52 protein-coding genes (2 of these 52 cut by a window edge) are annotated in these 55,772 nt (G+C 73.6%); 21 read left to right on the top strand and 31 right to left on the bottom strand.

Features of this window, described 5'->3' with window-relative positions; all coding sequences use genetic code 11:
- The 3 genes from K7862_RS19050 to K7862_RS19040 all read right to left on the bottom strand — a co-directional run.
- On the bottom strand, positions 1 to 616 hold the 5' portion of the coding sequence (locus tag K7862_RS19050) for a magnesium transporter CorA family protein (protein WP_308012065.1). It extends 461 nt beyond the left edge of the window; only the first 616 of its 1,077 coding nucleotides appear in the window; it begins with the start codon at positions 614 to 616; its stop codon lies beyond the left edge, outside the window.
- A complete protein-coding gene (locus K7862_RS19045) occupies positions 613 to 1,647 on the bottom strand; it encodes a YihY/virulence factor BrkB family protein (protein ID WP_222964004.1) in 1,035 nt (344 codons plus the stop codon). Before K7862_RS19045 ends, K7862_RS19050 begins: the two co-directional genes overlap by 4 nt.
- A 179-nt stretch (positions 1,648 to 1,826) precedes the next feature.
- Positions 1,827 to 3,200 (bottom strand): AAA family ATPase, encoded by a 1,374-nt coding sequence (locus K7862_RS19040; protein ID WP_222964002.1) that lies wholly within the window; start codon positions 3,198 to 3,200, stop codon positions 1,827 to 1,829.
- Positions 3,201 to 3,446: 246 nt separating this feature from the next.
- On the opposite strand from K7862_RS19040, the gene lpdA reads away from it, so the two are divergent.
- Both lpdA and K7862_RS19030 read left to right on the top strand, forming a co-directional pair.
- A complete protein-coding gene (gene lpdA / locus K7862_RS19035; RefSeq protein WP_222964000.1) occupies positions 3,447 to 4,844 on the top strand; it encodes a dihydrolipoyl dehydrogenase in 1,398 nt (465 codons plus the stop codon).
- A 29-nt stretch (positions 4,845 to 4,873) separates the two neighbouring features.
- Positions 4,874 to 5,938, top strand: coding sequence for an NAD(+)/NADH kinase (locus K7862_RS19030; RefSeq protein ID WP_222963997.1), 1,065 nt, complete (start codon positions 4,874 to 4,876; stop codon positions 5,936 to 5,938).
- Between the two features lie 10 nt (positions 5,939 to 5,948).
- Here the strand turns inward: K7862_RS19030 and K7862_RS19025 are convergent, their stop codons facing one another.
- From K7862_RS19025 to K7862_RS18995, 7 genes are all read right to left on the bottom strand, one after another.
- Complete coding sequence (locus tag K7862_RS19025; protein WP_222963995.1) at positions 5,949 to 7,181, bottom strand: ATP-binding protein; 1,233 nt, start codon at positions 7,179 to 7,181, stop codon at positions 5,949 to 5,951.
- A 44-nt stretch (positions 7,182 to 7,225) separates the two neighbouring features.
- Positions 7,226 to 7,528, bottom strand: coding sequence for a DUF6510 family protein (locus K7862_RS19020; protein WP_222963993.1), 303 nt, complete (start codon positions 7,526 to 7,528; stop codon positions 7,226 to 7,228).
- Between the two features lies 1 nt (position 7,529).
- Complete coding sequence (locus K7862_RS19015) at positions 7,530 to 8,282, bottom strand: FAD-binding oxidoreductase (RefSeq protein WP_222963991.1); 753 nt, start codon at positions 8,280 to 8,282, stop codon at positions 7,530 to 7,532.
- Positions 8,252 to 8,851, bottom strand: coding sequence for a sulfite oxidase-like oxidoreductase (locus K7862_RS19010; protein ID WP_222963988.1), 600 nt, complete (start codon positions 8,849 to 8,851; stop codon positions 8,252 to 8,254). The genes K7862_RS19015 and K7862_RS19010 overlap by 31 nt, the downstream gene beginning before the upstream one ends.
- Before the next feature lie 136 nt (positions 8,852 to 8,987).
- Entirely contained in the window at positions 8,988 to 10,583 is a 1,596-nt protein-coding gene (locus K7862_RS19005) for an MFS transporter (protein ID WP_222963986.1), read from the bottom strand.
- A 249-nt stretch (positions 10,584 to 10,832) separates the two neighbouring features.
- Complete coding sequence (locus K7862_RS19000; protein ID WP_222963984.1) at positions 10,833 to 11,360, bottom strand: winged helix-turn-helix transcriptional regulator; 528 nt, start codon at positions 11,358 to 11,360, stop codon at positions 10,833 to 10,835.
- Between the two features lie 86 nt (positions 11,361 to 11,446).
- Positions 11,447 to 12,274 (bottom strand): SigB/SigF/SigG family RNA polymerase sigma factor, encoded by an 828-nt coding sequence (locus K7862_RS18995; RefSeq protein ID WP_222963982.1) that lies wholly within the window; start codon positions 12,272 to 12,274, stop codon positions 11,447 to 11,449.
- Between the two features lie 451 nt (positions 12,275 to 12,725).
- On the opposite strand from K7862_RS18995, the gene K7862_RS18990 reads away from it, so the two are divergent.
- Positions 12,726 to 14,003, top strand: coding sequence for an ANTAR domain-containing protein (locus K7862_RS18990; RefSeq protein ID WP_222963980.1), 1,278 nt, complete (start codon positions 12,726 to 12,728; stop codon positions 14,001 to 14,003).
- Positions 14,004 to 14,064: 61 nt separating this feature from the next.
- On the opposite strand, the gene K7862_RS18985 is transcribed toward K7862_RS18990, so the two are convergent.
- From K7862_RS18985 to K7862_RS18960, 6 genes are all read right to left on the bottom strand, one after another.
- On the bottom strand, positions 14,065 to 15,294 hold the full coding sequence (locus K7862_RS18985) for an amidohydrolase (RefSeq protein WP_222963978.1): 1,230 nt from the start codon (positions 15,292 to 15,294) through the stop codon (positions 14,065 to 14,067).
- 80 nt (positions 15,295 to 15,374) lie between these two features.
- Positions 15,375 to 16,109 carry a GAF and ANTAR domain-containing protein gene (locus K7862_RS18980; RefSeq protein WP_372461589.1) on the bottom strand — a complete coding sequence of 245 codons (735 nt, stop codon included), beginning with the start codon at positions 16,107 to 16,109 and terminating at the stop codon, positions 15,375 to 15,377.
- Positions 16,110 to 16,297: 188 nt separating this feature from the next.
- Positions 16,298 to 17,092, bottom strand: coding sequence for a GAF domain-containing protein (locus tag K7862_RS18975; RefSeq protein ID WP_222963974.1), 795 nt, complete (start codon positions 17,090 to 17,092; stop codon positions 16,298 to 16,300).
- Positions 17,085 to 17,846, bottom strand: a complete 762-nt coding sequence (locus K7862_RS18970) for a GAF and ANTAR domain-containing protein (RefSeq protein ID WP_222963972.1) — start codon at positions 17,844 to 17,846, stop codon at positions 17,085 to 17,087. The genes K7862_RS18975 and K7862_RS18970 overlap by 8 nt, the downstream gene beginning before the upstream one ends.
- Before the next feature lie 93 nt (positions 17,847 to 17,939).
- Positions 17,940 to 19,130, bottom strand: a complete 1,191-nt coding sequence (locus K7862_RS18965; protein WP_222963970.1) for a baeRF2 domain-containing protein — start codon at positions 19,128 to 19,130, stop codon at positions 17,940 to 17,942.
- A gap of 392 nt (positions 19,131 to 19,522) precedes the next feature.
- The gene (locus K7862_RS18960; RefSeq protein ID WP_262413417.1) at positions 19,523 to 20,386 is read right to left on the bottom strand and encodes a DMT family transporter; all 864 of its coding nucleotides are present in this window, start codon (positions 20,384 to 20,386) and stop codon (positions 19,523 to 19,525) included.
- Positions 20,387 to 20,846: 460 nt separating this feature from the next.
- Between K7862_RS18960 and K7862_RS18955 the strand changes: the two genes are divergently transcribed.
- Positions 20,847 to 21,905, top strand: a complete 1,059-nt coding sequence (locus tag K7862_RS18955) for an MGDG synthase family glycosyltransferase (RefSeq protein ID WP_262413430.1) — start codon at positions 20,847 to 20,849, stop codon at positions 21,903 to 21,905.
- 19 nt (positions 21,906 to 21,924) lie between these two features.
- On the opposite strand, the gene K7862_RS18950 is transcribed toward K7862_RS18955, so the two are convergent.
- The 3 genes from K7862_RS18950 to K7862_RS18940 all read right to left on the bottom strand — a co-directional run bounded on the left by K7862_RS18950 (position 21,925) and on the right by K7862_RS18940 (position 24,332).
- Positions 21,925 to 22,674: a polysaccharide deacetylase family protein gene (locus K7862_RS18950; protein ID WP_222963966.1), complete on the bottom strand. Its 750-nt coding sequence runs from the start codon at positions 22,672 to 22,674 to the stop codon at positions 21,925 to 21,927.
- A 53-nt stretch (positions 22,675 to 22,727) separates the two neighbouring features.
- Positions 22,728 to 23,534, bottom strand: a complete 807-nt coding sequence (locus tag K7862_RS18945; protein WP_372461588.1) for an SDR family NAD(P)-dependent oxidoreductase — start codon at positions 23,532 to 23,534, stop codon at positions 22,728 to 22,730.
- 237 nt (positions 23,535 to 23,771) lie between these two features.
- Positions 23,772 to 24,332, bottom strand: coding sequence for an NADPH-dependent FMN reductase (locus K7862_RS18940; RefSeq protein ID WP_222963964.1), 561 nt, complete (start codon positions 24,330 to 24,332; stop codon positions 23,772 to 23,774).
- A 132-nt stretch (positions 24,333 to 24,464) separates the two neighbouring features.
- Here K7862_RS18940 and K7862_RS18935 point away from each other — a divergent pair, with 132 nt between their 5' ends.
- Positions 24,465 to 24,923: a MarR family winged helix-turn-helix transcriptional regulator gene (locus K7862_RS18935; protein ID WP_262413415.1), complete on the top strand. Its 459-nt coding sequence runs from the start codon at positions 24,465 to 24,467 to the stop codon at positions 24,921 to 24,923.
- A gap of 87 nt (positions 24,924 to 25,010) precedes the next feature.
- Here the strand turns inward: K7862_RS18935 and K7862_RS18930 are convergent, their stop codons facing one another.
- Both K7862_RS18930 and K7862_RS38260 read right to left on the bottom strand, forming a co-directional pair.
- Positions 25,011 to 25,790: a hypothetical protein gene (locus tag K7862_RS18930; RefSeq protein ID WP_222963962.1), complete on the bottom strand. Its 780-nt coding sequence runs from the start codon at positions 25,788 to 25,790 to the stop codon at positions 25,011 to 25,013.
- Positions 25,791 to 25,980: 190 nt separating this feature from the next.
- Positions 25,981 to 27,723: an ATP-binding SpoIIE family protein phosphatase gene (locus K7862_RS38260; RefSeq protein ID WP_222963960.1), complete on the bottom strand. Its 1,743-nt coding sequence runs from the start codon at positions 27,721 to 27,723 to the stop codon at positions 25,981 to 25,983.
- Between the two features lie 308 nt (positions 27,724 to 28,031).
- On the opposite strand from K7862_RS38260, the gene K7862_RS18920 reads away from it, so the two are divergent.
- Positions 28,032 to 28,760 (top strand): 3-keto-5-aminohexanoate cleavage protein, encoded by a 729-nt coding sequence (locus K7862_RS18920; protein ID WP_222963958.1) that lies wholly within the window; start codon positions 28,032 to 28,034, stop codon positions 28,758 to 28,760.
- Here K7862_RS18920 and K7862_RS18915 read toward each other — a convergent pair.
- On the bottom strand, positions 28,730 to 30,382 hold the full coding sequence (locus K7862_RS18915; RefSeq protein ID WP_222963956.1) for a M48 family metalloprotease: 1,653 nt from the start codon (positions 30,380 to 30,382) through the stop codon (positions 28,730 to 28,732). The genes K7862_RS18920 and K7862_RS18915 overlap by 31 nt on opposite strands.
- A gap of 188 nt (positions 30,383 to 30,570) precedes the next feature.
- Here K7862_RS18915 and K7862_RS18910 point away from each other — a divergent pair, with 188 nt between their 5' ends.
- Positions 30,571 to 30,918, top strand: a complete 348-nt coding sequence (locus tag K7862_RS18910; protein ID WP_222963954.1) for a hypothetical protein — start codon at positions 30,571 to 30,573, stop codon at positions 30,916 to 30,918.
- A gap of 91 nt (positions 30,919 to 31,009) precedes the next feature.
- On the opposite strand, the gene K7862_RS37680 is transcribed toward K7862_RS18910, so the two are convergent.
- Entirely contained in the window at positions 31,010 to 31,456 is a 447-nt protein-coding gene (locus tag K7862_RS37680; protein WP_308012061.1) for a response regulator, read from the bottom strand.
- A gap of 367 nt (positions 31,457 to 31,823) precedes the next feature.
- On the opposite strand from K7862_RS37680, the gene K7862_RS18900 reads away from it, so the two are divergent.
- Both K7862_RS18900 and K7862_RS18895 read left to right on the top strand, forming a co-directional pair.
- Positions 31,824 to 33,566 carry a sensor histidine kinase gene (locus K7862_RS18900; RefSeq protein WP_372461591.1) on the top strand — a complete coding sequence of 581 codons (1,743 nt, stop codon included), beginning with the start codon at positions 31,824 to 31,826 and terminating at the stop codon, positions 33,564 to 33,566.
- A complete protein-coding gene (locus K7862_RS18895; RefSeq protein ID WP_308012060.1) occupies positions 33,556 to 34,776 on the top strand; it encodes a PP2C family protein-serine/threonine phosphatase in 1,221 nt (406 codons plus the stop codon). Before K7862_RS18900 ends, K7862_RS18895 begins: the two co-directional genes overlap by 11 nt.
- A 92-nt stretch (positions 34,777 to 34,868) precedes the next feature.
- Here K7862_RS18895 and K7862_RS18890 read toward each other — a convergent pair whose 3' ends face one another.
- Positions 34,869 to 35,174, bottom strand: a complete 306-nt coding sequence (locus K7862_RS18890) for a hypothetical protein (RefSeq protein ID WP_222963948.1) — start codon at positions 35,172 to 35,174, stop codon at positions 34,869 to 34,871.
- A 194-nt stretch (positions 35,175 to 35,368) separates the two neighbouring features.
- On the opposite strand from K7862_RS18890, the gene K7862_RS18885 reads away from it, so the two are divergent.
- Positions 35,369 to 36,340, top strand: a complete 972-nt coding sequence (locus K7862_RS18885; RefSeq protein ID WP_222963946.1) for an NAD-dependent epimerase/dehydratase family protein — start codon at positions 35,369 to 35,371, stop codon at positions 36,338 to 36,340.
- A gap of 75 nt (positions 36,341 to 36,415) precedes the next feature.
- Here the strand turns inward: K7862_RS18885 and K7862_RS18880 are convergent, their stop codons facing one another.
- Positions 36,416 to 36,688 carry a WhiB family transcriptional regulator gene (locus K7862_RS18880; RefSeq protein WP_222963944.1) on the bottom strand — a complete coding sequence of 91 codons (273 nt, stop codon included), beginning with the start codon at positions 36,686 to 36,688 and terminating at the stop codon, positions 36,416 to 36,418.
- Positions 36,689 to 37,004: 316 nt separating this feature from the next.
- On the opposite strand from K7862_RS18880, the gene K7862_RS18875 reads away from it, so the two are divergent.
- From K7862_RS18875 to K7862_RS18850, 6 genes are all read left to right on the top strand, one after another.
- Complete coding sequence (locus tag K7862_RS18875; protein ID WP_222963942.1) at positions 37,005 to 37,946, top strand: heavy metal-binding domain-containing protein; 942 nt, start codon at positions 37,005 to 37,007, stop codon at positions 37,944 to 37,946.
- Between the two features lie 13 nt (positions 37,947 to 37,959).
- Positions 37,960 to 38,829 (top strand): heavy metal-binding domain-containing protein, encoded by an 870-nt coding sequence (locus tag K7862_RS18870; RefSeq protein ID WP_222963940.1) that lies wholly within the window; start codon positions 37,960 to 37,962, stop codon positions 38,827 to 38,829.
- 50 nt (positions 38,830 to 38,879) lie between these two features.
- On the top strand, positions 38,880 to 39,317 hold the full coding sequence (locus K7862_RS18865) for a hypothetical protein (protein WP_222963938.1): 438 nt from the start codon (positions 38,880 to 38,882) through the stop codon (positions 39,315 to 39,317).
- A 170-nt stretch (positions 39,318 to 39,487) separates the two neighbouring features.
- Positions 39,488 to 39,850, top strand: a complete 363-nt coding sequence (locus K7862_RS18860; protein WP_222963937.1) for a DUF488 domain-containing protein — start codon at positions 39,488 to 39,490, stop codon at positions 39,848 to 39,850.
- Positions 39,851 to 39,934: 84 nt separating this feature from the next.
- Positions 39,935 to 40,339, top strand: a complete 405-nt coding sequence (locus K7862_RS18855; RefSeq protein WP_222963935.1) for an STAS domain-containing protein — start codon at positions 39,935 to 39,937, stop codon at positions 40,337 to 40,339.
- Positions 40,340 to 40,869: 530 nt separating this feature from the next.
- Positions 40,870 to 41,193 carry a helix-turn-helix domain-containing protein gene (locus K7862_RS18850; protein ID WP_222963933.1) on the top strand — a complete coding sequence of 108 codons (324 nt, stop codon included), beginning with the start codon at positions 40,870 to 40,872 and terminating at the stop codon, positions 41,191 to 41,193.
- A gap of 40 nt (positions 41,194 to 41,233) precedes the next feature.
- Here K7862_RS18850 and K7862_RS18845 read toward each other — a convergent pair whose 3' ends face one another.
- The gene (locus K7862_RS18845) at positions 41,234 to 42,043 is read right to left on the bottom strand and encodes a hypothetical protein (RefSeq protein ID WP_222963931.1); all 810 of its coding nucleotides are present in this window, start codon (positions 42,041 to 42,043) and stop codon (positions 41,234 to 41,236) included.
- A 609-nt stretch (positions 42,044 to 42,652) separates the two neighbouring features.
- Between K7862_RS18845 and K7862_RS18840 the strand changes: the two genes are divergently transcribed.
- From K7862_RS18840 to K7862_RS18825, 4 genes are all read left to right on the top strand, one after another.
- Positions 42,653 to 43,081, top strand: coding sequence for an SRPBCC family protein (locus K7862_RS18840; protein WP_222963929.1), 429 nt, complete (start codon positions 42,653 to 42,655; stop codon positions 43,079 to 43,081).
- Positions 43,082 to 43,401: 320 nt separating this feature from the next.
- Positions 43,402 to 45,036, top strand: coding sequence for a ribosomal protection-like ABC-F family protein (abc-f, locus tag K7862_RS18835; protein ID WP_222963927.1), 1,635 nt, complete (start codon positions 43,402 to 43,404; stop codon positions 45,034 to 45,036).
- A gap of 79 nt (positions 45,037 to 45,115) precedes the next feature.
- Positions 45,116 to 46,825, top strand: a complete 1,710-nt coding sequence (locus K7862_RS18830; protein ID WP_222963925.1) for an ABC-F family ATP-binding cassette domain-containing protein — start codon at positions 45,116 to 45,118, stop codon at positions 46,823 to 46,825.
- A gap of 43 nt (positions 46,826 to 46,868) precedes the next feature.
- Positions 46,869 to 47,426 carry a CGNR zinc finger domain-containing protein gene (locus K7862_RS18825; RefSeq protein WP_222963923.1) on the top strand — a complete coding sequence of 186 codons (558 nt, stop codon included), beginning with the start codon at positions 46,869 to 46,871 and terminating at the stop codon, positions 47,424 to 47,426.
- A gap of 28 nt (positions 47,427 to 47,454) precedes the next feature.
- Here the strand turns inward: K7862_RS18825 and K7862_RS18820 are convergent, their stop codons facing one another.
- From K7862_RS18820 to K7862_RS18800, 5 genes are all read right to left on the bottom strand, one after another.
- Entirely contained in the window at positions 47,455 to 49,089 is a 1,635-nt protein-coding gene (locus K7862_RS18820; RefSeq protein ID WP_222963921.1) for a Na+/H+ antiporter, read from the bottom strand.
- Positions 49,090 to 49,125: 36 nt separating this feature from the next.
- Positions 49,126 to 51,333: a xanthine dehydrogenase family protein molybdopterin-binding subunit gene (locus K7862_RS18815; protein WP_222963919.1), complete on the bottom strand. Its 2,208-nt coding sequence runs from the start codon at positions 51,331 to 51,333 to the stop codon at positions 49,126 to 49,128.
- Positions 51,330 to 52,322, bottom strand: coding sequence for an FAD binding domain-containing protein (locus K7862_RS18810; protein WP_222963917.1), 993 nt, complete (start codon positions 52,320 to 52,322; stop codon positions 51,330 to 51,332). The genes K7862_RS18815 and K7862_RS18810 overlap by 4 nt, the downstream gene beginning before the upstream one ends.
- The gene (locus K7862_RS18805; protein ID WP_222963915.1) at positions 52,319 to 52,870 is read right to left on the bottom strand and encodes a (2Fe-2S)-binding protein; all 552 of its coding nucleotides are present in this window, start codon (positions 52,868 to 52,870) and stop codon (positions 52,319 to 52,321) included. Before K7862_RS18805 ends, K7862_RS18810 begins: the two co-directional genes overlap by 4 nt.
- 143 nt (positions 52,871 to 53,013) lie before the next feature.
- Positions 53,014 to 54,288, bottom strand: a complete 1,275-nt coding sequence (locus K7862_RS18800) for an ROK family transcriptional regulator (protein WP_222963913.1) — start codon at positions 54,286 to 54,288, stop codon at positions 53,014 to 53,016.
- A 171-nt stretch (positions 54,289 to 54,459) separates the two neighbouring features.
- Between K7862_RS18800 and K7862_RS18795 the strand changes: the two genes are divergently transcribed.
- Positions 54,460 to 55,772 carry the 5' portion of an extracellular solute-binding protein gene (locus K7862_RS18795; RefSeq protein ID WP_308012059.1) on the top strand. It continues 52 nt past the right edge of the window, so only the first 1,313 of its 1,365 coding nucleotides appear in the window; the start codon lies at positions 54,460 to 54,462; its stop codon lies off the right edge, out of view.

Raw genomic sequence — 55,772 nt, 5'->3', positions numbered from 1 at the left:
CGAAGAGGAGGTCCTCCAGCTGCTCGATCCGGTCGTCGAGGTCCTGGACGGCGCTGAAGTGCCCGTCGACGAGGTAGTCCAGCAGCCCGTGCACGAGAAACCCCACGCCGTGCCGGGCGAGTTCCGGCGCGTTGTCCCAGCGTTCGACCATGGGCTCGACGCGGCAGTGCCGGCCCTTGCGGACGGTGATCAGCGCGTTGGAGGTGATGAACGCGGACACCTCGCTGGTGCCGACCGCGCCGCTGTCCGCGTCCACCGTCACCGCGTAGGCGCTCAGGAACAAGTGTGTGCGGTAGGTGTCGAGTTTGGGGCGCTGGTGCTCGTGCCGCGCGTCCTCCACGGCCAGGGCGTGCAGTCCGAACTCCTCGGTGATCATGTCGAAGTCGCCGGAGGCCGGGTCGCACACGTCCAGCCAGATCATGCAGTCCGGGTCGTCCACGTACCGGGAGATGTCCCGGACGGGGAAGTCCTCCCGTTCCAGCGTGCCGTTGCGGTACAGGCGGGTGCGCGTCGTGTGCGAGGCGCCGGCGTCGCGGGCCTTCGCGTCCGGGCCGGCGTCGTTTCCGGTGACCGCTTCGGGGCGCTCCGTCTCGGTGGTGCGCGGGGTGCCGTTCACTCCAGCCGCCTCCGGTCCTCGTCACTCCACGCCCGGGTGTCCCGGGGCTCCACGTAGGGCTCCTTGCCCTTGGGGTATCCGCCGGCGATCGCTCGCTGCCGGGCCAGTTCCGCGTCCATCTCCAGGCCGAGCAGCAGTGCCAGGTTGGTGATCCACAGCCAGACCAGGAAGACGATGACCCCGGCCAGCGCGCCGTAGGTCTTGTTGTACGAGCTGAAGTTGGCGACGTAGAGGGCGAATCCCGCCGACGCGGCCATCCACAGCAGCAGCGCGGTCAGGCTGCCGGGGGTGACCCAGAGGAAGCCGCGGCCCTTGGCGTTGGGCGTGGCCCAGTACAGCAGCGCCGTCATCATGACCACCAGCAGCACCAGGACCGGCCACTTGGCGATCGACCACACCGTCTGCCCGGTGTCGCCCACGCCCAGCGCGGTGCCCGCCTGATGGGCCAGGCCACCGGTGAACACCACGATCAGCGATCCGATGACGGCCATCAGCATCAGCGCCACGGTGACGGCCAGCCGCACCGGCAGCACCTTCCACACCGGCCGGCCCTCGGGTATGTCGTAGACGGAGTTCGCCGCGCGGATGAACGCGCCCACGTAGCCCGACGCCGACCACACCGCGAGCAGGACGCCGACCACGGCGAGCACCGACCCGAGGCCGCCGCGGCCCTCGAGCTGGTGCACGGCCTGCGTGATGATGTCGCGCGCCGAACCGGGCGCCAGTTTCCTGATGTTGTTCAGCACCTTGTCGGTGGCGGACCGGCCGGCGATGCCCAGCAGGGAGACGAGCACCAGCAGCGCCGGGAACAGCGACAGCACGCTGTAGTAGGTCAAGGCCGCGGCCCGGTCGCCGAGTTCGTCCTTCTGGAACTCCTTGAGGGTGCCCTTGAGCACCGCCCGCCACGACTGCTTCGGCAGGTCCGTCGGGCCGTCCGGTTCCCGCCGCTCCACCTGCGCGTCCGGGCCGGCGGTGCCCGCACCTGAGCGCTGCCCGCCCGAAGTGTCCGTTGCGCGTCCTTTGCCGATCATGCCTTCTCGGCTGTCCCCGAATCGGCCCTTCATGCGGAGGCGGTGCCCGAGCGGAATGCCGGTCCCGGCAGGGCGGGAAGGGGAGCGGGCCGCGGACGGCTCGGAGGGCGGTCTCAGTGCCGTCTCAGCGCCGTCTCAGTGCCTTCGGGCGGGCCGCGCGCGGGCCCGGAAGGGCGCCCTCATCCGGCAGCGGTGCCGGACAGCGGGTCCTGCGCCGGGCCGGCGGCCGCCCGAGCGGAGGCGATCCGCGCCCGCAGCAGGGCGGTGCGCGTGCGGTCCGCCGGACTGAGCGGTCCGCCCTCCGCGGCGTGCGCGAGGTCCAGGGCGGCGTCGAGGCCGCCGGCCCGCATCGTGGTCTCGCCCGCGGCGAGCAGCCGCCGGGCCCGCCTGGCCGGGTCGACGGTCAGCCGGGCGCTGCGGGTGCGGAGGGCCGCCGCACCGGCGGTGCCGCCGTGGGACTCGGCCCGGTCGGCGCACTTCTGGAGTTCCGTGGCGAGCCGGTCGTCCAGGCCGACCGTCGCGTCCGCGAGGTGCCAGGCCCGCCGCTCGGGGTCATGTTCCGGGTCGGTGGCACCGGCGAGCGCCCGGTGTGCGGCTCGGCGCTGCGCGTACGGGGACACGCGGTGGACGGCCGAACGCACCAGCGGATGGCGGAAGGCGACGTGCTCGGCCAGTTCCAGCAGGCCGGCGGACGCGGCGGCGACCGCTGCCTCGGGCTCGACGCCCAGCGCCCCGGCCGCGTCCCACACCAGCTTCGGGTCGTCCCGCGCCTCCGCCGCGGCGACCAGCGTCAGCAGCCGGGAGTCCGCGGGCAGCTCCGCGAGCCGCCGGGCGTAGAGCCGCTCGATCCGGGCGGCCGGTGTATGGAGGACGGGCGCGTCGGGACCGTCCGCGAGCGGGACGTCCCGGGCCAGTTCGAGCAGCGCCAGGGGGTTGCCGCGGGCCTGGTGCAGGATCCGCCGCCGGGCCCGGCGGTGCGGGGTCGTGGCGGACGCCGCGTCGAGCAGGCGCTCCGCGTCCCCGGCGGCCAGCCCGCGGAGCCGGAGGCCGGGAAGGCCGTCCAGGGCGTGTTCGCCGTCGCGGGCGGCGAACAGCAGGGCGACCGGCCCGGCCCGCGCCTGGCCTGCCACGACGGTGAGGGCCCGCAGGGACGCGCTGTCGATCCAGGGAGCGTCGTCGATGAGGCACACGCGCACGCCCGCCTCCGTCAGCAGGTCCCGCACGGCGAGTCCGACGGCGTGGCTGCCGGGCGGCGGACCGGCGGTGAGCCCGAGCGCCGCACCGAGCGCGTCATGCCGCGGCCCGGGTGGGCGTCCGCCGGCCAGCAGCGGTGTGCAGAGGCGGCGGAGGCCTGACCAGGCGAGCTCCTCTTCCGACTCCACGCCCGAGACCCGGGCGACCCGCGTGCCGGGAGCCTGCCGCGCCGCGTGGTCCAGCAGCGCCGTCTTGCCGATCCCGGCCTCGCCGCGCACGACCAGCGCACCGCCGTGGCCCGCGCGGACGACGTCCAGCAGGTCGGCGACGGCGCGGCACTCCTTCTGCCGGCCCAGCACAGCCCGCGGCTCCCTTCGCCGTCCCTACCAGCGACGTTAGCGCCCGGTGCCGCCCGCGGCCAGCGGGCGGCCGCGGGCACGGGCGCCCCGGCGAGGGGCGGTGGGTCCGGGCGAACCGGCGGGTGAAGCGGGCCACCGCGACGTCGTCCGGCCGCCGTGCGGGCCGCGTCCGGGCGGGAGAACGTGCAGCGGGACGGGAAAGGAGGTGTGATGAAGACCGGGAGCGCGCGGGGGTGAGGAGGACCCATGCAGACCGACTTCGACGTCGTGGTGCTGGGATCCGGGCCGGGCGGCTACGTGGCCGCGGTCCGGGCCGCCCAGCTGGGCCTGCGCACCGCCATCGTGGAGGGCCGCTACTGGGGCGGCGTCTGCCTGAACATCGGCTGCATCCCGGCCAAGGCGCTGCTGCGCAACGCCGAGGTCGCCCGGCTGATCACGGAGGACGCGGAGAAGTTCGGCGTCAGGATCAGCGGGGACGTGTCGCTGGACTACCGCAGCGCCTACGAGCGCAGCCGGACGGTCGCCGACGGCCGCTCGAAGGGCGTCGGCTACCTGATGCGCAAGAACGGCATCACGCAGTTCGAGGGGCAGGGCCTCTTCATCGACCCCCACACCCTTCAGGTGCGTATGCGCGATGGCGAGGAGACGCTCTCCTTCGGCTCGTGCGTCATCGCGACCGGCGCGACCGTCAAGCTGCTCCCGGGCACCACGCTCGGCCCGCGCGTCGTCACCTACGAGGAGCTGATCCTGTCCGACACCCTCCCGGGAAGCCTGGTCATCGCCGGTGCGGGCGCCATCGGCGTCGAGTTCGCGACCCTGCTGCGCGCCTACGGCGTGGACGTGACCCTGGTGGAGTTCCTCGACCGGATCGCGCCGCTGGAGGACGAGGAGGTCTCGGCCGAACTCGCCCGGCGCTTCGGGCGGCAGGGCATCCGCATCCTCACCTCGACCGCCGTGCAGGCGATCGACGAGACCGCGGACGGCGTCCGCGTGCTGGTGCGGCAGGGCGGCGAGGAGCGGGTGCTGGAGGCGGACATGGTCCTGCAGGCCACCGGCTTCCAGCCGCGGACGGCCGGTTACGGCCTGCACGCCGCCGGTGTGGCGCTCACCGAGCGCGGCGCGATCGACGTGGACGGGTACTGCCGCACCAGCCGGCCCCACATCTTCGCGATCGGCGACGTGACCGCGAAGCTGATGCTGGCGCACACCGCCGAGGCGATGGGCATCATCGCCGCCGAGACCATCGCCGGCGCCGAGACGATGGAGCTGGACTACCGCATGGTCCCCCGCGCCACCTTCTGCCAGCCGCAGATCGCCAGCTTCGGCTGGACCGAGGCGCAGGCGCGGGCCGAGGGCTTCGACGTCCGGGTGGCCAAGTTCCCGTTCACCGCCAACGCCAAGGCGCACGGGTTCGGCGACACCGTGGGGTTCGTGAAACTGGTGGGCGACGCGCGGTACGGCGAACTGCTCGGCGCCCACCTGATCGGTCCCGACGTCACCGAACTGCTTCCCGAGCTGACGCTGGCACAGAAGTGGGATCTCACGGCGGCCGAGCTCGCCCGGAACGTCCACGCCCATCCCACGCTGAGCGAGGCGGTGCAGGACGCCCTGCACGGCCTCGCCGGCCACATGATCAATCTCTGACGGCAATCTCTGACACAGGGGGTTTCTCCATGTCCGTGCACCGCGTTGGACTGGTCGTCCACCAGGGCCGCTCGCCTTCCGTGGACGCCGCCCGGTCCGTCCACGCCTGGTGCCAGGCCCACGGCGTCGTGTGCACCGAGATCGACGTCTGGTCGGAGGACCACGAGCGCCGCTCCGGCCGGGCCGAGGCCCACGCGGCCGGGGACCCGGATCTCGTCGTCACCCTGGGCGGGGACGGCACGTTCCTGCGGGGCGCCCGGATCGCGGTGAAGACCGGCGCGAGCGTGCTCGGCGTGGACCTGGGAAAGGTCGGCTTCCTCACCGAGGTCGCCGCCCAGGACGTGATCGCCGCGCTGGACGCCGTGAATGACGGCCACGCCCTCGTCGAGGAACGCATGACGCTGACCATGCGGGCGTCCCGGCAGCCGGAGACGCCCGCGGAGGCGGAGGAGATGCTCTGTTACGGACGCGGCCCGGCGCTGCCGCCGCCGCGGGTGCGGCCGGTGGAGACGCCGCCCGACGGCTGGGGTGTGGCGCTGGACGTCAACGCGCTCAACGACGTCGTGGTGGAGAAGCTGGCCCGCGACCACCAGGTCAGCGCGGGGGTCTACATCGCCGGGCGGCTGCTGGCCTCGTACTCCGCCGACGCGCTCGCGGTGGCCACCCCCACGGGCTCCACGGCCTACTGCTTCGCGGCCGGCGGCCCGGTGCTGTCGCCGCACATGGACGCCGTCGTGTTCACGCCGATCGCGCCGCACATGACCTTCAACCGCACGGTGGTAGCCGCCCCGGACGAGCCGGTCGCGCTGCGTATCCTGCCGCACTCGGGCCGGGCCGCGGTGAGCATCGACGGCCGGCTGCGCGGAGTGCTCGACCCCGGCGACTGGATCGGCGTCTACCGGGCGCCGCAGCGGGTGCGGCTGATCCGTCTGCGCCCGACCGACTTCTACGGGCGTCTGCGGGACCGGTTCCGGCTGACCGACGCGCCCGCGACGGCGGGCGACGGGCAGTCGGCGCCCTTCTTCCGCCCGGACGCCCCGGTGCCCCCGGACCTGGCCGGTCTGCGCATGCCGCCTCCCGCGGCCGCCCGCTGAGGGCGGGCCGTCAGGTCTCCTCCGCGGTCTCCAGCGCGGTGGCGGCCTGCTCGGCGGTCATCGGCAGGCGGACCTGGAAGCGGGTGTCGCCCGGCACCGACACCAGGCGCAGGTCCCCGCGGTGGCGGACGACGACGATGCGCCGGCAGATGTCCAGGCCCAGGCCGGTCCCCTCGCCGACCGGACGGGTGGTGAAGAACGGGTCGAACACCCGGTCCCGCACGCCGGCGGGCACCCCGGGACCGGTGTCGCGGAACTCCACGAGCAGCCGGTCCCCGTCGCGGGCGGTGCGCACGGTGAGCGTGCCGCCGGAGCCGGTGCTGTGCATGGCCCAGGCCGCGTTGTCGATGAGGTTGGACCAGACCTGGTTCAGCTCCGCGGGGAAGCCGGGGACGCTGGGCAGTGTCCCGTCGTACTGGCGGACCACGGTGATGTCCGGCCCGAGCTTCGCCCGGAACAGCAGCAGCGTGCTGTCGAGCAGTTCGTGGACGTCCGCGCTCTGGTAGGGGGCCCGGTCGAGCTGCGCGTACTGCTTGGCAGCCCCCACGAAGGCCGAGACGCGCTGCACGGCCTGCTCGATGTCGTCGATGGCCCGGTCCTGGAGGTCGCCCAGACGCTCCAGGTCCGGGCCGCCGCCCGGCGGATCGGCGGCGACGGCTCCGAAGGCGTGGCGCACCCGGGCGGTGCGCTGCCGCAGGTCGGCGGCGGCGCGCACGGCGGCCGCCGCGGGCCGGTCGAGCTCGTCGGTGAGCCCGTCCGTGACCGAGCCCAGCGCCTGCAGCCGCTCCCGCTGCCCGACGGCCTCCTCGGTGCTCCTGATGCCGAAGAACAGGCCCTCGAGCAGATGTGCGGCCATCGGGAACCAGGCCCGCACCACGGTCGCGAAGGCCGCCGCGGGCAGCACGAAGAACCGCGAACGCTCCGTGACCCGCATCGAGTTGTTGTAGACCTGCGGAACCTGGTCGCCGAGGTAGGCCTGGAACGCACCGGCGTAGACGCCCGGGGCGCAGGAGCGGGTGACGTCCACGTCCTGGCCGGCGACCAGCCGCGAGAGCACCAGCGTCCCCTCGAACAGGACGTAGAAGTCCTCGGCGGGCTCGCCCTCGCGGTACACCGGTCCGGTGTCGTACCACTCGACGCGTCCGTTCCGGCACAGCCGGGTGAGTTGTTCGGGGGTCAGCTTCTCGAACAGGAACAGCTCGCGCAGTTCCTCCTCGTGGCACCGGGCCGATCCGGCGCTCATGACGGTCATGCTTCACACCACCCGGGGCGGTCGCGGGGTCCTGGTCAGTCGGCGGGGACGCGGATGCGGAGAGTGGCGGTGCCGCGCAGGTCCAGCCAGGCGTCCTCGGGGGTGCGGACCAGCCGTAGCACGACCTGGTCGCACCGGGGGCAGCGGGCGACGAGCCCGGGGGCGCGGCCGTACAGGCGCAGCCCCGCCAGGGGGCCTTCCGCGCCGCAGCCGGTGCAGTGCGTGGCGGCCGTGGTGAGGTCCACGGCGAAGACGTCGGAGAGCGGGCCGGCGAGGGCGTTGCCGTCGAGGTAGGCCGGCTGCTGCGCGGGCCTGCCGCCTGCGGTGGGAGCGGACATCTCAGCCTCCAGTGGGACCGAAGCGTTCGGTGCGGATGCGTTCGGGGGCGTGGCCGAGGCCGACGAGCAGGCCCGCGGCGTGTTCCACGAAACCGGTAGGGCCGCAGACGTAGCAGGTCGGCGCCCGGTCCGCGGGCCAGCCGTGGGCGACCAGGTCCTCGGCCCGCAGCCGGGAGGGCGCGCGCTCAGCGCCCTCCGGGGCGCTGCGGGTGTAGAGCACGGCCGTCTCGGTCCCGGCGCCGTCCAGCAGTTCGGGCACGAACAGCCGGTCGGCCGGGGTGCGCACGGAGTAGATCAGGCGGAACGGCGCCTGGCTGTTCTCCGCCCGGCGGGTGCGGACCATCGACATCAGCGGGACGAGCCCGACGCCTCCGCCGACCAGCAGCACGGGCTCGGTGGCATCGGGCGTCCACACGAACCAGCCGCCGACCGGCCCGCGGACTTCCACCTGGTCGCCGACGGCCATGTCGGTCACGAGGTACGGCGACACCTCGCCGTCCTCGACCTGCTGCACGGTCAGCTCGATGCGCTCGGTGCCGGGCGCCGACGCCAGGGAGTATCCGCGCTGGGTGCTGTAGCCGTCCTCGGCCGTGAGGCGCACGTCCACGTGCTGGCCGGGCAGGTGCCCGGGCCAGCCGGGGACGTCGAGCACGAGCGTGCGGGCGCCGGCCGTCTCGTCGCGGCGCCCGGCCAGTGTGGCCACCCGCCAGCGGAGACGTTCGCCTAGTCGCCCCGGTAGCGCTGTTCTCGCCATGGGTCCCCGTAGGAGTGGTAGCCGGCGCCTTCCCAGAAGCCGGGCCGGTCCTCGGTGAGCAGTTCGATCCCGCGGACCCATTTCGCGGACTTCCACAGGTACAGGTGCGGGACCAGCAGGCGCGCGGGGCCGCCGTGTTCGGGGCTCAGATCGGAGCCGTCGTAGCGGTGGACCACCCACGCCCTGCCGTGCCGCAGGTCCTCGAGCGGGAGGTTGGTGGTGTACCCGCCGTAGCTGTGCACCAGGGCGTACGAGGCCTGCGTGTCCACGTCCTCCAGCAGCCGGTCCAGGGAGACGCCCTCCCAGTGGGTGTCGAACTTGGACCATTTGGTGACGCAGTGCAGGTCCACGGTGGGCTGCTCGGAGGGCAGGGCCATCAGGTCCGCCCAGCTCCAGCGGTGCCGTGCTCCGGACTCCGAGACGACCGTGAACTCCCAGTCGTCGGTGCGGACCATCGGTGTCGGGCCGGCGGAGAGGACGGGGAAGTCGCGGACCTCGTACTGCCCGGGCGGCAGCCGGTCCTGGTCCGGCCGGCGCCGGCCGTGGAAGCCACGAGAAATGACAGGCATCCGATAGTCGCCTCCTTCTCTCCGAACCGATTCTTCACCCCCGTCCCGGTCTGTGCGCGTCGGCGAGGGCGGGGCGGGGGCGGAGCGGGATCGGGCGCGGAACCGGCCGAGGGCGGGTGGGCGCCGGAGGACGGCCCTACCGGACGGCCATGGTGCGCTGCCGCACGAACAGCGCCGTCGGCACCGCCATGACGATCAGCACGATCCCCCCGACGACGAGACCGAGGTGCACGGCGTCGGTGAACGCTCCCGGCACCGCGGTCCCGAGGACGCGGGCCAGGCCGGGCGGCAGGCCCCCGGCGGCGGCGCCGTGCGAGGCGCCGGCCACGACCTGGCCGGCCTGCGGGCCGGGTACGCCGGCGGTGACCAGCCGGTCGTGCAGGTTGTGGGCGAAGTGGCTGGTCACGAGGGTGCCCAGCACGCTGGGCCCGAGGACGCTGCCGAGCTGGCGGAGCATGTTGACCGACGCGGCGGCCATGCCGGCCTGCAGCGGCGGGACGCTGTTGACGGCGGCGGCCGTGGAGGGGGCGGTCAGCAGACCGGACCCCAGGCCCGCCACCAGCAGCCCGGGCCAGGTGGACGCGTAGCCGCCCGACGGTCCGGTGGCGAGCAGGATCAGCGCCCCGGACCCCATCAGCACCAGGCCCGCGGAAAGTGTGGCGGCGAAGCCGAAGCGGCGCAGCAGCCGGGACGCCAGGGCGCTGACGAGGATGAACGTGGCGAACAGCGGCAGCATCCGCACGCCCACGCTCAGCGGACTGAACCGCCCGACGCGTTCCATGTACAGCACCGCGAGCAGGGAGATGCCGACGAACCCGAACATCGTGGTGGCCGCGACCGCCATCACGGCGGAGAACGAGGCGTTGCGGAACAGCCTGAGATCGAGCATCGGGTCGTGGTGTCGCAGCTCGACCCGGACGAAGAGCGCGACGGAGACGGCGAGGACCACGTAGGCGACGACGATCGGGGTCTTGGTGTAGCCGCTGGCACCGCCCTGGATGATCGCGTACGTGCCGGCGGCCGTGGCGACCGTGCCCAGAATCAGTCCGGCCACGTCCAGCCGGCGTGTGGGGTGCCTGGACTCGGAGACGAAGAACGGCGCCAGCACCAGCGCCAGGGCCCCGATCCCCAGGTTGATCAGGAAGATCGCGTGCCAGGAGAAGTGCTCCAGCAGGGCGCCGGCGCCCATGGGTCCGATCGCCAGCCCCAGGCCCGAGCACGCCGCCCAGATGCTGATGGCGGCGGTGCGCTCCTGCGGGTCGGTGAAGGTCGCGCCGACGATCGCCAGGCTGGACGGCAGCAGCGCCGCACCGCCCGCGCCCATCACCGCCTGTGCGGCGATCAGCGACCCGGGGCTGCCCGCGAAGAAGGCGAGCAGGCTGCCGGCGACGAAGACGGCGGCGCCCAGCAGGAACACCAGCCGGCGGCCCACCCGGTCGCCCAGGGTTCCGGCCGTCATGACGAGGCTGACCACCGCGAGGCTGTAGGCGCTGGTGATCCACACCAGCGTGCTCGACGCGGCGTGCAGGTCGGCCTGGATGGCGCCCAGGGCCGTGATCGTGGAGGAGACGTCGACCAGGGCCATCATCACGCCGAGACACACGACCAGCAGGCCGATCCACCGGCGGCGGCCGTCCGGCGCCTCGGAGAGGCCGGCGCCTGCGGGCGCGACGGTCCTTCCGCGTTCGACGGACGGCGGAAACGCCCGCGTCTGCTGACTTTCGATTTCCATAGCTAGGACGCTAACACCTGACTTTGGTAAACGCGAGCCAGGTGCGCGGGCTCCTCCGCACGTCCCAACTGCCGTCCGGGGGCGGGCAGAACGAAGCCCCCGGCGCGGTGCGGGGGCTTCGGTTCATGCGCGAGCGCCCCGCCGATCAGCTCCACCGCGGCCTTGGACGCCGAGTACAGGCCCGACGACGGCCACGCGCCGTGCCGGTGCTGTCCGCGTGGGCGGGTGATCAGGCCCACGCGGGGACGGTCAGGACGCCGGAGCCGGAGAGGAGGCCGGAGCCGGAGAGGAGGCGTCCCGGGGCGTGAGGATCAGGCCGGGGCCCTCCTCCGCGACGGTCTCGCCCTGCCGGACCTCGTGCCCGTCGGCGCAGCGCACCGACACCTGGAGCCGCGCGCCGCAGTCCTTGTGGGTGGCGATCCACGGCGGCCCCTGCTCGTCGGCGGCCCAGGTGTCGCCCCACTGGCGGAGGGCCACGATCACCGGGAGGAAGTCCCTGCCCTTGTCGGTGAGCCTGTACTCGTACCGCGTCCGCTGACCCGGCTCCCGGTAGGGAACCTTCTCCAGCAGCCCGGCGGCCGTCAGCTCCTTCAGGCGGCCCGCGGCCACGGCCTCGCCGATGCCGACCCGCTCGGCGAAGTCCTGGAACCGGCGCGTACCGAGAAACGCCTCACGCATGATGAGCAGCGCCGACCGTGTGCCCACCACTTCGAGGGCGCGGGCCACCGAGCAATTCGCCATCGACCACGCGTCGCGCTCCTTCAACAGATCCACCATGTCTTCGAGCGTACGCTGACTTCTACGATCCGTGGCCAGCCCTCGGCAGCCATCGCGCTCCCGTGGCCCCGGGGCTCACCTCCGCGTCACACGGGAGCGGAGTTCTCCAGGATCGTCCGGCGGATCTCCTCGCAGGTGGCCCTCAGCAGACGCGACACGTGCATCTGCGACAGGCCCAGCGCGTCGGCGATCTCGCGCTGCTTCATGTCCCGGAAGAACCGCAGGAACAGCACGGCGGCCTCGCGGTCCGGCAGCGCCCGGAGCTGGGGTTTGGTGGCCTCCCGGTCGATCACGGCGTCGAGCGCGGGGTCGGACGCGCCGGTGGTCTCCGCGATGGTCTGCTCGCGGCCGCCGCCGGCGGGCGCGTCGAGCGACAGGGGGGTGTAACTGGTCATCGCGCACAGGGCGGTGTGCACGTCCGCCTCCGGCAGGCCCGTGCGGGCGGCGAGGTCCGACGCCGCCGGAGTGCCCTTCGACACGCCGGTCTCCATCTGCTGGATCGCGGTGCGCACCTTGGCCCGCTTCTCCTTCACCGACCGCGGCACGTGCACGGCCCAGGTGTAGTCGCGGAAGTGTCGTTTCAGCTCGCCGTCGATGGTCGGGACGGCGTAGGTGGCGAAGGCGTGGCCGTAACCCGGGTCGAATCCGTCGACGGCCTTGATCAGGCCGAGCGCCGCCACCTGCTCGAGGTCCTCGGCGAACTCACCCCGATCACGGTAACGGCGTGCCAGCCGCCGGGCCATCGGCATCCAGGCCATGACCAGCTCCTGCCGCAGCGCCTCGCGTTCGGCACCGCGGCTCGCGGCCATGCGGCGGAAGAGGTCGTCCGCTCCGGCGGGCTCGTCATGAGCGCCGGGACCGTGCCCGGGGGATGCGTGGCGGGTGTCGGATGCGGCCGTTCGCGCTGAGGCCATACGTGCTCACTCCACGGAAACTCACTGTGGAGGGGGCCGCGCGCCGACGGCGGAGAGCCCGGGCGCAGTCCCCCGGGCGAGACGGTGACGTCCGCCCTGAAGGGGTGCCTCAGGTCCCGAGCACATACTGCGCATGTCCCGTGGATCACCCGTCAAACCCCCTGTTCCACGCTTCACACCCGTACGGCGCCGCGGGCCTGCTCGGTGCAGGTCAGCCCGGTCAGCCGGCCCGGCCGCGACGGCGTTCCGGCGGCCGGAGCGGGGGCGCGTCACCATGTGGCGATCTTGTGACGGAAGCGCGTGGCGGGCATCGGGGCGGGTAGGAGAGCCATAGCCTCTGGGTGACGCCTGCCGTGTTCGGCGTGCGCGAGCCCGGGCCAGACGGTGGAGCCCTCGTATGACGGGTACGGAAACGCTGCCCACTCCCTCAGGCGCAGGAAGAGTGGTGCGCATGCATGGACACATCGTGCGGCTGCCGGCCGGTGCCGGCTGGCTGTGGCTGTTGCGGGCGGAACAGATTCTCGACCGGCCGTCCCTGGCTCCGGAGGGCTGGCAACTGCCCGAACCGTCGGACGACTGCAGTGGCGTCGTCATGGACCTGTCGCCGACCCTCCTTCTGTCGGCCGCGGTCGCCGGGCTGGTGGTGGACTACGCGGCGGGCCTCGAGACCAGGGGCGTCCCGATGTGGCTGGCAGGGGCGTCACCCACCGTCGAGGGCGTCCTGCGGCGGGTCGACGCCGCCGGCCTGCTGGGGCCCGACCGGCGGCTCCGGCTGGTGCCCTCGGCCGAGGTCGCGGTCGCCGAGGTGACGTCCCGCGCAGCGGGCGACGCGACGGCGAGCCCGGATGCGAAGGCCATCGAACCACCGCGGCCGGTGAGCGAGCGGGAGGTGCGGGACCTGCGCAGGCGAGCCCGCGGCTGGCCGGTGATCGCTCAGGCCCAGGGCCTCGTCCAGGGGCGGTACGGGGTGAGTTCGCAGGACGCGCTGGCGCTGCTCAAGGAGACGTCCAAGCGTCACAACATCAAGCTCCGGTCGCTGGCCGCGGCGGCGACCTCCGTGACGGCGCCGCAGCCCAGCGCGCATGAGTGGTTCCCGCTGCGTGCCCGCCGCCCGGCGCCACCGCTCCCCTTCCTCCTCGGGGGCCCGTCCGCCGCCAAGGCGAACCCGACCGAGGTGACGGAGGCGCTGCTGCGCACGGCCCTGGAGACCGCCCGGTCCGACATGGGCAACGTCCAGCTCGTCGACCCCACGACCGGGGATCTGTGGATCGCCGCACAACGCGGCCACACTGTCGACTTTCTGGACTTCTTCGACAACGTGCCGACCGGCGGCCCCGCCGGCACGGGCTCCGCCTCCTCCGTCGGCCCGCCGCCGGGTTCCGCCTCGCGCCTGGCCGCCCAGCGGCGACTGCCGGTGACCGTCCTGGACGTGACCACCGATCCCGCCTTCGACGCCGACGCCCGCGCGGCGATGCTGGAGTCCGGCTGCCGGGCCTGCCACAGCGTCCCGGTGATGGCGCCCGGCGACCAGCTGCTGGGCGTGGTCTCGGTGCACTACCGCCGCCGTCAGTCGATCGACCGGGTGCTCAGCGGCGGGCGCGCACGCGCGCTGCAGGTGAGTGCCGAGCAGGCCGGCGCCTGGCTGTACTGGCACCGCCGCACCATCGTGCTGGACGCCCTCGAGGACCTGCACGACCGTGCCCGCGGACAGCTCGGGGCGTCCCTCTGATCCTCCGGCCCCAGGCCGCCCGCCCCGACTCCCCCGGCCTTTCACGGGCGGCCGGCGCGTTTCACAGCCCGGCGGCCGCGCTGTCCCGGAACTGCCGCCAGGCGGCCGCGCGCACCTCGGGGTCGAGCAGGACGTCGGCGGCCGTGCGGGCCAGCGCCTCGGCGGCGGCGAGCATCACGGTGCGCCCGCGCGGCGAGGCCGCTGCCGCCGCGAACTCGGGGGTGTGGTCGGAGCCGCCGTCCATGATCGACACGAACGGGTGAACGGCGGGGACCCGGTGGCTGACGTTGCCGATGTCGGACGAGCCCAGATACACCCCCGGAACGGGGTCTCCCAGATGGATCCCCGCGGGCGCGAGATAGCCGGTGAACCGGGCGGACAGCACATCGCTGTCGCGGAAGTGCTCGTAGCCCGTGCCCACCGGGGTGACGTCGACGGTGGTTCCGGTCGCACGGGCGATGCCGTCGGCGCACGTGCCGAGCAGTGTCTCGAGTTCGCGGCGCGCGGTGGTGGTCGCGCCGCGCAGCCCGAACAGCCCTTCGGCATGGTCCGGAACGATGTTGGTGGCCTTGCCGCCGTCGGTGACGATGCCCTGGACGTGGGAGCCGGGCGGGAGCCGCCGGCCGAGCCCCGACAGGGTGTTGAAGAACTCGATCAGCGCCGCGAGGGCGTCGATACCCTCGGTGGGGTTGCCTGTCGGGTGCGCGGCCCTGCCGGAGAAAGCCACACGGAGCTGGGCGGATGCCGTCAGCGGGGCCTGCGCCCAGTCGTACACACCGGGGTGGAACATCAGCGCCGCGTCCACCTCGTCGAACAGTCCCGCCTCGACGGCGATCACCTTCCCGCCACCGCTCTCCTCCGCCGGGGTGCCGACGGCCATGATCGTCCCGGCACCGTCCGGGACGACGGCTCGCAGCGCGAGGGCCGCGCCCAGTCCCGCGGCGGCGATCAGATTGTGGCCGCAGGCGTGCCCGATCTCCGGCAGGGCGTCGTACTCCAGCAGCAGCGCGGCCGTCGGGGCGGACCCGGTTCCGGCGCGGGCGCGAAAGGCGGTGGGGAGGCCGGCGACCGCCGTCTCGACCTCGAAGCCGTTCGCCCTCAACTCCTCGGTGAGCAGCGCCGCGGCGCGCTCCTCCTGGAACGCCGTCTCGGGGTCGCGGTGCAGCGCCAGCGCCACCTGCCACAGCCGATCGGCCCGGGCGGCGATCTCCTGGCGGATCCGGTCCTGGAGGGTGTCACGCGCGTGGACGGTCACGCCCCGCGCCTTCCACGGCAGCGCCGCCTCACACATGACGCGCGGGAATCAGGGTCAGCGGTCGGCGGGGGTTGCTGCCGTCCCCCGGTCCCATCATGCGCGGGCCCGTCCGCGGGTCACGGTGCGGACGGCGCGCCGCCTTCGCCCGCGGTGCCCTCGTCTCCGGGCGTGCCGCCGTACCGGGCGACGAGTTCGGCGCTGACGTCGGACAGCCCGACCCCCCGCTCCTGAGCCGTCTCCATCAGCACTTCGAGCGCCTCGCGGTGCGTGGTGCCGCGCTCGGCCATGACGATGCCGGCGGCCTGGCCGACGAGGGTCCGGGACGCCAGGCGCTCCCGCATGCGCGGCAGCGCGGTCTGCGAGTCCGCCATCGCCTGCGCCAGGGCCACGGCCCCGGTCGCCTCGGCGGCCAGCGACCGCAGGAAAGGCAGGTCCGCGGTGGCGAATCCGTCGGACCGGGACGAGTAGAGGTTCAGGGCGCCGGCGGTTCCGGCCCACGCCGCGATGGGTACGGACAGCGAGGACAGGGTTCCGTGGGCGACCGCGAAGGCGCCGTAGGCACCCCAGCGGCGCTCGGCGATCATGTCGGGAACACTGACCTCGCGGCCGGTGCGCAGCGCCTCCAGGCAGGGTCCCGCGTCCTGGCCGTACTGCTTCTCGTCCAGCCGCGTGGCGCTGTCCCCCGTGCTGGCGACCGTCAGCGGCTGTCCACGGCGCTCGAGAGTCACCCCGCAACCGTCGCAGTCCGGGGTGTACTCCATGGCGCGGTCCGCGAGCGCCCGGAGGAACTTCTCCAGGGTCCGCGTCGCGACCACCAGCGCGATCAGATCGTGCCGGTACGGCCCGTGCATGTCGCTCATCATGAGCCCCCGGGCGGGCTCACACCCACGTGGCGACCGCTACGCGTCACGGAGGAGTCGGGGGCTTCTCGGCGCCGGACCCCACGGTCCGCCGCTCGGCTCCCACCCGCCACCGGTTAGTGGTACCAGGACCCTTCTTCCTCCACTCTTTCACCATGCGGCCCACCCCACAACAGCCGTCAGTCCGCCAGGTCGGAGGGCGTCACCGCGGCGACCACGTCGTGCGGATCGAGCACCCTGCCGACCAGCGCATACGCCGTCTCGACGGGGCCGCGCCCGGACCGCCGCCCGTACGCCTGCAGGGTCCGGGCCGCGGCGAGCACGTCGAGACCGCCGGCCTCGGCGACCATGCCCTCGGCGGTCTCCAGGGCGGACTTCGCGGAGATCACCGACTGCACCCGGGTGAGGATGTCCTGGGATCGGACGGGCGAGGAGCGCCAGACCGTCATCGCCACCGCCGCGACGCCGGCGAGAGACTGGGCGAGCTTCAGGTCGTCGTCGCTCAGGGGGCCCGCGCCCAGCAGGTTCAGCGCGCCGACGTCCTGCGCGTTCACCCGGACCGGGACGCCGTAGGCGCTGGAGAACCCCGCCTGGCGCGCGGCGTCGGCGTACTTCGGCCAGCGTCCGCGCTCCACGACGAGGTCGGGCGCCGCCACCAGGTCGCCGGTCGCCCACGCGTCGGCGCACGGCCCTTCGCCGTTCTGCAGCTGAAGGATCTCCAGCAGCTCCGCGCGGTCGTCCGAGGTGGCCACCGTCCGCAGCCGGCCGCGGACGCTCCTCATCATCAGACCCGCGGCCTCCGCGGCGGTCAGCGCGAGGCACTGGCCCAGCAGTCGGTCGGCGAGCACCAGGGGATCCACGCCCTGGCCGAACGGGTCCGCGACCTGGACGAACGCCTCTGCCACCTTGGACTGGCGGTTCACTCCTGCCTCACAGTTCCCCTCGTCGGCGCGCGCCTGTTCCCGCTCAGTCATCGAACCGCACCTCGCCCGCGAGTACGCCGAGCGCCACGTCGCTCACCGTCCGGCCCTCGGCGAAAGCGTACGCGCGCAACCGCGCCAGCGCGTGCTGAGCATCCACTCCGAGCTGCACCATCACCATCCCGGTCGCACGGTTGATCTCCTCGCGGTCGTCCTCCGCGGCGTCCAGCCAGGAGGCAAAGCCGTCGTCGTCCTCCGCCGCAGCGGACTCGACCCGCGTCAGCGCGTAGGTGATCGCGTCGCTGGCGGGGAAGGCCAGGGCCTGGTCCCGCCCGCTGAGCGGGCCGGGTTCCCTGCGGTACAGGTCGAGGGTGCCGACCGCGACGGCGTCGGTGCCCAGCGGCAGCGAGAACACGGCCCGCACACCGAGTTCCACGGCCCGTTCGGCGAACACCGGCCAGCGCTCGGCGTCGGGAGCGGCGGAGAGGTCGGACGCCATCACCGGCGCGACGAGCTCGATGGCCCGGCGGCAGGGGCCGTCGCCGAGGGAGTACTGGGTCTCGGCCAGCCGGCCCGCGGTCTCGTCGCTGGACCACCACAAGATGCCCGCCGCGCCGTCGGACAGCGACACCGAGGCTCCGGTCACGTCGAGTATCTCCACACAGGCACGGCAGAGCAGCTCGGGGACGGCCACCGGATCGGCGCCCGCCACGGCCTCGGCCAGCGCACGCCCGAAGCGCTTGCGGTCCTCGGGGTCGAGCCGGTCGCTGGGCCGGCCACCGCCGCCCCCGGGACGTCCGGGTTCCACCTGTGCGCACCTCCACGAATAACGCCGGGAGAACATCATCGGTCATCCGGGCCGCCACCGCCCGGACCTACTCCTATCGAAGCAACGTCGGTTCTACTGCCATCGGAGCAGCGCCCCCAGGCCGCGGGGCAGCTCGCCCCGCGCGGGCTGCCCCGCCCCGACCGAGGCGGCGGCCGCGGCGCCCGGCCCATGCCTGCCCACGCCGGGTCCGGGAGATCCCGGGAATCCGGTCGGTCCGGGGGCGATCACGTTCCCGGAGCCGAGAACGGCCACGTCCGCGCCGGTGGCGACGGCCGCGCGCACCAGGGCGTCACCGGCCGGGGCCGAGACCGGGGCGTCGGCGGTGCGCCTGGCGGACAGGCGGTCGGCGTCCTCGCCGACCCAGACCTCCTCCTTCACGTCGCTGTCGCCCGGCCGCAGCAGGAGCGTGCCGATGCGGTGCTGCTGCGCCGCGTCGACGAGTTGCAGCAGTCCGACGGCGGTCGCCTCGCCCCCGCCGGCCAGGAACCGGTCGAGGACCTGCCGGTCGCGTCGGTGGGCGAACTCGTCGCGCGCGAGGGCGACATCGGCGTCCAGCCGGTCGGAGGACGCGCCCGCGGCCCGGCCGCCGTGGTCGCTGATCGCGGTGTGGTCCCTGAGCCGGTCCGGCAGCCGGTTGAACACCTCGCGCCGCTCGTGCGGATCGCCGGCCAGCACCACGAGGTCCGGGCCGTCGTGATCGGCGGCATCGGTCAGGCTCTCGGCGATCGTCCCGGCGTTGTGCTCCCAGGTGTTCTCCACCTTGAGCTGGAAGTGCCGCTCGGACCAGTCCGCGGACGCGGTGCGGTGGACGGGGTGCCGGCTGCCTTCCGCGCCGCCGGCCGGCCGGGCCTCGCCTCCGCCGAGGAGCTCGAAGTCCGCGCCCGTGCGGTCGATCCGGGCAACCAGGCAGCTCACCTCGGAGGCGTAGGCGTCGGCCAGCGGTACGACGTGCGGCAGGGCCGTCCAACGCGCCACGGGCTGCGGCAGTGCGCGGGGCAGCGGCCGCCGCAGGACCACACGGCCGTGTGCGGCGAAGACCGCGGTGCCGTGCGGGGCGTCCGCCGGGGCGACGCCGCCGAGCACCTCCCGCACCGCCTCCACGGTGTCGGGGTCCGCACCCTGCTCGGTGAGGGCACGGCACAGGCCGCGCACCGTGAGCTCGCGCACCTCGGCGCCGAACGCGTCGGTCGTGGGCGGCGTGGTGCAGAGGCTCGCCCACGGCCCGGGTTCGTCGTAGAGGGGCCGGAGAAAGTCCATGTGCATGTCGGTCGTCCTCCTCGGCGGTGACGGTGTCCCCGGGCGGGGCCGCGGCCTCCGCCCGCCCAGGTGCCCTCGGGTACCCGATCGGTACGACGCGACACAGGCCGTACGGGTGGGGTTTCGGCGGAAAAGCAGAAAGGGGAAAGCGGAAAGCGGTCGGGGAGGCGCACCGGCGACGGTGACCGGCACGGCGCCGTCCGTCCGGAACGGCACTCCCGGACGCGCGCGCGTCCCGGGGAACGCCGTTCGCCTGACGTGCGGCCCGAGGTGTCCGGGGCGACGGCGCGCGGTGACGGCCGTCGGGGCGGACCGCTCGCGATGACGGACGGCGGCAGGTTCCGCCGGCCCGGGGTGCCCCTCCGCCCGCCGCTCGGGGCCCACGCCGCAGGGCCGCGTCATGTCCTGACGTCGTCCCAGCGTTCTCCGGTCGCGACAGCCGGCGAGCGCGTCAGGCCCGCGACCCCGATCGCCATCAAGCAGGCGCCGAGCAGCTCGGGCAGCAGCCGCCAGCCCGTCGCGATGTCCTCCCCGAACAGCAGCACGCCGAGGGCGACGCTGATCAGGGCGTCGCCGAGGGTGAGGGCGGGCTGTGAGACGGCGAGCGTCCCGGCCCTGAGGGTCCACTGGAGCAGCAGCACCGCCGTCAGTCCGACGGCCGCCGCGGCATACGTCTGCCAGGTCGTCAGCACCCCCATCGCCCCGTCGGGGAAGCGCACGGTCACCTCTTTGATGAGGGCCGCGGTGGCGGCGAAGCAGACCGAGGTGGCGCTGCCGAGCGCGGCGGCCCGCAGCGGGCCGCCGGTGTGTGCGGCGATCCCGAGCAGGAAGCCGAGCGCGGCCACCAGCACCGCGCCGACGGCCAGCCAGCGTTCCCGGTCGGCGGTCTCCCCGCCGCCCGACGGGTCTGCCGCCGCCAGGAAGAGCGCCAGACCGGCGGCGAGCACCGCGAACGACGACCAGGTGCCGGCGTCGGGCCGGCGATGGAAGACCACCGCGCCGATGAGCAGCGTGAACAGCAGTTCGCTGGCGAGCAGCGGCTGGACGACGGACAGCTCCCCCACGTCGAGGGCGATCACCTGGCAGACCGCGGACAGCGCCATCGCTCCGGCCCCGGCCCACCACTGGGGCTGCGAGAGCAGGAACGCCGCCCTGGCCCACGCGGCGGCCGGGCCGCGACCGGAGGACGTGGCCGGTTCCACGGCGGCACGCCGCTGCAGCACCGACGTGGCGGCGTTGAAGGCGGCCGACAACAGGGCCATGACGACGGTGAGCACGGTGATGGGGGGCCTGGCTTCGCGCTAGTGCCCGGCGGGCGGGGCCGGGAGTGCGGAACGGGGTCGAGCGTGGTCGGAAAGGGGCGGGTCGGGACGGGCCGGCGGGGTGGCGTCGGACAGTTGGCCGGGGAAGCCGGAGAAAACGGCGGAAGGACAGAAAGGAGAAAAAGCCACGAAAGGACCAGCACACAAATATCCGCGTCACCGCCGCGTAAACCTCCCGGCGCTGTTTGTCCCGCTCACCCGGGTGGTTCACGCGCGTGACGGTTTCCGGGCGCGCCCGGCCGGTTACCCGTCTTCCGTCGGCAGAAGGTCGGCAGAAGGGGGACGGTGTGCCGCGTACATGCCCTCAGGACGAGAAGCAGGCGCTCGGCGTCCCCTCGCAGGCCGCGGACGTCCTGCTCCGGCGGCCGCGGTGAGCCGCCTGCTGGTACTGAGCGCCAGCATGGGCTCGGGCCACGACGCGGTGGCCGGCGAACTCGGGCGCAGGCTGCACGACGCGGGCCACCAGGCCGTACAGCTCGACGTCCTGGACATGCTGCCCGCCCGGATCGGGCCGCTGCTGCGGGCGTTCTACCGCTCGACCGTCCGGCACACGCCCTTCGTCTACGCCGCGATCTACGCGGTCTTCTTCCGCAACGGCAGCGGCCCGCGGCCCGGCAGTTCGCCGCTCGCCGTACTCGCCGAGGACCGGCTGCGTCAGGAGGTGACGCGCACGCGGGCCGACGCGGTCGTCGCCGTCTTCCATCTCGCCGCCCAGCTCACCGGACGGATGCGGGCCACCGGCGGGCTGCGCGTGCCGAGCGCCGTCGTCGTCACGGATTTCGTGGCGCACCGCCAGTGGCTGCACCCGGGCAACGACCTCAATCTGTGCCTGACACCGGCCATCGCCCGCGAGATGCGGCAGACGCTCCGGCGCCCGGCCGTCGCCTGCGGCCCGCTGCTGCCCCACCGCTTCCGCCCGCACCCGCCCGGGGAGGAGCGGTGGCGCCGGTCGCTGGCGACGGCGGACGGACGGCCCGCTGTCCTGCTGTCCGCCGGCGCCTGGGGCGTCGGCAGTCGTCTGGCCGAGACCGCACACCTGCTGTCCGCGGCCGGCTACCTGCCCGTGGTGCTGTGCGGCCAGGACCGGCGCCTCGCGGCGCGGCTGGCACGGGAGCCCGGGGTACGCGCGCTGGGGTGGGTCGACGACATGCCGGGACTGATCGCCGCCTGCGCCGCCCTGATCGACAACGCGGCGGGCCAGACGGCACTCGAGGCACTCGCCGTGGGCACCCCGGTGGTGGGCTACCGGCCGATCCCCGGTCACGGCGCCGAGGGCGTCCGCAGCATGGCCGCACACGGCCTGAGCCACTATGCGGCCGACCCCTGGCAACTCCTGCAGCGCCTCGACCAGCTGACGATCCGCCGGCCGGCGGCGGACGGCGCACCCGGGGGAAACCGTCTCGTCCCCGGCGACGTGGTCGGCCCGCTGGCCGGGCTGGTGTCCGCACAGGGGCACTGAGCCCGCGGCTTCGGGCCGCTCAGCGGGCGGGCCGCACCCCGTGCTCGCCGAGCGGCCCGACGGCCCACCCCCGCTCACGGCAGCGGGCCACCAGCGCCGGCAGCGCCCCCAGCGTCGCGCGCCAGCATCCGGGAGCGGAGTGCCGGTCCGAGTCGTGCAGCAGGACGGTGGCGCCCCCGGTCAGGCCCCTGCCGACGGTGTGCAGCACGGAGGCGGCGGTGGCGTCCGCGGTCCAGTCCCGCCCCCAGACCGACCAGAGCACCGGCCGCAGCCCGCAGCGGCGCGCGGCCAGCAGCCGGTCGCCGGTGAGAACGCCGTAGGGGGGCCGGTACCAGACGGCCGACGTCCCCGCGGCTTCCCGGACCCCGTGCGCGGCGCGGCGCAGCCCCCGGATCTCGCCCCGCGGGTCGGGCCACCAAGGGCGGCCGTGGGTCCAGCCGTGGGTGCCGAGTTCGTGTCCACGCGCGGCGATCTCGGCCCCGAGGGCGCGGTGGCGGGCCAGCCGCTCGCCGAGCACGAAGAACGTGGCGCGGACGCCGAGCCCCTCCAGCGCGTCGAGGAAGGCCGGGGTCGAGGCGGGGTCGGGTCCGTCGTCGAAGGTGAGCGCCACGTGGTGCGGGTCGCCGAGGCCGGCGAGGGAGGGCATCAGGGCCCGCCGCGGGCCGTCCAGCCACGCCCCGGCCGGGACGATATGCGCCGCGGCCCCGAGCACGGGGAGGGCGGCGAGCACCGCGCCCGCCCCCCGGGCCGCTCCGCCCGCATCCGACATCGCGCGTCCCTCCCTCCTGACCCGGCCGATGGCGTGTTCCTTCGCCCCGCCTCTCAGCCGAAACGGGAGGACAGCCGCCGGAAGGGGAAGGGCGCGAGGCCGCGGATCGCCACCGGGAAGCGCAGCCACCGGGGAAGGAACACCTCGTCCGGGCAGCGCCCGCGCACCGCGCGGGCCACGACGTCCGCCACCTGCTCCGGCGGGATGGGTCTCGGCGTCTGCCGGACGTACGGGACGCCGCGCCTCGCGAAGAAAGGCGTGTCGACCACGCCGGGCACGATGTGGGTGACCCGGACGCCGGTGCCCGTGAGCTCGTACCGCAGAGCGTCGGCGAAGGCGCCCAGCCCGGCCTTCGCCGCTGAGTACACCGCCTCGTCGCGGACACCGACACAGCCCGCGAACGAACCGATCAGCACGATCTGCCCGCGCCGCTGTTCCACCATCCGGGGGACCACGCCGCGCACGAGGTGGATCACGGCGGTCAGATCCACGCCGATGACCTCGTCGATCGCGTCGTTCGGCATGGACGTGAACGGCCCCGCCCAGCCGACGCCAGCCGCGGCCACCAGCAGGTGCACGCTCGGGGCGACGGTCAGTGCGCGGGCGGCGAGTTCGCGGGCTCCGCCGGGGGCGGCGAGGTCGCCGTAGAGCGTGGCGGCCGACGTCTCGCGGGCGACGGCCTCCAGCCGGTCCCGCTGCCGGCCGGCGACCAGCAGGTCCCAGCCGTCGCCTGCCAGGCGCCGCGACACGGCCGCGCCTATGCCGGAGGACGCGCCGGTCACCAGCGCCACGCCGACGGCAGCAGCCCGCGCGCCCCGCGGCCCGGTCTCGGCGCGGGGTTCCCGCATCGCCTGTCCCATGGCGGCCTCCTCCTGCCTGCCATCATCACCCGGGCCGTGGTCCCTCGCCTGCACGGGAGCCGGCGCCGGCCGATCCGGCGGGCCGCCCCGTCCACCGTCCGGAGCGGGCCGCCGACGCGGCGTGTCCGGGCGGCGCCCGGACGGCCGTGTGGCCCGGGACGCACTCCGCGACGTCCGGGCCACACGGCACAGAGGATCCGCGGGCGATCCCCATCGCCCTCGCGCGGATCCTGGTCCCTACTTGGCCCGCAGCGGGGCGAGGGCGGTGCTCCAGGCGACGACCTGGTCCAGCGTGGTGTTCAGCGCCTCGACCTGGAAGTCGCCCGGCTTGAACTCGCTGAAGTTCACGAAGTCGTGGAACAGGGACAGGGCGACCTGCGAGCGCACGTCCGCCATCTGCAGCTCACCGGCGATCAGGCGCAGGTGCTCGACCGCGCGGGTGCCGCCGGCGCCGCCGTAGCTGACGAAGCCCACGGCCTTGTTGTTCCACTCGCCGTAGAGGAAGTCGATGGCGTTCTTCAGGGCGCCGGACGTGGAGTGGTTGTACTCCGGCGTCACCATGACGAAGCCGTCGAACCCGTCGATGGTGCGCGCCCAGTTCTGGGTGTGCGGCTGGGTGTACTGGCCCATGGACGGCGGGATCGCCTCGTCCAGGTGCGGCAGCTTGTAGTCGAGCAGGTCGATCAGCTCGAACTCGGCGTCGTCGCGCTTCCGGGCGACGTCGAGAACCCAACGCGCCACTGCCTCGCCGTTACGCCCGGGACGGGTGCTGCCGAGGATGATGCCGATCTTGGTCATGCGAAAGCCTTTCGGTTCGGGTCGGGGGACCCGAGCGGGTACTTGCAGAGTGAAGTAAACGCCGCGATAGTTGCTGCGTCAAGCAAACGGATAGTGCCCTTGCTTGACGTGACAACGTCTTACGATGGGTACATGACCAGTGAGAGCGCGCTGACGCCGATGACCGCGACAGAGGAAGACTTCGTCCGCGCCCTGGGGCGTGTCCTGACGGCCCTGCCGCGTGCCGTCGAGCTGGACATGGCGCGCGCCGGCCGGCTCCCGCTCAGCGAGTACGAGGCACTGAGGCACCTGTCCGAGACCGAGAACCACGCCCTGCGCATGAACGAGCTCGCGGCCGCCGCCGACCTCTCGCTGAGCGGCATGACCAGGATCGTCAACCGCCTGGAGCAGCGCGGCCTCGTCACGCGGATGAAGTGCGCCGAGGACGGGCGCGGCTGGAACGCCGTCCTCACCGACGCGGGCCTGGCCGCGCTGGAGGACTCCTGGCCGGTGCATCTGGCCAGCGTGCGCCGCCACCTCCTGGACCACGTGGCCGGCGAGGACCTGGCGCAGTTCACCTCGGTCCTCAAGCGCATCGCCGTCACCTCCTGAACGCCCACCCGCCTCCGAGGGGGGCAGGCAGGCCCCCGGCGCCCACTTGCCCGCCGAGGACCGTTGCGTCGGCCCGAGGGCCGTGCCCTACTGCGTCAGCGTGCTCATCACGACCCGCATCGCCGCGGGCAGCGCCCCACGCAAGGCGGTGGTGTCCGCCGGTCGGGGGTTCGGCAGGACGTCGTTCCCGCCTGCGGGCGGGCGGCCCGCCTCCTCCCAGGCGTTGGACGCCTCCACGCTGAGCGACAGGACGGCGCCGCCCTGCAGGACGCTGAGGCTCTGCCGCGAGGTGCTGGTCGCGAGGTAGGCGCGGTCGCCCATGCCCGCGTACGGCCTGACGGTCACGTGCTCGCCGCCCAGCACGGCGGGCAGGGCGGCGGCCCCGGGCGTCGGGGAGGCGGCAGCGACGCGCACCGCGTCGTCGAACTCGGCGCGCGGGTCGTCCTTCTTGTGCAGGTCGACCGTGAGGGAGACGAGGTAATCCGTCGTCCAGCCGTCACCGTGCGAGACCGAGCCGCTCAGCAGGCACGCGGTGTGGTCGACGGCGCTCCCCCGCCGGGTCGCCAGCGGGGTCCCGACCATGGCCTGTGCGGCCATCGCGTCGGTCAGCGGCTGGAGGTGCTGTGCGGTGCAGAGTTGGGCACCCACGTGGTAGCCGTGCAGATCGGGCGCCGAGGTCCGGCCGTAGCCGGTGACGTCCCACACCGCCGTCCCCAGGACGCAGGCCGCCGCGAAGCCGGCGAGCACCCAGCGCCAGGCGGGCCGGGCGCCGGTGCGGCGTCCGCCCGCGGCAGGGCCGCCTCCGCTCAGCACGTCGGCGCCGGCTCCGCGCTCGGACCCCTCGTTCATCTCCGGCTCGCTGATCACGCCGGCTCCCCTCCGCTCGTCCGTAGTCCGCGGACATCATGACGGATGGACGTGACGTGTCCGGTGTCGGGGAACATCGGCGCGCGGCCCGCAAACCGCCGTGCGTCAGCCGCCGTTGGCGGAGGGGGCGGCCACGGTGCCCGGGTCCCGTGCCGGTGGCCGGCCGCATCCGGCAGGCCCGCCCGGGCGGTCAGGAATCGCGGTCGCTCTTGTCGTGGCCGGGGAGGAGCTGTTCGGCCCAGATCGTCTTGCCGCGCGCCGTCGGCCGTACGCCCCAGTCCAGGGCGAGCCGGGAGACGAGGAAGAGCCCACGGCCGCCTTCGTCGTCGTCCTGCGCGCGCCGCAGTGTCGGGGCCGCGTTGCTGCAGTCGGTGACCTCGCAGGCGAGGGTGTGCTCCCGCATGATGATCCGCAGCTCGACCTCCCCGGTGGAGTACCGCACGCCGTTGGTGACGAGTTCGCTGGCGAGGAGTTGGGTGCCCGGCACGAGCTCGTCGAGTCCCCAGGCGGTCAGTTGCCGGGACACCAGCCCGCGGGCGTCGGCCACGCTCTCCGGCCGGTTGGCCAGCGTCCACGAGCAGGTGCGGTCCGGTCCCAGGACGCGGGTGCGCGCCAGGAAGAGGACGGTGTCCTCCGACGGTCCCTCGGGGAACATCTCGGCGAGTGTCGAGTCCGACGCCTTGTGGAGGTCGCCGCCCGCCGCGACCAGGGAGCGCACCAGGGGCGGACCCGGCTCCGTCAGGCTCGCGGTGTGCAGGGCCAGCAGACTTCCGTCCGGCAGGTCGAAGCGGGACAGCGGATACGACGGCGCGCCCTGGCCGCCCAGCGGCGGACCCGACGGGACGTCGAGCACGGTGGTGTCGCCGTCGGGGAAGACCACGGTAGGCGCCGGACCGCCGGCGCGGGCGACCGTGCAGGAGCCGTTCACCGGGTCGTAGAGGGCCAGCACGCAGCCGACCCCGAGCCCGTCGGCGCGGGGCCCGTCCGCGGAGAGCGTCGAGCGCCCCGTCTCCGCGGTGACGACGAGGTCGTGGACACGGGCGAGGATCTCGTCGACCGCCATGTCCACCGCGGCGAGGGTCGAGACGGCCGTGCTGACCTGACCCATCAGGCTGACGGCGGTCATGCCGTGACCGGCGACCTCGCCGACGACGCAGACGATCCTGGCACCGGAGACCGACACCACGTCGAACCAGGAACCGCCGGCGGCGACCGGCAGGAACGTCCAGGCGGTCTCGGCGGCCACGCGCGCGGGAATCCGGCGCGGCACCAGCGTGCGCTGGACGAGCCGGGCCAGCGCCTTCTCCCTGGCGTAGCGGCGCGCGTTGTCCAGGCAGACGGCGCCGAAGGAGGCCAGTCCCACCGCCTGCGCGAGATCCTCCTCGTCGAAGCCGCGGGCCCTGCCCAGGCGGAAGAAGGAGGCCACGCCCAGGGGAACCCCGCGGACCGTGAGCGGCACCGCGATCAGCGACTGCGCCCCCTCCTCCTCCGCGAACCTGATGATCTCGGGCTCGCGGCGCAGCCAGGGGTCCTCGGGGGTGAGGCGGCGGACCAGACGCGGCCTGAGGTCGGTGAGGGCCTGGGCGTAGGGCGAGCCGAAGCGCAGCACCCGGGCGTCGCCGACGCCCCGGACCCGGCCCAGGTCCCAGCCGTCGCTCGTGGCGACGGCCGCGCGTCGCACCGCGGCCGGTTCGTCGACGGGACCGGGTTCCGGCGCCTCGCCGCGCAGAACCGGGTCGAGCAGTTCCACGACGGCGAGGTCGGCGAAGTCCGACACGGCGAGGTCCGCCAGCTCCGCGGCGGTCCGGAAGAGATCGAGGGTCGTGCCCACCTGTGTGGCCGCGCGTTCCAGCAGCCGCAGGCGCTCGCGGGGGCGTGCCGTCCCGGCCGCGGACGAGCCGGGCTCGTCGCCGGACGAGCCTTCCTGGGACACGGGACCTCCTGGACGCCGGACGGCCGGACCCTGCGCTGGCCTCGGGTGAGACCAGATCCAGGATAAATCCGGAGATCAGCGTGTATGCGACATATGAGCGATCTTGCGTGCGCCCTCCGCGGGGAGGACAGCGCGGTCAGGGCGCCGCAGGTCCGCGGTACCGCCGGTCCCGGGGGGACGACGCGCTCCGGGCCCCACCGCCGGTGATCGGGCGGGCGGCGGGTCAGCGGTGAGAGGGCGTCACCCCGTCGCCTGGTGGCCCGGCCGAGGGACCCGTCCCTGTCGGACCCCGGTGAGACGATCGGGACATGCTGCAGGTCTGTCTGAACGGTGCCAGGACCCGTGCCGAACACGCCGGTCTCCCCGTGACCCCGGCGGAACTGGCGGCGGCGGCCCGGGCAGCGGTCGCCGCGGGGGCGTCGGACGTCCACCTGCATCCCAAGGACCGCCGGGGACAGGACACGCTGGACGCCGACGCGGTGGCAGCGGCGCTCACCGCCGTGCGCGCCGCGGTCCCAGGAATTCCCGTCGGCGTCACGACGGGCGCCTGGGCGACGCCGGACCCCGCGGCGCGGGCGGCCCAGGTGCGCTCCTGGACGGTGCTGCCGGATCACGCCTCGGTGAACTGGCACGAGGACGGTGCCGAAACCGTCGCCGCGACCCTGCTGGCGCGCGGCGTCGGCATCGAGGCGGGCCTCTTCTCCGGGACGTCCGCGGCCGCCCGTTTCGCCGCCTGGCCGGACGCCCACCGTGTCGTGCGCGTGCTCGCAGAGGTGACGGACACTCACCCCCGGACCGCACTGGACGCCGCCGCGGGGCTGCTGGCCGGGCTCGCGCCCGGCACGGCCTCCCCGATCCTTCTGCACGGCGAGGACGACGCGGCCTGGCCCGTCCTCCGCCTCGCCGTGGCCCGGCGGCTGGCCGTCAGGATCGGCCTGGAGGACGTCCTCCTGCTGCCGGACGGCTCCCCGGCGGCGGACAACGCGGGCCTCGTGCGCGCCGCCCGTCAGATCGTCCGGCGCTCCGCGTCCGCCTGAGGTTCCGGCAGCGCCACCCGGTCGGTCCCCGCGAGCAGGGCCCGCAGCGGCGCCGTGTCCGGCGTGTCGGCGACCGCGGCGTCCAGGGCTTCGTCCATCCCCCGCTCCCACACCTCGGGCAGTGCGAGGCCGGGCCGCCCCGCCCAGGCGATGTCGGGGGTGGTGAGTCCGGCGGCGGCCAGGTGGAGGTGGACCATGCCCGCGAGGCCGTCGAAGACACGCGGGCGCACGAAGTTGCGGGCCGACACGCCGGTCAGCCGCGCCGCCTGCGGCGGTTTGGGCAGCCGGTCGGCGACTGCCATCCACAACAGGCCGCGATCGAAGGCGTCGAGGACCTCCGGCAGGCCGGGCAGGCTCTCGTCCGCCACGTCCTCGGCCGCGAGGTCGCGGCGCCGATGTGGCGCCGCGTCGCCGCCCTGCTCGACGGAGCGTTCCGCCCGGGCGACGGCGAGCCGCAGTGGCCGCGACCAGCTCTCCGCGTCGGCGGCGGCCCGTGCGGTGACGAGTTCGTCCCAGCTCATCCGGGGCAGCGCGGCCGCCTGCGGCGTCAGGGTGCGGGCCTCCAGTTCGGCGAACACGCGCTCGCGGTCGCCCAGCAGACTCAGCGCCGCGGTCCCGTCGTCCGGCCCGCCCGCCCGCGCCGAGGCGTCGTCGGGCAGCTTCTCGATCAGGGCGAGGCGTTCGGCGGTGGGCGGATGCGAGTCGTACCGGTGGGGCCGCGGCGCCCGCCGCCCGGACGCGAGTTCGGCCAGCGCCTCTTCGGTACGGGCATCGAGCATCCGCCGGAACCCGGCGTGCACCTCCCCCGCCGGCGGCAGCGCGCCGACCGGCGCACCGAGGGTGGCGTAGGTGTCGCGGTAGTGGGCGTGGGCGGCGCCGAGCACCGGAAGGGCGCGCAGGACGGCGGCCGTCGCATCCCGTCCGGCGTAACGGGCGGCGACCTGGTCCGCGGCCAGTTCCTGCCCACGGGCCACCGACTGCGAGGTGCGCAGGAAGAACCGCGCGTAACCCATGTAGAGCGAGCCGATGATGCGGTGCCACTGCGTGCTGCCGGTCGCGAACAGTTCGACGGTGCGCATCACGGCCTTGCGGCCGCGCATGGTGATGCCGCCCAGCCGGGTGTCGAGATTGCCGTAGTGGCCGAACTCGTGGGCCAGGGCGGCCCGGAGCTGCGGAACGGTCAGGCCGGCGAGCAGCGGCAGGCCGAGGAACATCCGGCGGCGCCCGCCGATCAGGCCCAGCATCCGGGAGTGCTCGGCCACTCCCGCGTTGACCTCGGCGGTCAGGTACAGCTCGTCCGGCGGCTGCTGGCCGGTCGCCGCGGCCGCGGCCCGCACCTGCTCCCACAACGCGGGCTGCTCATCAGGGGTGACCGCGACCCCGTCCGTCACAGGGCCGAGGCGGCCCGCCCGCAGGAACACCACCATGCCCCGCACGATGGCCAGCGCCAGCAGCACCGTGACGGTGAGGATCATGCCCTCGAACGAGGCGGCGCCGGCGCTGAACAGCCGTGTCACCAGCAGCCAGTCGAGCACCGCCATGGCCGCGAGCAGCACCACGCCGAGCAGGTAGAAGCCGGCCAGCAGTGCGAGCGCGCGAACGGCACGCAGTCGGAACGTCATCGGTGAAGCTCTCCCCCCACGGGACCCGCCGGCACGGACGCGCCGGCGACGACGGCGGATCCTACCGCGCCCCCGCAGCACCCTCCGCCCCTCGTCTGACACCCCGTACCTGCGGTGATCACGGTGCGTGACGTGACTAGACTCGTCAGCCGCTCCGCGCCACGCGGGGTACACACGGAGGAGAAACGATGACGGACAGCACGCAGCCGTCGCCGATCTACGACGAGATCGTGGAGCAGCGAGGCGACGTCATAGCCGAGGCGAGGAGCGCCGCACAGGCGGCGAACCAGCAGGTCGGCGAGGCGCTGGGCGAACTGCGGAACGCGGGGCAGGACGCCGGCTGGTTCAGCAGGCCCGTGGGAGGCCCGGAGACCGGCCCTTCGCAGGACGCGTCGGCGCCCGGCCCCGCACAGGACGCCTCGGCGGACAGTGGTCTCCCGGAAGGCGGCCCCTCAACGGCGGGCGTGCCGGAGGGCGCCGCCCCCACGGCCGCGGGCGCTTCCGGCGGCGGCCCGTCGGACCCGCCGGCTGCGTGAGCGGCGCGGCCTGTCCTGCCTCCGTCCGGGGCGGGACGGGCCGGCCGTCGCACGGCGGCGGCGGGTCCGCGTCACGCCGCGGCCCGAACGGTCAGCCCTCGCCGTGCTGTTCGGGGACGCTCGCGATCTCCAGGAAGAACTCGTCGATACGGCGGACCGCCTGCAGGAAGTCGTCCAGATTGACCGGCTTCGTCACATAGGCGTTGGCGTGGCGGCTGTACGCGGCGGCGATGTCGTCCGGGGTGGACGACGTGGTGAGCACGACGATCGGGATCATGCCCAGCTCCGGGTCGTTCTTGAGCACGCCCAGCAGCTCACGGCCGTTCATCCGCGGCATGTTGAGGTCCAGCACGATCAGGTCGGGCCGGGGGTTCTCCGGCGCGCGCAGGTACTCCAGCGCCGTGATGCCGTCGGTGGCACGGGAGATGGACCGGACCATCCCCTTGTCCGTCATCGCCTCCTCGATCAGCAGCGCGTCCGCGGCGTCGTCCTCGACGAGCAGGACGTGGTAGGAGCGGTCGGGAAGAAGTGCGTTCACGAAGGGCTCCCAAGAGTCCGGGCGGGCAGGCGCAGGGCCGGTCGGATCGGCGGTGCGGTGCGGAGCTGACCGGTGCCACGCGGTACGAAGATCCGCTCGCAGGGCACGCGAGCACTGTATACGGGGGTTACCTCGGGGGAACAACTCACGTCCTCGAACCGGTGTACTGTTGCCCGGCTGCGGGTGTTCGCGGTGCCGTGTGTTCCCCCGCATGCCGCCCGCCGTGGCTGCCGGAACACGCGGACGAGGAGCGGTCGTGGTCAGCGAGGGTGTCCCCGATGCGGAGCAGCGGGCCGAACCGGACGGTGCGCGGCCCGCTGGGACCAAGGTCCGCAGGAGGCGGGCGCCGGCCACCGGCGGCTGGACCGTGCGCCGCTGGCTGACCGTCGGCACCTGTGCCGCGCTCGCCGTGCTCGTGGCCCTGTCGGTGGCGGGTGGCTGGGTGTTCGCCCGCTCGACCCGCCTCACCGACAACCTCTCCGACTCCGTCACGCCGGCCCAGGTCGCCGCAGTCCAGTTGGACGAGGCACTGGTCAACCAGGAGACGGCGGTGCGCGGTTACGGACTGACCGGTCAGCGTTCGTTCCTCCAGCCCTACATCGAGGGCCTGGCCTCCCAGCGGGCGCAGACGGCCACGCTCCGGCAGCTCCTGGCGCACGACACCCGTACGGCGGCCGATCTGAACGCGATGCTGCTCCGGGTCGAGACCTGGCAGTCCCGCGTCGCCCGGCCCATCGCGGCGGCGCCCGCGGGAGCTCCGGTCGCGCTGGCCACGCAGCGGGCGGACGAGGGCAAGCGGGAGTTCGACGCGGTGCGGACGGCCGGCGACCGCCTGGAGAGCACGCTCGCCGAGCGACGTGACCGGGCCAGGGCGGACCTGCGGCGGGCCGACGCCGAACGCGACTGGATCTTCGGCTTCATCGCCGCCGTGATCGCCGTGCTCGTCGTGCTCATCTTCGCCGGGCTGCGCCGCGGCGTGACCGGGCCGCTGACCCGGCTCTCCCACGACGTGCGGACGGTCGCGGACGGCGACTTCGCGCACCTGCTCACGCCGGCGGGCCCCGCGGACATCCGCGCGCTGGCCCTGGACGTGGACTACATGCGCGGGCGGCTGGTGGAGACCCTGGCCCTGCGCGACCTGGCGCGCGCCCGGCTGGACGAGCAGACCGCCGACCTGCGGCGGTCCAACGCCGAGCTGGAGCAGTTCGCCTACGTGGCCTCCCATGACCTGCAGGAGCCGCTGCGGAAGGTGGCGAGCTTCTGCCAGCTCCTCGAGCGCCGGTACGCCGACCAGCTCGACGAACGCGCCGTGCAGTACATCGGGTTCGCGGTGGACGGCGCCAACCGCATGCAGACCCTCATCAACGACCTGCTGGCCTTCTCGCGCGTCGGGCGGGTGCACGCCGAGACCTCGGAGGTCGACCTGGAAGCCCTGTACGGCAGGACGGTGGAGTCGCTGAGCCTGGCGATCGCCGACGCGGACGCCGAGGTCACCCACGATCCCCTGCCGGTGGTGAAGGGCGACGCCACCCAACTCGGCATGCTCTTCCAGAACCTGCTGTCCAACGCCGTCAAGTTCCGTGCCCCCGACCGGCCGCCGCGCATCCACCTGTCGGTGACGGCGGCCTCCGACGAGGAGTGGGAGTTCGCCGTCACCGACAACGGCATCGGGATCGCCGCGGAGTTCGCCGAGCGCGTCTTCGTGATCTTCCAGCGGCTCCACACCCGGGACGCCTATCCCGGCAACGGCATCGGGCTGGCGCTCTGCAAGAAGATCGTGGACTTCCACGGCGGCACGATCGCCATCGATCTCCAGCACGAGCCCGGCACCCGCTTCGTCTTCACGCTGCCGCGCCGCGCCGACGAGCCGGTGCCGGTCGCTGTTCCGGACGCGGATCACGAGGGCCACGGGGACGACGAGCCAGGCATGGGCGGCGGTGAGCCGTCCGGCGGCACAGTGGACGCCGACTCGGGCGGCCGCACGCCGGGCCGGCACGCCGTCCCGTCCCCGGCGAACGCCACGGGTGGCACCGCGGCGAGCGGTACCGTCGCTCCCGACAGCGCGGACCGGGCATCCCGTGCGGGAGGGGCGTTGAGCCGTGACCAGTGATCAGACAGCTCTCCAGCGCGTGCCGGCGCCCGCCCCGGCCGCCGAAGCCTTCCGCCTGCTGCTGGTGGAGGACGACTCCGGCGACGCCCTGCTGGTCGAGGAGTACCTCTCCGACACCACGCTGCGGGTCCGCCTGCACTGGTCGCAGACCCTCGCCGACGCCATGGACCGCATGGCGCAGGAGCCACCGGACTGCGTCCTGCTCGACCTGCATCTGCCGGACGCCTCCGGCATCGACGCGGTGCGGCAGACCCAGGCGGTCTGCCCGTCGGCCGCCGTCATCGTGCTGACCGGGATGGCCGAGAGCCGGGCCGGCGTGGACGCGGTCGCGGCCGGCGCCCAGGACTACCTGGTCAAGAGCACGGTCAACGGCGAACTGCTGGACCGGGCCATCCGCTACGCGGTGCACCGCAAGAACGCCGAGCAGACCGCGGCCCGGCTGCGGCTCAACGAGCAGCGGGCACAGGAGAACCAGCGGCTGGAGCGAGGGCTGCTGCCGGTCCCCCTGCGGACCGGCACGGCGGTGGCGACCGCGTCCTGCTACCTGCCGGGACGTGAGGGGGCGCTGCTGGCCGGCGACTTCCTGGACGTGGTGGAGACCCCCGACGGGACCCTGCACGCCGTGATCGGGGACGTCAGCGGCCACGGCCCGGACGCGGCCGCGATCGGCGTGTGCCTGCGGATCGCCTGGCGCACGCTCATCCTCGGCGGCCACCGCGACGCCGGCCTGCTCGGCCTCATCGAGCAGCTCCTGGTCGCGGAGCGCACCTCCTCCTCGCTGTTCGCGACCGTCGCGACGCTGTCCCTGACACCCGGGTCGGACGGCGCCGCCGCGCGGATGCGGATCACGCTGGCCGGCCACGAGGCACCGCTGCTGCTGGAGAAGGCGGCCGCGGGTCCGCTGCCGGCCCGGCAGGTGAACGGCGAGCCCGGCATCGCGCTGGGCCTGGTGCCCGGCGCCGCGGGCTGGCGCACGGTCGACGTGCCGCTGCCCGCGGCCGGGTCGCTGCTGCTGTTCACCGACGGCCTGACCGAGGGCCATGTCGGTCCGGGAAGCCTGCGGCTGGGCACCGAGGGGCTGATGTCGCTGGTCGACGCCGCTCCCCCGCTGTCCGGCCGCCCGCTGGTGGACCATCTCGCCACCACCGCGCAGGAGATGGACGCGGGCCGGCACCAGGACGACATCGCGCTGCTGATGCTCAGCTGGTGAGGCGCCGCGAAGGCGGACGGCCCGGCACCGTACGTGCCGAGCCGTCCGCATCACGTGCGTGCGGTGCCGCGCCGCGCGGCACGGGAGGCCGTTCACATCGCGTGCGCTCCCCGCGACGGCCGCGGGTGCGTCTCGCGGCGGTACTGCAGGCTCAGCCGCACGGCGTCGACCATCGCGATGAAGAAGAGGACGAAGCAGGCGGTCGACATCGCGATGATCACCGTCTGGGTGTCGCTGTATTCCGTCTCCGCCGCCCCCCAGGCCAGCAGCCCGCACAGGACGAGGAACACCGGGGCGTAGATGACCGACAGCCGCAGCCGCAGGCTGCGCGCGGACTTGGCGGTGACCGGCTCGGCACCGCTGCGCGCGTCCCTGCGCTTGCTCAGATCGCTGCTCATGAGAGAACCTCCTGGCACTTGCCTTGCGGGCCGGGCGTCCCCCTTGCCGTCCATTGTCCGACGCGGGACGGGGGCGCGCAGGTTCCCCACGGTGGGTGACCGTCCGGACACACCGTGACGGGCCGGGCACAGCGTGACCGGGCCCGGCGTCCGGCGGCGGGCGCACCGGCCCGTCCGACCTTGATTGGGGCAGCATGCGCGTCGTCGTCATCGGCGGGACCGGGCACATCGGCACGTTCCTCGTCCCCCGGCTGGTGCGGGCCGGCCACGAAGTGATCTCCCTCAGCCGGGGCACCCGCGCGCCGTACGCCGACGCGCCGGAGTGGCAGCAGGTACGCCACGTCGCCGCGGACCGGCAGCAGGAGGATGCCGCGGGAACCTTCGGCAGCCGGGTGGCCGGGCTGCGCCCGGACGCCGTCGTCGACCTGGTGTGCTTCACGCCGGACGCGGCCGCCGCACTCGTCGGGCACCTCCGCGGCGCGACCGGGCACCTGCTGCACTGCGGCACGATGTGGCGCTACGGCCCCAGCCACAGGGTGCCGATCACCGAGGCCGACGGAACCCCGCCGGTCGGCGAGTACGGGATCCTGAAGGACCGCATCGCGCGGATGCTGAAGCAGGAGACCGCTTCGGGCGGCCTGACCACGACGTCCCTGCATCCCGGGCACATCGTCGGCCCCGGGTGGCAGCCGATCGGGCCGCTGGGCAACCTCGATCCCGGCGTCTGGGCGGCCCTGTCGGCCGGGCACCCGCTGCGGATCCCGGGCACCGGCGCCGAGTTGATGCACCACGTGCACGCAGACGACGTCGCCCAGGCCTTCGAACGCGCTCTGGAACGCAGGGACGCCGCCGCGGGCGAGGACTTCAACGTCGTGGCGCCGTCCGCCCTGAACGTCCGCGGCTACGCCCACGCCGTCGCCGGCTGGTTCGGGCGGACCGCGAAGCTGGAGCCGGTCACCTGGCAGGAGTTCCGCGGGTCCACCACGGCCGAGTTCGCCGGGATGAGCTGGGACCATCTGCACCGCAGCCAGTGCCTCAGCATCGACAAGGCCCGGACGCTTCTCGGCTACGCACCGCGTTACGAACCCGAGGACGCGCTGCTGGAATCCGTCCGCTGGCTGGTCGCCCACGACCGGCTCCGGGTGGCGGTTCCGCTCGCCGTCTGACGAACGCCCGCTGCTAGCCCCCGAGTTGACTCCTTCGTGCGGTCGGCGGACTCGCGGCGGTGGGCCGCGCGGGCCCTAAGTGGTGTGCGCGGAGACCCGGTTGGCGCGCGCACGGCTGGCGCGCCGCCGGGCGGCCCGGCGTTCCTCCTCGGTGAGGCCACCCCAGACGCCGCTGTCCTGGCCGCTCTCCAGCGCCAGGCGCCGGCACTGCTCCATGACCGGGCAGCGATGACAGACCGCCTTGGCCTCCTCGATCCTCAGCAGCGCGGGGCCGCTGGTACCCACGGGAAAGAACAGCTCCGGGTCCTCGTCGCGGCAGGCGGCGCGGTCTTGCCACTCGTTGACCATGGTTCCTCCATCGCTCGCACGGTCGGTCTCGGACTTTCGCGTTTCCCCATGCGCCTATCCAGTGAGGCGCGGGCGAATCTGCGCAAGCGGCCCCGACTCGTCCAAGTCCGCCCAAACCCAGCGTGCTCCATCCCCCGCCCCTCGCCCCGGCGACGCGCCAGCCCGGGCCTTTCCGTCTGCCCTGTCCGGTCCCGCCGTCCCCCACATGCGTCTTCCCCCACCTCATCGCGGTCCGGGCGGCGGACGGGCGTAGACTCCGGGCCGCTGTGGCGTGGGCCTGTGGCGTGGTCGGTACGAGGACGGGGATGGGGCCGGCATGAGCGGGGACTGGACGGGGGCGGGACTGCCCCCGGTGGCGGCCGCACGCACCGCCGAGGCACGGAGCAGCGGCACCTGGACCTCGGCGCTGTCCACCGGCGAGTTCGCCGCGTTGCGCGCCGTGGGGTTCGAGCCGGTCGGCCAGGTCATGGGGTCGGCGGTCTATCACGTGGGCCGCCGCGGACGGTACTGGGGTTACCACGACTGCCAGTTCATGGGCCGGTGGCTGACGGCCGGCGCCCCCGCGCCCGTCGCCCTGTCCGGACGCGGCGCGCCGTCGTCCGCGCTGGTCGAGGTGCTCGACAAGGCCCGCCGCACCGCCCTCGCCCGGATGACCGCCGAGTGCTCGGCACTGGGCGGCGACGGCGTGGTGGCGGCCCGGCTGACGGTCGCGCCCTTCGTGGCACAGTCCAACTGCCTGGAGTTCCAGGTGATCGGGACCGCGGTGCGCGCCGCCGGACCGGTGCGGGCCCCGCGGCCGTTCACCTGCCACCTCGACGGCCGGGGCTTCGCGAAGCTGGTGACCGCCGGATGGGTCCCCGTGGAGCTGCTGTACGGGATGTCCGTCGGCGTGCGGCACGACGACTACCGCACCCAGGCCCAGCGCATGTCGTGGAGCAACACCGAGGTCGGCGGGTGGAGCGACCTCGTCCACGACGTGCGCTCGGACGCCCGCGCGCACCTGCTCGCGCAGAGCGGCCGCCGCGGCGGCGACGGCGTGATCCTCGCCGCCGGCGACCTGCGGGTGTGGCGGGAACCCTGCATCCGCAGGAACAGCAGCAACGACCAGGAGGACCATCTGGCCGAGGCGACCCTGGTGGGCACCAGCGTCGCCTGCTTCACGGTGCGCGGGGCGCCGCCCCGCACCCTCACCGTGATGCCGGTCGGTCCGGAACGACGCCGGCGGACCACGGGCCGTCCCGGCAACGAGATGCGATGAGGGGAACCCGTTCATGACCGTCTTCGACTCCGCCGATGGCACCTCCGACGGCTCCGACGGCATCCCGCCGCAGGGCGTGCCGGCCGACGCGATGCGGCGGCTGGCCGAACTGCAGCCGGGCAAGCCGGGTTCGATCTTCACCAGCGACCTGTCGGTCAACGAGTTCCTGCTGGTCCGCGAGGCCGGCTTCCGGCCGATCGGGCTCGTGCTGGGCAGCTCCATCTACCACGTGGGCATCCAGTTGGGCCGCTGGGGCAAGAACCAGGAACTGACGACGCTGAGCCAGGCGATGTACCACGCCCGCGAGCTGGCGATGACCCGCATGGAGGCCGAGGCCGCCCAACTGGGCGCGGACGGCATCGTCGGCGTCCGCCTGAGCGTCGAGGCCCGCGACTTCGGCAACGACATCGCCGAGTTCATCGCGATCGGCACCGCCGTCAAGGCCGACCACCCCGCGCCGGGCGGCAACGGCGGCAGCTGGCGGAACCTCAAGGGCCAGCCGTTCACCTCCGACCTCAGCGGCCAGGACTTCTGGACGCTGATCCGCGCCGGATACGCGCCGCTGGGCATGGTGATGGGCACGTGCGTCTACCACATCGCGCACCGGCGGATGGGGCAGATGCTGTCCAACATCGGCCAGAACGTGGAGATCGAGCAGTTCACGCAGGCGCTCTACGACGCCCGGGAACTGGCGATGGAGCGGATGCAGCGCGAGGCGGAGGAGCTGCACGCAGAAGGCGTCGTCGGCGTGCAGCTCAACGCGCACAACCACCGCTGGGGCGGGCACACCACCGAGTTCTTCGCGATCGGCACCGCCGTGCGGCCGCTCCGCGAGGACCACGTCATCGAGCGCCCGGCCCTCGTGCTGGGCCTCGACGGCTGACCGTTCCGGCCGGCAGGCCCTGAGCCACCACCCACACGAGAGAAACGACGATGACCTCGCCCCACGACCCCACGCCCTTCGAGCCCTCAGGGGCGGCCGACTCCCTCGACCTGCTGGCGGCCGCGCTGCGCAGCGACGCGGCCGACCTGGACGTCTACGCCCGGGTGCTCACCGAGACGCTGGCCGACGCACTGCCGCCGGACTCCGTCACCGTGGCGCGCAAGCGCGGTGTGGCCGACCGGCTCGCCGGGCGGGACGGCCGCGTCGAACGGGTCGAGGTCGTCCTCGGCGAGCAGCGGCTCGTCCTGGACCTGGCGGGCGGACGCCCGCAGGGGCAGCTCTGCAAGGAGGTCCGCGGCGTCGTCCTCTCGCGGCGTCCGGTGGCGCTCGACGAGTGGGTGCGGGAGCTGGCGGGCGCGGTCATGGTCCGGGCGCGGTCGGACGCCAGGGCCCGGGCGGCCCTGGAACGCCTGGTGCTCGGCGACTGACGGCAGCCGCCGCGGCCACAACGGGTTCACCCGGCCCGACACCGATAAAATGGTGGCGGCGGGGGCGTCCGCTCCGGCAGGAGGACGAAGCCGCACACCTGCCGGGGACCGCGAACCGGTGAAACGAGTGCCGGCGACCGAGGAGCCGACCGGTCCGGAGAGGCGGGGTCATGGCCGGACAGATCACTTTCCGCAGGGTCTACGAGGAGAGCGCGCCGCGCGAGGGCAGACGCGTGCTGGTCGACCGGGTCTGGCCGCGGGGCATGCGCAAGGAGGACGCGCACCTGGACGAGTGGCTGCGCGACGTGGCCCCGTCGACCGAGCTGCGCAAGTGGTACGGCCACACGCCCGACCGGTTCCCCGAGTTCCGCCGCCGCTACCGGGCGGAGCTGCGCGATGCCGGGCACCAGGAGGCGACCGGGCGTCTGCAGGACCTGGCGGCGCACCACCACGTCACGCTGCTGACCGCAACCAAGGACGTGGACCACAGCCAGGCGGCCGTCCTCGCCGAATGGCTGACCGAGCACATGTGACACCGCCGGGGTCCGTGCGGGACGGACCCGGCCGCCAGCACCGTCGACGCCGAGGCGCACCGGCGCGGCGAGAGGAGGGATGCCATGCGAGCCAACATCGTCCGGCACGAGAGCATGATGGTGAACTACGCCGTGGTGAACGGCTGGACCGTCGTGGAGATCGACGGCGACGTGGACGCCCACACCGCCCCCATGGTCCGGGAAGGAGTGATCAAGCTCCTCGGCCAGGGCCACCGGCACTTCGTCCTGGACTTCGGTTTCGTCACCTTCATGGACTCGATGGGGCTGGGCGTGGTCGTGGCGATCACCAAACGCCTGCGGGAGAACCACGGGTCCCTGCGGATCGCGTCGGTCTCCGGCCGGATCCGCAGGATCTTCGAGCTCAGCGGCATGGGCGACAGTTTCGAGTTCTACCGCTCGGCGGAGGAGGCCACCCGGACCGCGCCTCCGGTCGGCGCGCTCGCCCACTGGCCCCACCCCGCCCACTGAGCGGCCGCGAGGCTACGAAGCTCCGGCCGGGGCCCGGACGGACAGCACCGCGACGTCGTCGTCGTACACGTGCCCGTCCCGGGTGATCAGGGCGTCGCACAGCTCCTCCAGCGGGACCCCGGCCAGGCGGCCGGCGTGCTCGGCCAGGTCGTCGAGGCCGGTGTCGATCGTTCTCGATGCTGACGCTCGCCGCGCCGGCGATCGCGGTCAGCAGGTCCTGTCAGCAGGTCCTCGTCCTTGTCGTAGGCTCCCGGCGCACCGACCGGACGGGCTCTGCCGCCCCCGGCGGCCGGTGGCCGGCGGGCTGGTGTTCGGGGGTTGCCTGCTTCAGGGTGAAAGGGCGTGTCCCGTGGTGACGGCGGATGCGGGAGCATCCGTCCCGGCCAGGTGCTGGTCAGCGGGCCGCGGCGGGAATCGCGGCGGCGGTGCGGCGCGGCGGCGGCGGCGCCCGGGGTTTCTCGGGCCCCGGCACGGTGGCATGCTTCAGGCCGTGGGCCTTGAGAAGCCGCCACTGATCCGGGGGTAGCGCCATGTCTTTCCTGTCCAGGACACCGGCCGGTTCCGACGTCGACGGTGCGCGGCTGGCGCGGCAGGCGGCGGTGTCGATAGAGGGACTGCTGGCCGCCCGGGGGATCTCGCACGCCCAGCTCGCCGACCGGCTCGGGGTGAGCGAGGGCCGGGTCCACCAGATGCTCGCCGGTGAGGCCGATCTGACGGTCCGTTCGCTGGCGCTGCTCGCCGAGGGGCTGGACGCGCAGGTGGAGATCTCGGTCCGGCCGCGTCCCCGGGAGTCGGCACACGCCCACGAGCCGCACGGCGCCGGCGCGGCGAAGGTGTTCGCCGCACGTCACTGACCGCACCACCGAGGCGGCTGTCCGCAGCGCCGGGGAGGCGTCAGGGGGGCTGCGGCGCGGCGGCGGCCCGGCGGCGCTGCTGCGGGACCTGCTCGGCCTCGAAGGCGTCGGGGGCGGCCTCGTAGCGGATGCGCTGCAGGGCGGCGTCCTCGCTGCGCCGCCCGTGCTGGTAGACCAGCGCCAGCACGAACTTGACGGACTTGCGCGCCTCTCCGGCCGCGCGATCGTAGTCGAGTTGCTCGGGCATGGTCCGCTTGCGGGGCGTGTCCGGCGGATCGGCCTGCCGGCACGCCGCGTCGATCCGCTCGTGGCACTCGGCGGCCGCCGCGAGCGCCTCCCCCGCGGCCCGAAGGCGCTGCTCGGCGTCGGTGTAGAGCTTGGGGTCCAGCCGCGGCTGGAGGTAGTCGACGGTGAGGGTGTGGACGAAGGTCTGCATCTGGGCGAAGTCCTTGAACCCGGCCAGCATTGCCTCGCACCACGCGGCCTCGTCCCGGCGCATCCGGTCCACCAGGCGGTCGGTCAGATAGGCGATGCCGAGCGACATCACCCGGGTCAGCGCCCGGCTGGTGTCGGCGGACGTCTGGCGGGCGCGGGGGAAGACCCCGGCGCCGGCCAGCACGCCGGCCGCCGCCGCCGGCAGGCCCTGGGTGCGTGAGAGCAAAACCGTGGTGGTCACGGCCACGGTGACCGTGACCGTGACGACCGCGAACGTCAGGCCGACCGAGTAACGGGACCCCGCCAGCCGTCCCTTGTCGGCGAACCGGCGCGCGAGGTTCAGCCAGCACACCCCCGCGCTGGCCACGGCCGCCAGGCCCGCGTACTGCGCCAGGCCGGCGCCGTGTCCCGTCACCGCCCGCTCCCCGGCAGCCGGGCCCCCCGCGGTGTCCGGCCGCCGGGGAGACCGGCGCGGCGACGCGGATCGGACGTGGTGTGCTGGTGTGGCAGCGGCATGGACACCCCGTCCTCCAGGGCCCAGAAACCGTCGCGCCGAAGGCGCCGATAGCCCCTGGGCCGGCCCGAGCCGACCCGATCGGCGACGCTGAGGCGCGGCACCCGGTGCCGCGCGACTCCGACGAGCACGGGCCGGCGCCGACCGCGTTCAGCCGCCCTCTCCGGCCACGCCCGTCCGCTTCGAACCTAAGCCCAGGCTGGTCAGACGTCCGAGCACCGCGATCACGCGTCGGCGGTCTCCTGGCGACCAATTGGACCACCCCCCAGCCCTAGTGACGGTACGTCAACACGCATTGCGGCGCTTTCTGATGAGCCATTGGCCCATGAGACCGAGTCGGCACCTGGCACACGGCCCGCCGCATGCTGCCGACAGACGCCACCCGCACGAGTGATGGCCCGCCCCGGCGCCAACACAGCGGCAAAAGTAACCACCTTGACAGGTGATGGCGTCGCATGGAACGCTTTCATCACCGGTCAGAACGGTTACTCATCGAGAAACGGAAATCCCATGGCAGTCGTTCACTTTCACCTGGTGTCCACGCTCAGCCCCTCCGGCGTCCTGGAGGCGCTGACCGACTTCAGCCCCGCCCGTGCCGAGGTCTGGCCCACGATCGACGCCGACCACTTCGCGGTGCACGGCCGCGGCGACACCTGGGCCGAGGTGACCGAGGGCACCTCGGCGGCCTGGGAGCGCGCACGCTACGACTGGCAGCCGGGCGGCGACACGGTCACCATCACCACGCTGGACTCCAAGCTGTTCGGCGCCGGCGGCGGCTGGGTCTTCCGGATGACCCCGGAGGGCGACGGCACCCGGGTCGACGTCGAACTGACCCGGCAGCCGGCGACCGTCAAGGGAAAGATGCTGGCCGCGCTGCTGCCGGTCGCGGCCCCCGGTTCTCTGCGCAAGTCCTTCGCGAAGCCCCTGCGGGCGAAGTGACCGGGTACGGCATCGCCCCCGGCCGCACACGGCGTCCGAGGGCGATGTCCGCCGGGACCACCGCTTGAGGTCAGATGCCCCGATGACGCCGACTGTTAGGCTGGTCGCGACGCAGATCGTTTACCGAGCTGCGCATCGAGCCGTCCATCGAAGGAGTCGCAGCCGTGGCGGGTGACGACGACATCTCCGGGTGAGACCCGGACCTGACGGCCACCGGAGGCGCACAGCGCCGGAGTGGCCTCTTCGTCGTACCCCTTTTTCCCACGTCTGCCCAGGGCAGAGGTATGTGCTCTGCCCGCAACCCGTCCGGGGTCGCCTCCATGTCCGATGTCGCCATCGTCTGCTCGAACGTCTCCTTCTCCTGGCCCGACGACACTCCCGTCTTCCAGGACCTGTCCTTCTCCCTGCCCGCCGGCCGGACGGGCCTGGTCGCCCCCAACGGCTCCGGCAAGACCACCCTGCTGCGCCTCGTCGCGGGCGAGCTGACCCCGTCCGCCGGTTCCGTGTCCGTCGGCGGCACTCTCGGCTACCTCCCGCAGAACCTGCCGCTGACCGGCGGCCTCACCGTCGCCGAGGTGCTCGGCGTCGCCGCGGTGATCCGCGCGATCGACGCGGTCGAAGCCGGTGACGTGAGCGAGGAGCACTTCACCACCATCGGCGACGACTGGGACATCGAGGAGCGCACCCGCGCCCAGCTCGACCGGCTCGGACTCGCCGGCCTCGCCCTGGACCGCGACCTGGGCACGCTCAGCGGCGGCCAGATCGTCCGGCTCGGTCTGGCGGCCCAGTTGCTGCGGCGCCCCGACGTGCTGCTGCTGGACGAGCCCACGAACAACCTCGACCAGGAGGCGCGGCACCGGCTCTACGACGTGCTGACCGACTTCACCGGCTGCCTGCTGCTGGTCAGCCACGACCGCGCCCTGCTCGACCGCATGGAGCGGATCGCCGAACTCGGGAGCGGCGAACTGCGCCTGTACGGCGGCGACTTCACCGCGTACGAGGAGGCGGTGCGGGCCGAGCAGGAGGTCGCGGAGAAGAACGTCCGCAACGCCGAGCAGGAGGTGAAGCGGGAGAAGCGGGAGATGCAGCAGGCCCGCGAGCGGGCCGAGCGCCGGGCGAGCAACGCGGCCCGCAACCTGAAGAACGCCGGGCTGCCGCGGATCTTCGCCGGCACCATGAAGCGCGGCGCGCAGGAGTCGGCGGGCCGTGCCGGCCAGACGCACGCCTCGCGCGTCGCCGACGCCCAGACACGGCTCGACCAGGCCGGGCGGGCGCTGCGCGAGGACCAGCGCATCAGCCTGGACCTGCCCGACACACGGGTGCCGGCCGGCCGCACGCTCTTCCTGGGCGAGGGGATGCAGGTCCACCACGACGGCCGTCCGGTGTTCGCGGACGCGGGTGTCGACCTCACGATCCGCGGCCCCGAACGCATCGCGCTGACCGGCCCCAACGGCGCCGGGAAGACCACGCTGCTGCGTCTGCTGACCGGCGACCTGCCTCCCGGCGACGGGCTGATCCGGCGGAACGACGGCCGGATCGCCTACCTCTCGCAGCGCCTCGACCTGCTGGACGAGGACCGCACCGTGGCGGAGAACTTCGCCGCGTTCGCGCCGGAGCGGCCCGAGGCCGAGCGGATGAACCTGCTCGCACGGTTCCTCTTCCGGGGCGTCCGCGCCCACCTGCCGGTCGGGGTGCTCTCCGGCGGTGAACGGCTGCGCGCCACTCTGGCCTGCGTCCTGTGCGCGGACCCGGCCCCTCATCTGCTGCTGCTCGACGAGCCGACCAACAACCTGGACCTGGTCAGCGTCGGTCAACTGGAGAGCGCCCTCACCTCCTACCAGGGCGCCTTCCTCGTCGTCAGCCACGACGAGCGCTTCCTCGCCGAGATCGGGGTGAACCGCCGGCTGCGGCTGGCCGGCGGCACGCTGACGGAGACCGGGGCGCCCGCGGTGTGACCGGCGGGTCCGTGCCGTGGCCCGCGTCCGAGGCCGTACGCCCGGCGGGCCGACCACCGATCCCGTGGACGGAAACCCCATGCCCCAGCCCGCTCAGCCCGTCAACCCCGCCCGGTCCGCTCAGCCCGCCCGGGCCGATCACCCGGCCCGGTCCGCGCTCGTGGCTCACGATCTCGTCCGCGTCCTGGGCGGCCGGCGCGTCCTCGACGGCGTCGGCCTGACCGCCTCCCCCGGCCGCCGTATCGGCCTGATCGGGGAGAACGGCGCCGGCAAGTCCACCCTGCTGCGGGTGCTCGCCGGCGTCGACCGGCCCGACTCCGGGAGCGTCACCCGCCCCGGCGACCTCGGCTTCCTCCACCAGGAGATGCCGTTCGACGCCGCCTCGACCGTCGCCGCCGTGCTGGACGCGGCGCTGCGCGAGGCCCGCGCGGACCTCGCCGAGCTCGACCGCCTCGGCGCGGAACTCGCACGCGTCCCGGAAGACGATCCCGGCCACCGGGATCTCCTCGACACCTACGGCAGGAGGCTGGAACAGGCCCAGGACCGGGAGGCGTGGGACGCCGACCGGCGCGCGGCCCTGGTCCTGGAGGGTCTGGGGCTGGGCGCGCTCCCGCACAACCGCGCCCTCGGCTCGCTGTCCGGCGGACAGCGCAGCCGGCTGGCCCTGGCCGCGCTCCTCGTCCGGCGGCCGTCGGCACTGCTGCTGGACGAGCCGACCAACCACCTCGACGACGCCGCGGCCGCCTTCCTCGAGGACCAGGTCCGCGCACTCCCCGGAGCGGTGGTCGTGGCCAGTCACGACCGCGCGCTGCTGGACGCCGTGTGCACCGACCTGATCGACCTCGACCCCGCGGTCGGCGGCCCGGCTCGCTACGGCGGCGGTTACAGCGCCTACCTCGGTGAACGGCGCGCCGCCCGGCTGCGCTGGGAGCGGCAGTACGCCGAGGAGCAGCAGGAACTCGGCGAACTGCGCCACGCCGTGGGGGTGACCGCACGGCACGTCGCGCCGGACCGGGAGCGGCGTGACAACGAGAAGATGGGCTACGGCCACCGGGCCGGCCGGGTGCAGCAGCAGATCTCCCGGCGGGTGCGCAACGCCGCCCGGCGGCTCGAGGAGCTGGAGCGCACGCGGGTCGCCGAGCCCCCGCGGCCGCTGCGGTTCGCCGCACGGGAGTTGGCGGCGCCCCGGGAGGAGAGTGCGGCGGCGCTGGTGTCCCTGCGGGACGTGCGGGTGCCGGGGCGGCTCGCGCTGGACCGGCTGGACGTGCCGGCGGCCGACCGGCTGCTGGTCACGGGCGGCAACGGGGCCGGCAAGTCCACGCTGCTCGCCGTGCTCGCCGGACACCTGCCGGCCGACGGGGACGTGACCAGGCGGCGCGGACTGACGGTGGGCCTGCTCACCCAGGACACGGCGTTCGACCGGCCCGGCCGGTCGGCACGGGACACCTACGCCGCCGTGCTGGGCCGGGAGCGGGCCGAGAAGGTCCCGCTGGTCTCGCTGGGGCTGCTGCCCGAGGCCGATCTGGGCAGACCGGTCGGGGAGCTCTCCGTCGGGCAGCGGCGGCGACTGGCGCTGGCTCTGCTGGTGGCCCGCCCGCCGCAGCTCCTGCTGCTCGACGAACCCACCAACCACCTGTCCCCCGCCCTGTGCGACGAGCTGGAGGCCGCGCTCGGCCCCGGCCCGGGCGCGATCGTCCTGGCGAGCCACGACCGGTGGTTGCGCCGCGGGTGGCGGGGCCGTGAGCTGCGGCTGGAGCCGGCCGGCGCGGAACACCGCTCGAACCGGTGACGAACCCTTGCGCCCGAGGAGGGTCACCTGTCAGAATGGTGATGTGAATCTCAACCATGTCTTCGTCTGCGGCAACCCGGCCCTCGACTTCGCAGCCACGCTGCGAGCGCGGCGCTCGACGCGCTTCGAGATGTTCGTGACCCCCGAGCGTCTCAACGCCTGGTACGTGGAATCCGGACTCGTGGACACGATCACACCGGGGACCCAGGATGACATCCACCAGGCGACCACCGTGCGGGAGGCCATCTACACGCTCGTCACCAACCGCCGTCTCGAGGAGGACTTCGACCGCGAGGCCCTCGCACTGGTCAACGGCGCCGCCCGCAAGCCGCCGGTCACCCCGCAGCTCACGCTCACCGGCCGGCACACCGAGGCCACTCCGGAGCAGGCCCTGGCCACTGTGGCCCGTCAGGCCGTCGAGCTCCTCAGCGGCCCCGACGTGCCGCTGATGAAGGAGTGCGGCAACCCGGAGTGCACCCGCATCTACATCGACCGCTCCCGCGGGATGCGGCGCCAGTGGTGCGGCATGGAGTCCTGCGGCAACAAGATCAAGGCCGCCGCCTACCGCGCACGCAAGAAGACCGTCCCCACGGAGGCGTGACCGCCGGCCGTCCTGGCCCGGCGACGGGTCATGACGACTCGTCGGACGGCTCCCGGCCGCCTGCCGCGACAGCGCGGCGGCAGGCGTCGTCGCTGGTGTGCGCGGCCCGCTTGGCCAGTTCCAGGCGGGTCTCCTCGACGTCCAGGGACTCCTGCACGCGGCGCAGCACGGTGTCGTCGATCACCCGGGTGTCCCGCAGTTCGACCAGGGCGACCCGCTTGACGTCGAGCAGGGCCCGGCGGAGGGAGTACTCGGCGCGGTAGGTGGCGAAGAAGCCGCCGCGCCGGAGGTTGCGGACGTTCTCCGTCAGTTCCCTCTCGACCCGCCGCGTCAGTTCCCGCGACGAGCCGAGCTTTTCCGCCTCCCCGGGAAGTTCCGCCAGCGCCTTCTGGTCGACCCGCCGCCGGGCCAGCACCTCCTCGGCGCCGGCGTTGGTCTCGACCGGGAAGTGCATCCTGCGGATCACCCACGGCATCGTCTCGCCCTGGAGTACGAGGGTGATCGTGATGACGCCCGCGGTCACGAAGACGATGACGTCCCGGTCGGTGAGCGCTGCGCCCTGCTCCGTCGTCACCGGTACCGCCAGCGCGGCCGCCAGCGAGATGGCGCCGCGCACCCCTCCCCAGGCGGCGGGGATGCGTTCCCTGAGCGTTCTGCGCCGGAGCCTTTGCCGGGGCCGGCGGTCCAGCGCCCGGACCGCGTACGGCACGGTGATCACGTAGGCCAGCCGCGTCAGGATCACCGTCGCGCTCACCGCCAGGGTCAGCGCCACCGCCCTGTCGATCCGCAGCGACGTCAACGTGGAGACGGCGTTGGGGAGTTGCAGGCCGACGAGTACGAACAAGGCGCCGTTGAGCAGGAAGGTGGTGACCCGCCAGAAGGCCATGGTGGGAACGCGGCTGCCGGCCGGGATCATCAGCGGGCTCGCCCAGCTCACCGTCAGCCCGGCCACCACCACGGCGAGGACGCCGGACACGCCGGCCTTCTCCGCGGGCAGATAGGCGGCGAACGGCGTGAAGACGCTCAGCCCGCTCTCGATCTGCGTGTCACGGACGTGCCGCCGCAGGAACATCACCACCCAGCCGACGACGGCGCCGATCGCGATACCGCCGGCGTAGCTGACGACGAAGCGCCACACCGCGTGGCCCCAGGTGAAGTGCTGGGCGGAGGTGGCCACGTCGACGGCGAGGGCGAAGATCACCAGAGCCGTTCCGTCGTTGACCAGGCTCTCCGCCTTCAGCGTGGTCAGCGTTCTGCGGGGCAGTCCGCGCGCCACGGTGGTCACCGCCGTGGCGTCCGTGGGTGCGACGACCGCGCCGAGCACGAACGCGATCGGCCAGGCCGTCCCGAAGGAGTGCGTCACCGAGGCGACGGTCACCGCGGTCAGCAGCACCAGGCCGACCGACATGATGACGATGACCCGCAGATTCGCCACCATCTGGCGCAGTGAGATGGAGAGGGACTCGACGTAGAGCAGCGGCGGAAGGAAGATCAGCAGCACGACCGTCGCGGGGAGGTGGATTCCACGCAGCTGCGGAATCAGCCCCAGGAGGACACCCCCGAGCAGGAGGACGACGGGTTCCGTCACCTTCACGGCGCGCGCGAGCCAGGTCAGGAAGAGAACGGCCGCGAGGAGAAGAGAGATGACCTCCAGACTCGTCACGGCCGCAGTATCGCACCGCCGGACGTCAGCGGCGCGTCACAGCAACTGGTCCAGGGTGATGGGCAGCGAGCGGATGCGGCGGCCCGTCGCGTGGAAGACGGCGTTGGCGATGGCGGGGGCCAGACCTACCAGGCCGATCTCGCCGATGCCCTTGGTGCCGACCGGGTTGGCCCGGTCCCAGGAACCGGCGAACTCCACCTGCATGTCGGGGATGTCGGCGTTGACGGGCACGATGTAGTCGCCGAGCGTGGCGTTGGCGATCCGCCCGGAGCCGGGGTCGCTGACGGTCTCCTCGAAGAGCGCCATCCCGATTCCGCCGACCGTGCCGCCGATGATCTGGCTGCGCGCGGTCTTCTCGTTGACGATGCGGCCGCCGTCGATGACGGACAGCGCCCGGGCGACGCGGATGCGGCCCAGGTCCGGGTCGACACGCACCTCGACGTACTTGGCCCCGAAGGCGCCGGCCGGTGCCATGCCGAGCTCGTCCGCGGTCAGCGGCGTGCTCTCGCCGTCCGCGCTGAGGTCCGGCCTGTGGTGGCGGGCGAGGATGTCCCGGTAGGACTCGTGCACCGCGGGGTCGTCACGCCGGCGCAAGGCCCCGTCGGCGGGCTCGACGTCGTCGGCCGTGCAGCCGCGCAACGGGGAGTCGCCGTCGTCGGCGACGAGGTCCGTGAAGGCGCCGACGAGCGCCCGGCAGGCCTCGTGGGCCGCGCTGCCGACGGCACCGGTGAGGCTCGATCCGCCGGTCTGCGGGGCCATCGGCATGGTGGAGTCGCCGAGGCCGAAGGTGACCTGCCCGGGGTCGAGACCCAGCGCTTCGGCGGAGAGCTGGACGAGGACCGTGTAGGCGCCGTTGCCGATCTCGGTGCCGGCGCTGCACACGTAGGCCGTGCCGTCGCGGCGGATGGTCGCGCGTGCGCTGCAGCGGGCCCGGAACCACGGATAGCCGACGGCCGCCAGCCCGTAGCCGACGAGCAGACCGTCCTCGCGCATCGAACGCGGCTCGTGCGTACGCCGCGACCATCCGAAGAGTTCGGCGCCGCGTTCCAGGCACTCCTTGTGCGCCCGGCTCGACCACGGCAGTCCGGTCGGCGGGTGCACCGCAGCGTCGTTGCGGAGCCGCAGCTCCAGCGGGTCCATGCCGAGCCGGTACGCCAGCTCGTCCATCGCGCACTCCAGCGCGTAGTTGCCCGTCGCCGTGCCGGGTCCGCGCATGGAGTTCGGTACGGGGACGTTCAGCCGGGCCTGGACGTCGCGGGTGATGACGTTGGGACAGGCGTAGGCCGTGGCGGACACGCTCGCGGTCGGTTCGAAGTTGTCGTCGTCGACGGCGCTCGCGGTCCGCGCCTCGTGCTGGACGGCCACCAGCGCGCCTTCCCGGGTCGCACCCAGCCGCACCCGCTGGCGGCCCTTGGGCCGGTGGCCGCACGCGGTGAACATCTGCGGCCGGGTGAGGACGAGCTTGACCGGGCGGCCGGTCACGCGGGCGGCCAGCGCGGCCAGGACCACGTGCTGCCACACCCGCAGTCCGGCCCCGAACCCGCCGCCGACGTAGGGCGCCACAACGTGCACGGACTCCTCGGGGATGCCGAAGGCCGCCGCGAGGGCCGCCCCTTCCAGGGAGGCCCACTGGGTCGAGTTGTTGACGACGAGAGTGTCACCCTCCCAGCGGGCCACGGTCGTCAGGGGACCCATCGGGTTGTTGGTGTTGTCGACGGTGAGGTAGGTCTCGTCCACGACCACCTCGGCGCCGGCGAGCGCGACGGGCACGTCGCCCCGGTCGGCGTCCCTCCCCCACGGGTTGGTGCGCACCTTGGCACGCGGGTCGTCGAGGTCCAGCACGGCCGGCTCGTCCGCGTAGCCGACACGGACGGCGTACGCCGCCTCGGTGGCCTCCTCGAACGTTTCGGCCACCGCCACGGCCACGATCTGGCCGTAGTGCAGGATCGCGTCGTCCTGCAGCGGCGCCGGCGGGGAGACGCCCAGCGGCGTCATGGGCCCGCGGGCCAGCGGCCCGGCGTTGAGGTGTGTCAGCACGCTCACCACGCCGGGCGAGCGCTCGGCCGCGGTTGTGTCGATCTCCGTGATCCGCCCTGCGCCCGCCGTGCTGCGGACGAGCACCGCGTGGACCATGCCGGGATACGCGAAGTCGTTGGGGTAGGGCGCCCTTCCGGTCACCTTCAGCGGTCCGTCGACCCGGTTGATGCCGGGTCCGATCAGCCGGGGGCGCGAGATGGTCGTCATGAGCCGGCTCCGGTGACAGTCTGCAGCGTGCGTACGAGCGTGCGCTGCGCGAGGTCTACTTTGAAGGCGTTCTGCGGCCGGGGTTCGGCACCGGCCACGGCGGCAGCGGCGGCGCTGGCGAACACCTCGCCGTCCGCGGGGCTGCCGGTCAGCACCGCCTCGGCCTCGACGGCCCGCCACGGCACGGTGGCCACGCCGCCCAGACCCACCCGGGCCCACTCGATGCGGCGGTCCGCACCGAGGCCCACGGCCACGGCCGCGGAGGCCAGCGCGAACTCGTAGCTCGACCGGTCGCGGACCTTCAGGTAGTCCGACCGGGCCCCCTCCGGCAGCAGGGGTATCTCCACGGCGGCGATGAGCTCGCCGGGACGCAGGTCGTTCTCCACGTCGGGGGTGTCGCCCGGGGTGCGGTAGAAGCCGGTCAGCGGGACTTTGCGGTCTCCGGCGGCGCCGCTGATGTGGACGACCGCGTCCAGGGCGACCAGTGTCACCGCGACGTCGGAGGCGTGCGTGGCGATGCAGTGCTCGCTGGTGCCCAGCACGGCGTGCGTGCGGTGGGAACCGTGGACGGCGGCGCATCCGGAGCCCCGGTCGCGCTTGTTGCACGCCGCGACCGTGGGGTCGCGGAAGTACCGGCACCGCGTGCGCTGCAGCAGGTTGCCCCCGATCGTCGCCATGTTGCGGAGCTGCACCGAGGCGCTGCGCAGCAGGGCCTCGCGCACCAGCGGCAGCCGGCGGCCGGCGACCGGGTCGGCGGCGAGTTCCTCCATGGTGACCAGGGCGCCCACGATCAGCGCGCCCTGCCGCTCCTCGATGCCGTGCAGCGGCAGCCGGGTGATGTCGATGAGCCGGTCCGGCCGCAGGACACCGTCCTTCATCAGGTCGAGCTGGGTGGTGCCGCCGGCCAGGAAGTCGGCGCGGCTGTCGGCTTCCGCCTCGGCCAGGGCGGTTCCGACCTCGTGGGCCCGCACGTACGTGAAGGGCCTCATGGCCGCCCTCCCTCGGCCTGGGGCACGTCGTCGGCCCGGCCGCCGTCCTCGGTGCCGGCGACGTCGCGGATGGCGGCGACGATGTTCTGGTAGGCGCCGCAGCGGCAGATGTTCCCGCTCATGTACTCGCGGATCTCGTCCGGAGATCCCGCCCTGCCCTCGGCCATCAGGCCGAGCGCGGACATGATCTGGCCCGGCGTGCAGTACCCGCACTGGAAGGCGTCGTGTTCGAGGAACGCCCGCTGCACGGGGTGCAGTTCGTCCTCCGTGCCGAGGCCCTCGACGGTGGCGATCTCCCGCTCGTCGCACTGCGCGGCGAGGGTCAGGCACGACAGCACGCGCCTACCGTCGACGTGGACGGTGCAGGCCCCGCACGTGCCCTGGTCGCAGCCCTTCTTCGTCCCGGTCAGCCCCAGCCGGTCGTGCAGGGCGTCGAGCAGGGTGAGGCGCGCGTCCGTGCGGAGCGGATGGTCGCGGCCGTTGACCCGGAGGGTGAACTCGGTCTGCGGAAGGGACTCTTCGGCGTGTGGCTTCGCCTGCAATGTCATGGCCGCCTCGATTCGCGCTGCGTGCGCCGGAAGAGCGCACTGCCGCGCTCCTCCGCCGGCCCCTTCCCACGCTACGAGCACGGGCGTGGCGGCGCATCCGGGTGATGTCCCGGACGAGACGGCGGCCCGTCCGCGGCACCGGGTCACGCCTGGGCGGGCTCCGCGGACTCCTCGCCGAGCAGCATGTGCCAGCCCGGCGCGTAGGCGCCGTGGAGCACGAGCGAGGCCGCGCCGACCGCACCGGCGGCGACCCCTATGAGGCTGGGCTCGACCGACACGGTGCGCACCCGGCGGGCCATCGACCAGCCGTTCACCGCGGTGTCGATCGCCCGGCGGAAGTACTTCTCGGCGCCCCGCAGCCCCTCGCCGCCCAGCACGATCCGGGGGACGTCGAGCAGGTTGACCGCGGTGAGCGCCGCCTGGCCGATGTGCGCGGCGGCCCGTTCCAGTACCTCGCCCGCCCGGGCGTCGCCCCTGGCCGCGGCCGAGCACAGCCGGTTCCAGTCGGTGCGGGTACGCGTCGGGTCGAGGGACAGGCCGAGCGCGTCGGCGGCGGCACGGCCGTGGCGTTCGCCGAAGTCCGCGAGGACCGCGTACGGAGCGGCGTAGGCCTCCAGGCAGCCATGGGCCCCGCAGTGGCAGAGCTTCCCGCCGGGCGCGACGAGGACGTGCCCGAACTCGCCGGCGTTGCCGGAGTCGCCCCGCAGGGCGGCGTCCGCGAGCATCACCCCGCCGCCGATGCCCGTGCCGACGTAGACGAAGAGGAAGCTGCCCGCGCGGTCCGCCCCGCCGGCCCAGCGTTCGCCGATCGCGGCGGCCGTGGCGTCGTTGTCCATCACCACGGGCAACCGCGTGGCTCCGCCGAGGATCCCGGTGAGCGGCACCTGGTGCCACGCGGGGAGGTTGGGCGGGTCGAGGACCACGCCGCGGCCGCTGTCGATCGGGCCGGGCACGGCCACGCCCAGGCCGAGCACCTTCTCCCGCACCACGCCCTCCCGGGTGATCAGCGCGTTGACCGTGCGGCCGAGCTGCCGCACCAGCCGGTCGGGGTCGCTGCGTGCCGAGGTGCTCATGCGCTGCCGGCGCAGCACCCGCCCGGACAGGTCGAGCAGCACCGCGACGGTGGAGTCGGGATCGAGGTGGGCGCCGACGGCGTAGGCGCCGTCCGGGCACAGCGACAGCAGCGTGCGCGGCTTCCCGCCGCGGGACGGTGCGTGCCCGGTCTCCTGGACGAGTTCGGCGTCCAGCAGCCGCCGCACGACGTTGGAGACGGTCTGGTTGGTGAGGCCGGTCGCCTGCGCGAGTTCGACCCGGCTCACCGGCGACCGACGGCGCACGGCGTCGAGGACGACGGCGCGGTTGTATCCCCCGACCCGCGGGAGGTTGGCCCCCGTCTGCATGGGTTCGGACGCCTCCATCCGATGAGTCCTGGCCACGTGGTTTTCGTCGCCGCTCGACTCGGACCTTACCTGAGGAGTTGGTGTACACCCATTGACTTCGTAAATCCAATGGATTTAGTTTCTCGACTCGGAAGGCACTGCCCTTGGTCGGCAAGGGTCTCGACTCCTCGCAAGGGAGCAACAGTGAAGGTGCACTTCAGAGCTCTTGCGATCGCGCTGTCCTGCGGATCGCTGATCCTGCCGCTGACGGCCTGCGGAGGCTCCGGGTCCGGCTCGGGGAACACGATCAAAGTCGCCTACGAACGCAATATGGACAACAAGGTCAGGGTCATGGACGACTACCTGACCATGGTCAAGAAGCAGTTCGAGAAGGCCAATCCCGGCAAGAAGATCGAACTCGTTCCCATCCAGGCGGTGGAGAACGACTACTACTCGAAGGTCCAGCTGATGATGCGCTCGCCGCGCACCGCGCCGGACCTGGTCTACGAGGACACGTTCCTCATCAACTCGGACATCGCCAGCGGTTATCTGCGGCCGATCGACAGCTATCTGAACACGTGGAAGGACTGGAGCCAGTTCCTGCCGACGGCCAAGGCCGCGGCCAAGGCCCAGGACGGCAAGACCTACGGCGTTCCGGACGGCACCGACACCCGCGGCCTCTGGTACAACAAGCAGCTCTTCCAGCAGGCCGGCCTGCCGGCCGACTGGCACCCCAAGACCTGGGACGACGTGCTCAGCGCGGCGCGCACGATCAAGCAGAAGCTGCCCGGGGTCACCCCGCTCAACGTCTACACGGGCAAGGCCGCGGGTGAGGCGGCGAGCATGCAGGGCCTGGAGATGCTGCTGTACGGCACCGGCAAGGACCCGCTCTACGACCCGGCGACGAAGAAGTGGGTGATCAACAGCAAGGGCTTCACGGACTCGCTGAAGTTCCTCGACACCGTGTTCAAGGAGAAGCTCGGCCCGGACGCCCAGGACGCCCTCGGCGCGAACTTCGGCACGACGATCGCCACCGAGCTGATCCCCGGGAACAAGCTGGCGATCGACCTGGACGGCTCGTGGATGGGCAACAACTGGATCACGACCGGCGGGAAGCCGTGGCCGCAGTGGTCGCAGGTGCTCGGGCAGGCGCCCATGCCGACGCAGAACGGCCAGGCGCCCGGCACGGTCAGCCTGTCCGGCGGCTGGACGTGGGCCATCCCCGCGAAGGCCAAGAACCCGGATCTCGCCTGGGACTTCATCACCACGCTGCAGTCGAAGCAGAACGCGATCCAGTACGACGTCCGCGCCGCCAACATCGCGGTGCGGCAGGACGTGGCGAGCGACCCGGCGTACCTGAAGTCGATGCCCGGTATCGACTTCTTCACCGGGCTGGTGAAGTACACCGCGTACCGCCCGGCGCTGCCCGCCTATCCGCTGGTGTCCACCGCGATCCAGGACGCCATGGAGTCGGTCACCATCGGGCAGGCCAGTCCGGAGAAGGCCGCGAGCGGGTACGCCGA

The sequence above is a fragment of the Actinacidiphila acidipaludis genome (assembly GCF_019890725.1).
Taxonomy (GTDB): Bacteria; Actinomycetota; Actinomycetes; order Streptomycetales; family Streptomycetaceae; genus Actinacidiphila; species Actinacidiphila acidipaludis.
This window is presented reverse-complemented; position numbering and strand designations above follow the sequence as displayed.

Excerpts from the sequence above, each read along its gene's own strand:
- K7862_RS18850 (WP_222963933.1), top strand. The coding sequence starts at position 40,870 with ATGTCTTTCCTGTCCAGGACACCGGCCGGTTCCGACGTCGACGGTGCG.
- K7862_RS19015 (WP_222963991.1), bottom strand. The coding sequence starts at position 8,282 with ATGGCGAGAACAGCGCTACCGGGGCGACTAGGCGAACGTCTCCGCTGG.
- K7862_RS19045 (WP_222964004.1), bottom strand. The coding sequence starts at position 1,647 with ATGATCGGCAAAGGACGCGCAACGGACACTTCGGGCGGGCAGCGCTCA.
- K7862_RS18980 (WP_372461589.1), bottom strand. The coding sequence starts at position 16,109 with ATGCACGGGCCGTACCGGCACGATCTGATCGCGCTGGTGGTCGCGACG.
- K7862_RS18805 (WP_222963915.1), bottom strand. The coding sequence starts at position 52,870 with ATGACATTGCAGGCGAAGCCACACGCCGAAGAGTCCCTTCCGCAGACC.
- abc-f (WP_222963927.1), top strand. The coding sequence starts at position 43,402 with ATGTCCGATGTCGCCATCGTCTGCTCGAACGTCTCCTTCTCCTGGCCC.
- K7862_RS19000 (WP_222963984.1), bottom strand. The coding sequence starts at position 11,360 with ATGGTGGATCTGTTGAAGGAGCGCGACGCGTGGTCGATGGCGAATTGC.
- K7862_RS18875 (WP_222963942.1), top strand. The coding sequence starts at position 37,005 with ATGAGCGGGGACTGGACGGGGGCGGGACTGCCCCCGGTGGCGGCCGCA.
- K7862_RS18840 (WP_222963929.1), top strand. The coding sequence starts at position 42,653 with ATGGCAGTCGTTCACTTTCACCTGGTGTCCACGCTCAGCCCCTCCGGC.
- K7862_RS19010 (WP_222963988.1), bottom strand. The coding sequence starts at position 8,851 with ATGCCTGTCATTTCTCGTGGCTTCCACGGCCGGCGCCGGCCGGACCAG.
- K7862_RS18945 (WP_372461588.1), bottom strand. The coding sequence starts at position 23,534 with ATGGGACAGGCGATGCGGGAACCCCGCGCCGAGACCGGGCCGCGGGGC.
- K7862_RS18990 (WP_222963980.1), top strand. The coding sequence starts at position 12,726 with ATGCATGGACACATCGTGCGGCTGCCGGCCGGTGCCGGCTGGCTGTGG.
- K7862_RS18955 (WP_262413430.1), top strand. The coding sequence starts at position 20,847 with ATGGGCTCGGGCCACGACGCGGTGGCCGGCGAACTCGGGCGCAGGCTG.
- K7862_RS18880 (WP_222963944.1), bottom strand. The coding sequence starts at position 36,688 with ATGGTCAACGAGTGGCAAGACCGCGCCGCCTGCCGCGACGAGGACCCG.
- K7862_RS18975 (WP_222963974.1), bottom strand. The coding sequence starts at position 17,092 with ATGACTGAGCGGGAACAGGCGCGCGCCGACGAGGGGAACTGTGAGGCA.
- K7862_RS19030 (WP_222963997.1), top strand. The coding sequence starts at position 4,874 with ATGTCCGTGCACCGCGTTGGACTGGTCGTCCACCAGGGCCGCTCGCCT.
- K7862_RS19025 (WP_222963995.1), bottom strand. The coding sequence starts at position 7,181 with ATGAGCGCCGGATCGGCCCGGTGCCACGAGGAGGAACTGCGCGAGCTG.
- K7862_RS18995 (WP_222963982.1), bottom strand. The coding sequence starts at position 12,274 with ATGGCCTCAGCGCGAACGGCCGCATCCGACACCCGCCACGCATCCCCC.
- K7862_RS18855 (WP_222963935.1), top strand. The coding sequence starts at position 39,935 with ATGCGAGCCAACATCGTCCGGCACGAGAGCATGATGGTGAACTACGCC.
- K7862_RS18940 (WP_222963964.1), bottom strand. The coding sequence starts at position 24,332 with ATGACCAAGATCGGCATCATCCTCGGCAGCACCCGTCCCGGGCGTAAC.
- K7862_RS18815 (WP_222963919.1), bottom strand. The coding sequence starts at position 51,333 with ATGACGACCATCTCGCGCCCCCGGCTGATCGGACCCGGCATCAACCGG.
- K7862_RS18920 (WP_222963958.1), top strand. The coding sequence starts at position 28,032 with ATGCTGCAGGTCTGTCTGAACGGTGCCAGGACCCGTGCCGAACACGCC.
- K7862_RS18860 (WP_222963937.1), top strand. The coding sequence starts at position 39,488 with ATGGCCGGACAGATCACTTTCCGCAGGGTCTACGAGGAGAGCGCGCCG.
- K7862_RS18950 (WP_222963966.1), bottom strand. The coding sequence starts at position 22,674 with ATGTCGGATGCGGGCGGAGCGGCCCGGGGGGCGGGCGCGGTGCTCGCC.
- lpdA (WP_222964000.1), top strand. The coding sequence starts at position 3,447 with ATGCAGACCGACTTCGACGTCGTGGTGCTGGGATCCGGGCCGGGCGGC.
- K7862_RS18935 (WP_262413415.1), top strand. The coding sequence starts at position 24,465 with ATGACCAGTGAGAGCGCGCTGACGCCGATGACCGCGACAGAGGAAGAC.
- K7862_RS18985 (WP_222963978.1), bottom strand. The coding sequence starts at position 15,294 with ATGTGTGAGGCGGCGCTGCCGTGGAAGGCGCGGGGCGTGACCGTCCAC.
- K7862_RS18810 (WP_222963917.1), bottom strand. The coding sequence starts at position 52,322 with ATGAGGCCCTTCACGTACGTGCGGGCCCACGAGGTCGGAACCGCCCTG.
- K7862_RS18965 (WP_222963970.1), bottom strand. The coding sequence starts at position 19,130 with ATGCACATGGACTTTCTCCGGCCCCTCTACGACGAACCCGGGCCGTGG.
- K7862_RS18915 (WP_222963956.1), bottom strand. The coding sequence starts at position 30,382 with ATGACGTTCCGACTGCGTGCCGTTCGCGCGCTCGCACTGCTGGCCGGC.
- K7862_RS19005 (WP_222963986.1), bottom strand. The coding sequence starts at position 10,583 with ATGGAAATCGAAAGTCAGCAGACGCGGGCGTTTCCGCCGTCCGTCGAA.
- K7862_RS18960 (WP_262413417.1), bottom strand. The coding sequence starts at position 20,386 with ATGGCCCTGTTGTCGGCCGCCTTCAACGCCGCCACGTCGGTGCTGCAG.
- K7862_RS18890 (WP_222963948.1), bottom strand. The coding sequence starts at position 35,174 with ATGAGCAGCGATCTGAGCAAGCGCAGGGACGCGCGCAGCGGTGCCGAG.
- K7862_RS18800 (WP_222963913.1), bottom strand. The coding sequence starts at position 54,288 with ATGGAGGCGTCCGAACCCATGCAGACGGGGGCCAACCTCCCGCGGGTC.
- K7862_RS19020 (WP_222963993.1), bottom strand. The coding sequence starts at position 7,528 with ATGTCCGCTCCCACCGCAGGCGGCAGGCCCGCGCAGCAGCCGGCCTAC.
- K7862_RS18910 (WP_222963954.1), top strand. The coding sequence starts at position 30,571 with ATGACGGACAGCACGCAGCCGTCGCCGATCTACGACGAGATCGTGGAG.
- K7862_RS18865 (WP_222963938.1), top strand. The coding sequence starts at position 38,880 with ATGACCTCGCCCCACGACCCCACGCCCTTCGAGCCCTCAGGGGCGGCC.
- K7862_RS18870 (WP_222963940.1), top strand. The coding sequence starts at position 37,960 with ATGACCGTCTTCGACTCCGCCGATGGCACCTCCGACGGCTCCGACGGC.
- K7862_RS18885 (WP_222963946.1), top strand. The coding sequence starts at position 35,369 with ATGCGCGTCGTCGTCATCGGCGGGACCGGGCACATCGGCACGTTCCTC.
- K7862_RS18830 (WP_222963925.1), top strand. The coding sequence starts at position 45,116 with ATGCCCCAGCCCGCTCAGCCCGTCAACCCCGCCCGGTCCGCTCAGCCC.